Source organism: Salininema proteolyticum (assembly GCF_042685645.1).
Taxonomy (GTDB): Bacteria; Actinomycetota; Actinomycetes; order Mycobacteriales; family Micromonosporaceae; genus Salininema; species Salininema proteolyticum.
The window spans coordinates 3,794,175-3,851,845 of sequence record NZ_JBHUNX010000001.1 but is presented as its reverse complement, the minus strand read 5'-3'; the positions used below and the strand labels follow the sequence as shown (position 1 = coordinate 3,851,845).

The 57,671-nt window shown below is 68.9% G+C and carries 43 protein-coding genes, 1 pseudogene and 1 riboswitch (1 of these 45 only partly in view); of the genes and pseudogenes, 16 read left to right on the top strand and 28 right to left on the bottom strand.

Annotated features, from left to right (window positions below; genetic code table 11):
• Window positions 1-196 precede the first annotated feature (196 nt).
• From ACFTE1_RS17765 to ACFTE1_RS17755, 3 genes are all read left to right on the top strand, one after another.
• Complete coding sequence (locus ACFTE1_RS17765; RefSeq protein WP_380623954.1) at window positions 197-1,375, top strand: glycosyltransferase family 4 protein; 1,179 nt, start codon at window positions 197-199, stop codon at window positions 1,373-1,375.
• Window positions 1,376-1,701: 326 nt separating this feature from the next.
• On the top strand, window positions 1,702-2,913 hold the full coding sequence (locus tag ACFTE1_RS17760; RefSeq protein ID WP_380623957.1) for a glycosyltransferase family 4 protein: 1,212 nt from the start codon (window positions 1,702-1,704) through the stop codon (window positions 2,911-2,913).
• A 228-nt stretch (window positions 2,914-3,141) separates the two neighbouring features.
• A complete protein-coding gene (locus tag ACFTE1_RS17755) occupies window positions 3,142-4,356 on the top strand; it encodes a glycosyltransferase family 4 protein (protein ID WP_380623960.1) in 1,215 nt (404 codons plus the stop codon).
• Window positions 4,357-4,466: 110 nt separating this feature from the next.
• Here the strand turns inward: ACFTE1_RS17755 and ACFTE1_RS17750 are convergent, their stop codons facing one another.
• Window positions 4,467-5,165 carry a phosphocholine cytidylyltransferase family protein gene (locus ACFTE1_RS17750; RefSeq protein WP_380623963.1) on the bottom strand — a complete coding sequence of 233 codons (699 nt, stop codon included), beginning with the start codon at window positions 5,163-5,165 and terminating at the stop codon, window positions 4,467-4,469.
• 227 nt (window positions 5,166-5,392) lie between these two features.
• Between ACFTE1_RS17750 and ACFTE1_RS17745 the strand changes: the two genes are divergently transcribed.
• Both ACFTE1_RS17745 and ACFTE1_RS17740 read left to right on the top strand, forming a co-directional pair.
• Window positions 5,393-6,154 carry an IspD/TarI family cytidylyltransferase gene (locus tag ACFTE1_RS17745; protein WP_380623965.1) on the top strand — a complete coding sequence of 254 codons (762 nt, stop codon included), beginning with the start codon at window positions 5,393-5,395 and terminating at the stop codon, window positions 6,152-6,154.
• A 255-nt stretch (window positions 6,155-6,409) separates the two neighbouring features.
• On the top strand, window positions 6,410-8,122 hold the full coding sequence (locus ACFTE1_RS17740; RefSeq protein WP_380623967.1) for a CDP-glycerol glycerophosphotransferase: 1,713 nt from the start codon (window positions 6,410-6,412) through the stop codon (window positions 8,120-8,122).
• Between the two features lie 144 nt (window positions 8,123-8,266).
• On the opposite strand, the gene ACFTE1_RS17735 is transcribed toward ACFTE1_RS17740, so the two are convergent.
• From ACFTE1_RS17735 to ACFTE1_RS17715, 5 genes are all read right to left on the bottom strand, one after another.
• Window positions 8,267-8,866 carry an acyltransferase gene (locus ACFTE1_RS17735; RefSeq protein WP_380623970.1) on the bottom strand — a complete coding sequence of 200 codons (600 nt, stop codon included), beginning with the start codon at window positions 8,864-8,866 and terminating at the stop codon, window positions 8,267-8,269.
• A gap of 1 nt (window position 8,867) precedes the next feature.
• A complete protein-coding gene (locus ACFTE1_RS17730) occupies window positions 8,868-10,151 on the bottom strand; it encodes a nucleotide sugar dehydrogenase (RefSeq protein ID WP_380623973.1) in 1,284 nt (427 codons plus the stop codon).
• Between the two features lie 79 nt (window positions 10,152-10,230).
• A complete protein-coding gene (locus tag ACFTE1_RS17725; RefSeq protein ID WP_380623975.1) occupies window positions 10,231-11,226 on the bottom strand; it encodes a Gfo/Idh/MocA family protein in 996 nt (331 codons plus the stop codon).
• On the bottom strand, window positions 11,223-12,335 hold the full coding sequence (locus tag ACFTE1_RS17720; RefSeq protein ID WP_380623977.1) for a DegT/DnrJ/EryC1/StrS family aminotransferase: 1,113 nt from the start codon (window positions 12,333-12,335) through the stop codon (window positions 11,223-11,225). Before ACFTE1_RS17720 ends, ACFTE1_RS17725 begins: the two co-directional genes overlap by 4 nt.
• A gap of 351 nt (window positions 12,336-12,686) precedes the next feature.
• On the bottom strand, window positions 12,687-14,213 hold the full coding sequence (locus tag ACFTE1_RS17715; protein WP_380623979.1) for a glycosyltransferase family 4 protein: 1,527 nt from the start codon (window positions 14,211-14,213) through the stop codon (window positions 12,687-12,689).
• Window positions 14,214-14,730: 517 nt separating this feature from the next.
• Between ACFTE1_RS17715 and ACFTE1_RS17710 the strand changes: the two genes are divergently transcribed.
• A complete protein-coding gene (locus ACFTE1_RS17710) occupies window positions 14,731-16,329 on the top strand; it encodes a glycosyltransferase family 2 protein (protein ID WP_380623981.1) in 1,599 nt (532 codons plus the stop codon).
• A gap of 169 nt (window positions 16,330-16,498) precedes the next feature.
• On the opposite strand, the gene ACFTE1_RS17705 is transcribed toward ACFTE1_RS17710, so the two are convergent.
• From ACFTE1_RS17705 to ACFTE1_RS17660, 10 genes and pseudogenes are all read right to left on the bottom strand, one after another.
• Window positions 16,499-18,097, bottom strand: coding sequence for a glycosyltransferase family 4 protein (locus ACFTE1_RS17705; protein ID WP_380623983.1), 1,599 nt, complete (start codon window positions 18,095-18,097; stop codon window positions 16,499-16,501).
• Entirely contained in the window at window positions 18,094-18,555 is a 462-nt protein-coding gene (locus tag ACFTE1_RS17700; RefSeq protein WP_380623985.1) for a hypothetical protein, read from the bottom strand. The genes ACFTE1_RS17705 and ACFTE1_RS17700 overlap by 4 nt, the downstream gene beginning before the upstream one ends.
• 19 nt (window positions 18,556-18,574) lie before the next feature.
• On the bottom strand, window positions 18,575-19,933 hold the full coding sequence (locus ACFTE1_RS17695) for a glycosyltransferase (RefSeq protein WP_380623988.1): 1,359 nt from the start codon (window positions 19,931-19,933) through the stop codon (window positions 18,575-18,577).
• A complete protein-coding gene (gene wecB / locus ACFTE1_RS17690; protein ID WP_380623990.1) occupies window positions 19,930-21,015 on the bottom strand; it encodes a non-hydrolyzing UDP-N-acetylglucosamine 2-epimerase in 1,086 nt (361 codons plus the stop codon). Before wecB ends, ACFTE1_RS17695 begins: the two co-directional genes overlap by 4 nt.
• A 413-nt stretch (window positions 21,016-21,428) precedes the next feature.
• Window positions 21,429-22,583, bottom strand: a complete 1,155-nt coding sequence (mqnC, locus tag ACFTE1_RS17685) for a cyclic dehypoxanthinyl futalosine synthase (RefSeq protein WP_380623993.1) — start codon at window positions 22,581-22,583, stop codon at window positions 21,429-21,431.
• A 19-nt stretch (window positions 22,584-22,602) separates the two neighbouring features.
• Window positions 22,603-23,379 carry an FAD-binding oxidoreductase gene (locus tag ACFTE1_RS17680; RefSeq protein WP_380623995.1) on the bottom strand — a complete coding sequence of 259 codons (777 nt, stop codon included), beginning with the start codon at window positions 23,377-23,379 and terminating at the stop codon, window positions 22,603-22,605.
• Between the two features lie 209 nt (window positions 23,380-23,588).
• A pseudogene (locus ACFTE1_RS17675) lies at window positions 23,589-24,443 on the bottom strand (menaquinone biosynthetic enzyme MqnA/MqnD family protein); the annotation flags it as partial.
• 179 nt (window positions 24,444-24,622) lie between these two features.
• Window positions 24,623-24,904: an HPr family phosphocarrier protein gene (locus ACFTE1_RS17670; protein ID WP_380623998.1), complete on the bottom strand. Its 282-nt coding sequence runs from the start codon at window positions 24,902-24,904 to the stop codon at window positions 24,623-24,625.
• Between the two features lie 131 nt (window positions 24,905-25,035).
• On the bottom strand, window positions 25,036-27,795 hold the full coding sequence (locus ACFTE1_RS17665) for a hypothetical protein (protein ID WP_380624001.1): 2,760 nt from the start codon (window positions 27,793-27,795) through the stop codon (window positions 25,036-25,038).
• Between the two features lie 329 nt (window positions 27,796-28,124).
• Window positions 28,125-29,561, bottom strand: a complete 1,437-nt coding sequence (locus tag ACFTE1_RS17660) for a C40 family peptidase (protein ID WP_380624003.1) — start codon at window positions 29,559-29,561, stop codon at window positions 28,125-28,127.
• A gap of 235 nt (window positions 29,562-29,796) precedes the next feature.
• Here ACFTE1_RS17660 and mqnE point away from each other — a divergent pair, with 235 nt between their 5' ends.
• The 3 genes from mqnE (at window position 29,797) to ACFTE1_RS17645 (ending at window position 31,950) form a co-directional block, all read left to right on the top strand.
• Window positions 29,797-30,972, top strand: coding sequence for an aminofutalosine synthase MqnE (mqnE, locus tag ACFTE1_RS17655; protein ID WP_380624006.1), 1,176 nt, complete (start codon window positions 29,797-29,799; stop codon window positions 30,970-30,972).
• Between the two features lie 290 nt (window positions 30,973-31,262).
• Window positions 31,263-31,676: a hypothetical protein gene (locus ACFTE1_RS17650; protein WP_380624008.1), complete on the top strand. Its 414-nt coding sequence runs from the start codon at window positions 31,263-31,265 to the stop codon at window positions 31,674-31,676.
• A 31-nt stretch (window positions 31,677-31,707) separates the two neighbouring features.
• The gene (locus ACFTE1_RS17645) at window positions 31,708-31,950 is read left to right on the top strand and encodes a DUF4229 domain-containing protein (protein ID WP_380624010.1); all 243 of its coding nucleotides are present in this window, start codon (window positions 31,708-31,710) and stop codon (window positions 31,948-31,950) included.
• A gap of 9 nt (window positions 31,951-31,959) precedes the next feature.
• On the opposite strand, the gene ACFTE1_RS17640 is transcribed toward ACFTE1_RS17645, so the two are convergent.
• The 9 genes from ACFTE1_RS17640 to ACFTE1_RS17600 form a co-directional block, all read right to left on the bottom strand.
• On the bottom strand, window positions 31,960-32,835 hold the full coding sequence (locus ACFTE1_RS17640; RefSeq protein ID WP_380624012.1) for a hypothetical protein: 876 nt from the start codon (window positions 32,833-32,835) through the stop codon (window positions 31,960-31,962).
• A 106-nt stretch (window positions 32,836-32,941) separates the two neighbouring features.
• Window positions 32,942-35,773 (bottom strand): FG-GAP repeat domain-containing protein, encoded by a 2,832-nt coding sequence (locus ACFTE1_RS17635; protein WP_380624015.1) that lies wholly within the window; start codon window positions 35,771-35,773, stop codon window positions 32,942-32,944.
• Window positions 35,774-36,113: 340 nt separating this feature from the next.
• Window positions 36,114-36,719, bottom strand: coding sequence for a pyridoxamine 5'-phosphate oxidase (gene pdxH, locus ACFTE1_RS17630; RefSeq protein ID WP_380624017.1), 606 nt, complete (start codon window positions 36,717-36,719; stop codon window positions 36,114-36,116).
• 636 nt (window positions 36,720-37,355) lie between these two features.
• A complete protein-coding gene (hemB, locus tag ACFTE1_RS17625) occupies window positions 37,356-38,330 on the bottom strand; it encodes a porphobilinogen synthase (RefSeq protein ID WP_380624019.1) in 975 nt (324 codons plus the stop codon).
• A 144-nt stretch (window positions 38,331-38,474) separates the two neighbouring features.
• Window positions 38,475-40,046, bottom strand: coding sequence for a uroporphyrinogen-III synthase (locus ACFTE1_RS17620; protein ID WP_380624021.1), 1,572 nt, complete (start codon window positions 40,044-40,046; stop codon window positions 38,475-38,477).
• A 65-nt stretch (window positions 40,047-40,111) separates the two neighbouring features.
• Window positions 40,112-41,035 (bottom strand): hydroxymethylbilane synthase, encoded by a 924-nt coding sequence (gene hemC, locus ACFTE1_RS17615; protein WP_380624023.1) that lies wholly within the window; start codon window positions 41,033-41,035, stop codon window positions 40,112-40,114.
• Window positions 41,032-42,384, bottom strand: coding sequence for a glutamyl-tRNA reductase (gene hemA, locus ACFTE1_RS17610; protein ID WP_380624025.1), 1,353 nt, complete (start codon window positions 42,382-42,384; stop codon window positions 41,032-41,034). Before hemA ends, hemC begins: the two co-directional genes overlap by 4 nt.
• A gap of 3 nt (window positions 42,385-42,387) precedes the next feature.
• Window positions 42,388-43,236 carry a redox-sensing transcriptional repressor Rex gene (locus ACFTE1_RS17605; protein ID WP_380624027.1) on the bottom strand — a complete coding sequence of 283 codons (849 nt, stop codon included), beginning with the start codon at window positions 43,234-43,236 and terminating at the stop codon, window positions 42,388-42,390.
• A 458-nt stretch (window positions 43,237-43,694) separates the two neighbouring features.
• Window positions 43,695-43,931: a glutaredoxin family protein gene (locus ACFTE1_RS17600; RefSeq protein ID WP_380624029.1), complete on the bottom strand. Its 237-nt coding sequence runs from the start codon at window positions 43,929-43,931 to the stop codon at window positions 43,695-43,697.
• A gap of 585 nt (window positions 43,932-44,516) precedes the next feature.
• Here ACFTE1_RS17600 and ACFTE1_RS17595 point away from each other — a divergent pair.
• The 7 genes from ACFTE1_RS17595 (at window position 44,517) to ACFTE1_RS17565 (ending at window position 54,121) form a co-directional block, all read left to right on the top strand.
• On the top strand, window positions 44,517-45,317 hold the full coding sequence (locus ACFTE1_RS17595; protein ID WP_380624032.1) for a sigma-70 family RNA polymerase sigma factor: 801 nt from the start codon (window positions 44,517-44,519) through the stop codon (window positions 45,315-45,317).
• Between the two features lie 598 nt (window positions 45,318-45,915).
• Window positions 45,916-47,175 (top strand): DUF5667 domain-containing protein, encoded by a 1,260-nt coding sequence (locus ACFTE1_RS17590; RefSeq protein WP_380624034.1) that lies wholly within the window; start codon window positions 45,916-45,918, stop codon window positions 47,173-47,175.
• 708 nt (window positions 47,176-47,883) lie between these two features.
• Window positions 47,884-48,816 carry an HAD family hydrolase gene (locus tag ACFTE1_RS17585; RefSeq protein WP_380624036.1) on the top strand — a complete coding sequence of 311 codons (933 nt, stop codon included), beginning with the start codon at window positions 47,884-47,886 and terminating at the stop codon, window positions 48,814-48,816.
• Between the two features lie 168 nt (window positions 48,817-48,984).
• Window positions 48,985-49,785 carry a dihydropteroate synthase gene (folP, locus tag ACFTE1_RS17580; RefSeq protein WP_380624304.1) on the top strand — a complete coding sequence of 267 codons (801 nt, stop codon included), beginning with the start codon at window positions 48,985-48,987 and terminating at the stop codon, window positions 49,783-49,785.
• Window positions 49,786-50,279: 494 nt separating this feature from the next.
• Window positions 50,280-50,391: riboswitch (SAM riboswitch) on the top strand.
• A 14-nt stretch (window positions 50,392-50,405) separates the two neighbouring features.
• Window positions 50,406-51,671: a threonine synthase gene (gene thrC / locus ACFTE1_RS17575; RefSeq protein WP_380624039.1), complete on the top strand. Its 1,266-nt coding sequence runs from the start codon at window positions 50,406-50,408 to the stop codon at window positions 51,669-51,671.
• Between the two features lie 722 nt (window positions 51,672-52,393).
• Entirely contained in the window at window positions 52,394-52,759 is a 366-nt protein-coding gene (locus ACFTE1_RS17570; protein ID WP_380624041.1) for a hypothetical protein, read from the top strand.
• Window positions 52,760-53,080: 321 nt separating this feature from the next.
• Window positions 53,081-54,121, top strand: coding sequence for a GNAT family N-acetyltransferase (locus ACFTE1_RS17565; protein WP_380624042.1), 1,041 nt, complete (start codon window positions 53,081-53,083; stop codon window positions 54,119-54,121).
• A gap of 172 nt (window positions 54,122-54,293) precedes the next feature.
• Here ACFTE1_RS17565 and ACFTE1_RS17560 read toward each other — a convergent pair whose 3' ends face one another.
• The 3 genes from ACFTE1_RS17560 to nhaA all read right to left on the bottom strand — a co-directional run.
• Entirely contained in the window at window positions 54,294-55,223 is a 930-nt protein-coding gene (locus ACFTE1_RS17560; protein WP_380624044.1) for an aldo/keto reductase, read from the bottom strand.
• 419 nt (window positions 55,224-55,642) lie between these two features.
• Window positions 55,643-56,590 carry an alpha/beta fold hydrolase gene (locus ACFTE1_RS17555; RefSeq protein WP_380624047.1) on the bottom strand — a complete coding sequence of 316 codons (948 nt, stop codon included), beginning with the start codon at window positions 56,588-56,590 and terminating at the stop codon, window positions 55,643-55,645.
• A 71-nt stretch (window positions 56,591-56,661) separates the two neighbouring features.
• Window positions 56,662-57,671 carry the 3' portion of a Na+/H+ antiporter NhaA gene (gene nhaA / locus ACFTE1_RS17550; RefSeq protein WP_380624049.1) on the bottom strand. Its footprint extends 217 nt past the window's final position, so the window shows 1,010 of its 1,227 coding nt (coding positions 218-1,227); the start codon falls outside the window, past its right edge; its stop codon occupies window positions 56,662-56,664.

Sequence of the window (57,671 nt, the reverse complement as noted above, 5' to 3'; positions counted from 1 at the left end):
TACCGGCCCGTTGCCGCATTGTGATGACTTCCAGGTGCTCGACCAGGGGCGGAGGGGCCGCCGACATGCTAAAGTGGTCCGTTGTCCGCCGCGGTGTACCCGGAACCCCCGTCGTGCACGCCCCGGTACGGAATCCCGGGGGCGTCCCCTCCGACCGACGGCGGCGGACGGTCGCACGTCCCAGGGGAGAACCGGCTTGAGGATCACCTTCGTCATCAGGAACGTCTACGGTGTCGGCGGCACCATCAAGACGACTGTCGACTCCGCCAACGCCCTCGCCGAGCGCGGGCACGAGGTGTCCGTCATCTCCCTGCTGCGCCACCGCTTCCGCCCGCAGTTCCGGCTGTCCAGGAACATCGCCGTCAAGGCCCTGTGGGACATCCGCTCCCCGTGGAAGGGCGGCGAGATCCTCTCCGCCGCGGACAAGGCCCTGGCCGCGACCCCCTCCGTCGCGCACGTCGGCGGCGTCGACGCCATGAAACTCTCCGAGAGTTGCGGCCTGCTCGACGAGCGCCTCACCGCCCGCCTGCGCGAACACGACGCGGACGTCGTCGTCGGCACTCACGTCGGCATCAACCTCATCATGGCCCGCGTCGAGGACTGCGCCTCGGTATACGTCGGGCAGGAGCACCTCTTCTACGAGCAGTACCCCGCCCCAGTCAAGGCCGCCATGCGCGACCACTACCCGGCCCTGGACGGTCACACGACCCTCACCGAGAGGGACGCCGAGGACTTCCGCCGGGCCATGCCGGAGATCGCCGACCGGGTCTGGGCCGTGCCGAACTCCGTTCCCGCCAACGAGCACCCCCGGCAGGAGGAGCAGCCGCCCTTCGTGATGGCCGCCGGGCGCATGGCCCGCGTCAAACGGTTCGACGACCTGCTCCGGGCGTTCGCGCTGATCGCCGGCCGCTTCCCCGAGTGGCGCCTGCGCCTCTACGGCAAGGGCCTGCGGCTCCCCGAGCTGGAGGCGCTGGCCGCAGAACTGGGCATCGGCGACCGCGTCGACTTCATGGGACCGGTCTCCCCGCTCGACGCCGAATGGGCGAAGGCCTCGGTCGCCGTGTCGTCCTCGCTGCACGAGTCGTTCGGACTGACGCTCCTCGAAGCCATGGCCGCGGGGACCCCGCTGGTGGCCACCAAGGTCGCCCACGGCCCCGAGGAGTTCATCGAGGACGGCCGCAACGGCCTGCTGGCCCGCCCGAAGGACCCCGCCTCGCTGGCCGACGCCCTGGCGAGGGCCATGGAGGACCCGGCCCTGCGCAAGCGGCTCGCGGAGAACGGCCGGGAGTTCGCGCGCCGCTTCGAGCCCGAAGCGGTCCTAGACCGCCATGCGAGGGTGTTCACGGAACTGCTGGAGCGCCGCCGCCGGCTTTGAGCCCCGGCCGGCGTGACGGTCAGGTGTCCGATCTGCCTTGAACCCCGTGCCTACCCGGCCCGGCCGAAAGCGCCGCGGAATCGCCGTCCACCGTGGCCCCGCGCAACCGGAAACGGTGAATCACGACACCCGGACAGCGAGAGCGCAGCTCGGGCGGCCCGGTGCGATCCGGATCGCAGCGCGCCCGCACGCCATGGCGCAAGGTCTCACCGGTAGGTACAAAGTACCCTTGGACCGAGGCACGGACACCGAACGTCCACCCGGCAACACCAGCGGAGCACCCTACTCCGTCCCCTCCCACCTTTTCTCGCGAATGGGAGAACCAGATGAAGATCACCTTCCTCATCAGGAACGCCTACGGTGTCGGCGGTACCATCAAGACCACGCTCCACACCGCCAACCTGCTGGCCGAGCGAGGCCACGACATCACGGTCGCCTCCCTATGGCGCCATCGCAAGCGCCCCCAGTTCCACGTGAGCGAGAACGTCCGCCTCTTCGCTCTGATGGACCTCCGCGACCCCGCGAAAGGCGGCGAGAAGCTGGGCCGTGCCGACCGCGCCAGAGCCTCGAAGCCCTCCAAGACGCTCCTGGACGGCGTCAACGCCATGAAGACCGAGGCGAGCTCCGCGCTCATCGACCGCCGGCTCGCCGAATTCCTCAAGAGGCATGAGGCGGACGTCGTCGTGGGCACCCATGCCGGAATCAACCTGCTGCTCTCACAGGCGAAGAAGGTCCGGGCGCTGCGCGTCGGACAGGAGCACATGTACTACGACCAGTACAAGGAACCCGTGAAGGACGAGATCCGCCGCGTATACCCGGCACTGGACGCTTTCGTGGTCCTCACGGGCCTGGACGCCGACGACTACCGTTCGGCCGTGCCGGAGCTCGCCGAGAAGCTCACCGTGATCCCCAATTCCGTGGACCGCAACGGCCACGAGCGCCGGGAGGAGGACCCGCCGTTCGTCATGGCGGCCGGACGTCTGTCGCCCGTCAAACGCTACAGCCATCTCATCAGGGCCTTCGCGAAGATCGGCGCCGAATTCCCCGAGTGGCGCCTGCGCCTCTACGGCAACGGCCGAAACCGGGAGAAGTTGGAAGACCTCGCCGCCGAGACCGACGTGGCCGACCGAATCGACTTCATGGGAGCGGTCTCGCCGATCGAGGCGGAGTGGGCCAAGGCCTCCCTGGCGGTGTCGACCTCGAAGATGGAGTCCTTCGGCATGTCGCTCATCGAGGCGATGGCCGCCGGTACTCCCGTGGTCTCCACCCGCGTCAAATACGGCCCCATGGACTTCATCGAGGACGGCCACAACGGCCTCCTGGTGGAGCCCGGCGACATCGACGCGCTCGCCGAGCGCATGGCCGAGGCCATGCGCGACTCCGTCCTCCGCAAGGAACTGTCGGAGAACGGGCGGGAGGTCGCCCGCCGCTTCGAGCCCGAAGCGGTCATCCACGAGCACGAGGCGCTGTTCCGCAGGCTGAGCGCCCAGCGCCCGCGCAGATCCGGTTCTCTCGCCGGCCTTTTCGGCCGCGCCTGACGCCTTCCGGGATCCTCTCCGCCCGGACCGGGACCTCATTTTTACTCACATTCCTGAAATCCGTGCAACGAATCAGCACCCTTTCGCGTCTTACAGGTAAGTCCTCATCGCAGACGGCCTAACGGACAGGCATAAAGGGGATTCCCATCCTTTTCGGATTCGTTACGATTCCCCATGTGCCCGATCCCATAGCCGGCCCCGACCCTTCTCGCCACTGGAGGTCCACAGATGAAGATCACCTACGTCATCCGCAATGTCTACGGCATCGGCGGCACCATTAAGACCACCATCGACTCGGCGAACGCCCTGGCCGACCGGGGGCACGAGGTCTCCGTCGTCTCGCTCATGCGGCACCGGGCCGATCCGCAGTTCCCGGTGCGCCCCTCGGTGAAGGTCTCCGCCCTGCTGGACGTCAGGCCTCCCAGAAAAGGGGGAGAGGTACTGCGGGGAAAGAACAAGAAGCTGTCGCAGCTGAAGTCCAAGGCCCTCTGCGACGGAGTCGACGCGATGAACATGAAGGAGAACAGCGCGCTCCTGGACCAGCGGCTGGAGCGCTATCTCGGCAGGCACGACGCCGACGTCGTGGTCGGCACCCACGCCGGCATCAACCTCGTCCTCGCGCAGATGGAGGAACGCAGGCAGGCCGTGGTGGGGCAGGAGCACATGTACTACGAGCAGTACCGTAAGCCGGTGCAGGCCGCGATGCGCCGCGTCTACCCCGCTCTTGACGCGCTCGTCGTCCTGACCGAGCTGGACGCCGAGGACTACCGCCGCGCTCTCCCGGCCGTCGCCGACCGGATGGAGGCGATCCCCAACTCGATCCCCCGCAACGAGCACCCGCGCGAGGAGGCCGATCCTCCGCACATCATGGCGGCCGGGCGCCTGGCCCCGATGAAGCGCTACGATGTCGCCATCCGGGCGTTCGCGCACGTCGCCGACCGGTTCCCCGAGTGGCGCCTGCGCATCTACGGCAAGGGCAAGCAGCGCGACGAGCTGGAGGCCCTGGCCGCCGAACTGGGAGTCGGCGGCCGAGTCGAGTTCATGGGGGCGGTCTCGCCCCTGGACGTCGAGTGGGCGAAGGCGACGGTCGCGCTCTCATCGGCGTGGAAGGAACCCTTCGGACTGACCCTCGTCGAGGCCATGGCGGCCGGCACGCCGCTCGTGTCCACCGAGGTCAAGTACGGGCCGATGTCCTTCATCGAGGACGGCTACAACGGCCTGCTCGCGCCGCCGCAGGACCCCGAGGCCCTCGGGAACGCCCTGGCGCGGGTCATGGAGGACGAGACTCTGCGCAAACACCTGTCCGAGAACGGCCGGGCCGTGGCGGCCTCGTTCGAACCCGACAAGGTCGTCGCTCAACACGAGGACCTGTTCCGACGGGTCGCCGAGGCGAATCCGCCGAAGCCGAGGCCCGGCCTGGTCGCCCGGCTCTTCGGGCGCTGACCGGCATCCGCTCCGCCGGGCACCGGGACCGCGCCGTGACCGGGGAGCCGGCCGGAGACGGCGAAGCGGGGCCGGAGGACGTCCCCTCCGGCCCCGCCCGCGGTCGCGTTCTACTGGAACTGCTTGTTGGCGCTCTGCAGGTCGTCCTCGAAGTCGACCTCGATGACATTGTGGGACGAGATGTCGACGGCCTCGAACTTCGCGCCGTCCTTCTCAATGGCCAGCTCGATGCCGCGCTCGAAGTAGTCCTGGGCGTCGACCTCGTCGAGGCGCTGCGCCAGGCGGATGCGGTCGTCGGCGGAGATGTAGTTGATGCCCACGGCCTCGCCCAGGGCCGACTCGGTCGGGACCGTCTTGGACAGCTGGTTGATGAAGCCGTCGGCGCCGAGGGTGTACTTGACCTCCTCGTCGCTCACCGACGCGGTGTTGACGCTGATGAAGGAGCGGTCGGTGGCGATCTTCGGCAGCAGCGCGTCGAGCACCTGCGGGTCGAAGACCACGTCGCCGTTGAGCCACAGGACGCCGCCGGGGCCGATGGTCTTGAGGGCCTTCAGCAGGGACTTGGAGGTGTTGGTGTCGCCGTAGTCCTGGTTGTACACGAAGCCGACATCGGGGACCTCCTCCATGATGACCTCCTTCTTGAACCCCACGACGAGGTTCGGCGTCACGCGGGAGAAGCGCGAGGTGAGGAGGCGGAGGGACCGGCCGAGGATGGTCTCTCCGGTGTTGAGGGGGGTCAAAGGCTTGGGGTGCGGCTTGCCCAGGCGAGAACCCACGCCGGCGGCGAGGATCACGATGTTCAGCGACATAATCTATCCTTAAAGAGACGGTGTGAGCCCGGCTGCCCCACTCGGCGGGTGCCGCTCGGCTGCTGGTCAGTGGGCACCGAAGTGCCTGTATGGCGTCCGATCGGTGCGCGCGGCACGGCGGCCCGCCACGAGCGACGATGGTACCTTACGGCCAGGTTATTTCAAAGCTGACGCCATGTGAACGGCACATGGCCGCACCGCCGGTCACGCAGAGAGGAATGGTGCCCGTGCGCGGGTCGAACGATACGGTCGCGGTGGTCTTGGCCGGGGGAATCGGCAGCAGGGCCGGGCTCGGACATCCCAAGCAGTTCGCGGTCCTAGCAGGACGGACGCTCCTGGAGCGCACGGTCGCCCGGTTCGAGCGCTCCGAGGCCGTGGACGGGATCCTCGTGCTCATTGCCCCCGACCACATCGACCGGGCCGAACGCATCCTCAAGGAGGCCGGCTTCGCGAAGATCGCCGGAGTCGTCCCCGGCGGCGAACAGCGCAGCGACAGCACCCGGGCCGCACTTGACCGGATCGCCGCCGACGGCGGCGCCGCCAAGGTCCTCGTCCACGACGCCGCGCGCCCGTTCGTGCCCGACCGCGTCATCCGCGAGGCGGTCGGAGCGCTGGACGACCGGGACGCGGTCAACGTGGTAGACCCGGTTACGGACACCCTGGTCACCGTCCGCGACGACGGTGAGGGGGGCGAGGCGCCCGCCGAGGTCGTCGACCGCTCCGCCGTCCGCCGGGTGCAGACCCCCCAGGGTTTCCGCTTCCCCGTCCTCGCCGAGGCCTACCGGCTCGCCGCCGGGGACCCGGACTTCCGCGCCACCGATGACTGCTCGGTCGTCATGCGCTACCTCCCCGAGGCCCGGATCGCCGTGATCGCCGGCGATCCCTGGAACATGAAGGTCACCGGGCCCGCCGACGTCCTCGTCGCCGACCTCATCGCCGCCCGGCTCGATGAGACGGGCACGGGAGCCCTCGGCGGGGAGTCGGAGTGACGGCCTTGCGACCGGGCGCACACCGGAGCCGCCGAGCACGGCCGCGGCGGTGACGCTCGTCGCTGCGGTGCGCGCCTGAATGGGTGCAAGTGGCCTGCACAGGGCGTAGGATGGTAACTTTTTTCCTGGCGTCTCCCCTTCTCCGCTCTCACCCGCGGACCGACGGCGCCCCTCGCACACCCGGGCCGCCCCGAAGCGGTCTGCCCTTTTTCGCCCCATCAGGGCGGATTCCCTGACACGGATCAACCGAGGTACATGATGCTTGCACAGCTCAAAAGACTGCGGAGCGCCGGAATATCGGCCGCGGCCATCGCGGCCGTCGTAGTCGGGTTCACCTTCCCCGGCAGCATGGCCGCCATGGCCGTCTCCCTCCTGGTCTTCGCCGCGGTCTGGAAACTCGCGGGCACCGGAATGGCCGCCTACGGTAATGCCCGCATACTGGCCTGCCTCGCCCTGATCGTGAACGTGTGGCTGCTCAATCCCGACCGCCTCGTCTACCTCACGGCGGTCGTGGTGTACATGGGCTACATCGCCGTCGCCTCCAATGTGCGCAAAGCGCTCGGAGTCGGGTTCCTCAACTCCTACAACCTCGGAGTCCGACGCGGCACCTTCGTCCGCCTGACGCAGCCCGCCGTGGTGACACGGGTGGGCAACGGCCTCGCCGTACTCGTCGCCGCAGTCGGATTCGTACCCGAGGGCGCCGCTCAGACCGCCGCCGACATCGCACTGGCCTCGGTGCTAGCCGTCTTCTTCGGTGTCGTCGGCGCCCGGGTCTTGAGCGCCCTTGTACAGCGCCAACGCGACGCACACCCCGTCGACGCCCAGGTCGTCGAGGCGGTCGAGGACCTGGAGCCGCGATTCGCCGTCCACTTCGCCGGAACCCCCGGATCCGAGTACCAGCTGACCATGTGGTTGCCCTACTTCGAGGCCGTCGGCGACCCCTACATCATCATTGTCCGCGACGCCCACCTCGTGCCCGGCATCGTCGCGGCCACCGACGCCCCGGTCATCCACGCCCCCGCGCAGTCGGTTCTCGACAGGCTTCTGCCCGACACGGTGCGCGCCTGCTTCTACTCCAACCACGCCGTCAAGAACACCCAGCTGATCAAGAACGGCGACTACATCCACATCCAGCTGATGCACGGCGACTCCGACAAGGCCATCAGCCGTTCGGCCGCCTCGCTCGTCTACGACCAGGTTTGGGTCGCCGGGCAGGCCGGCGTCGACCGCTACCACCGCCACGGCGTCGACATCCCCAACTACAAGTTCCGCATCATCGGGCGTCCTCAGCTGAGCGACATCGCCGTCGGCGAGCGCAGCGAGGAGGACCGCGCGTCCGACGGCCGCACCACCGTCCTCTACACGCCGACCTGGGCGGGACTCAACTCCGACGCGGACTACTCGTCCCTGTCCCAGGCGCACGGCATCGTCGACGCGTTGCTGGAACGGGATGTGAACGTCATCTTCCGCACCCACCCCTACACCAAGGTCAACCCGGCCTACCTGCGGATCGCGAACGAGGTCCAGGAGAAACTGGCCGGCGACCGGGAGAGGACGGGCAAGAAGCACCTCTACGGCGCCCCCGCCGAGACCGAAGTGACGCTGACCGAGTGCGTCAACCGCGCCGACGTCGCCATTTCCGACATCTCGGGGACGGCTTCGGACTGGCTCTACGGCGGTCGCCCGTTCGCCATGACGGACCCGCGCGGATACGGGGACGAGTACGTCGAGGAGTTTCCGATCGCCAAGGCGGCCTACCGGCTCCGCGACGATCTCTCGAACCTAGAGGAAGTGCTCGACGAGCTGCTCGTGCACGATTCCCTCGAGGGAGGCCGGGCCAAGGTCCGCGTGTACTACCTCAGCGACATCCCGCCGGAGGGTCTGGTGCGGGCCTTCACCGAAGCGTGCCGGGCGACATACGCCAAGCCGGTGGTGAAGAGGGCGCTGGCCGCCGAGTCCGGAGTCTGACCGGGAACAGCTCTCGCCGCCTCGACGCGGTGGCGAGAGCGGGGCTCTCCCCATGGAAAGCCGGTGTACCGGGCCCGAACGAGAAAAGTCGTGGACGAGCCGCCGCTGCGGCCCGTCCACGACTTGGTCAGTCGCCCCGCGGTCTCAGCCGGCGAGAGACAGGTGCCCCGCGTCCTCGCGGTACGTCTCGTCCGTGGCCGGACAGCGCCACAGGGTCTCGTCCTCGCGATCGCGCACGAGCTTCTCCCCGGCACGGCCGACCCAGCCCGCCCGCTTGGCGGGCACGCCCATCACGAGCGCGTGGTCCGGCACGTCGCGGGTGACGACGGCCCCGGCGGCGACCATGGCCCACTTGCCGATGCGCACCGGGGCGACGCAGACGGACCGCGCGCCGATGGAGGCGCCCTCGCCGATGTCGACTCCCGTGGCCTCCCAGTCGGAAGCGGACTTGAGCCCGCCCGACGGAGTCACCGCCCGGGGGTTGTGGTCGTTGGTGAAGACCGCGGCCGGGCCCACGAACACGCCGTCCGCCAGACGCGCGGGCTCGTAGACGAGCGCGAGGTTCTGGATCTTCACGTTCGAGCCGATCTGGACGCCCGAACCGATATAGGCTCCGCGCCCTACGATGCAGTTGTCCCCGAGCACCGCGTCCTCGCGGATCTGGGCGAGGTCCCAGACCGAGGAGCCCTCTCCCACTTTGGCATTGTCGGCCACCTGGGCCGACTCCTGAATCCGGATCGCCACGCTACTCTCCGATCACTACGCGCCGGACCCCGGCCCACGCCTGCGGGTCGGTGATGCGGCGGCCGTCGACCAGTACCTTCGCGGAGGGGAAGTCCTCCGCCTTCAGCGACCGGTACGCCTCGTGGTCGGCCTGGACGACGATGGCGTCGGGCGCCGCCTCTTCGCCGGCCGGAAGGCCGAGCTCCTCAAGCTCCCGGGAGGTGTACATGGGGTCGGTGACCGTGACGGCCGCTCCCTTGGCCCGCAAACTCTCGACGAGCGGGAAGACTCCGGAGAAGGCGGTCTCCTTGACGGCGCCGCGGTAAGCGGCGCCGAGTACGAGGACCCGCGCGCCCTTCACATCGCCGTAGGCTTCCTCCAACCTGGCGACGGCGTAGGACGGCATGTCCGCGTTGGCCTTCCGCGCGGCGCGGACGACTGTCGCGTCCGGGTCGTTCCACAGGTACATCTGCGGGTAGATCGGAATGCAGTGTCCCCCGACCGCGATGCCCGGCCGGTGGATATGGCTGTACGGCTGGCTGTTGCACGACTCGATGACCTTCATGACGTCGACGCCGTGCTGGTCGGCGAAACGCGCGAACTGGTTGGCCAGCCCGATGTTGACGTCCCGGTAAGTGGTCTCGGCGAGCTTGGCCATCTCGGAGGCCTCGCTGCCGCCCAGGTCCCACACCCCGTTCGGCCGGGGAAGGTCGTCGCGCTCGTCGAAATCGAGCACCGCCTCGTAGAACTCGACGCCGTGCCGGGTCGATGCCTCGTCGATGCCGCCGACGAGCTTGGGATAGCGGCGGAGGTCGGCGAACACCCGGCCGGTGAGAACGCGCTCGGGGCTGAAGACCAGGTGGAACTCCTCGCCGGCCTTGAGGCCCGAACCCTTCTCCAACATGGGGGCCCAACGGTCTCTGGTCGTGCCGACGGGGAGGGTGGTCTCGTAGCTCACCAGCGTCCCCGGCTTGAGGCCCCTGGCGATGTCCTGTGTGGCGGAGTCCATCCACCCGAAGTCGGGAGTCCCCTCCGCGTCCACGAAGAGTGGCACCACCACGACGACGGCCTCGGACTCGGCCACCGCGGCGGCCGTGTCGGTCGTCGCGCGGAGACGGCCGTCCGAGACCACCTCGTTCAGCAGCTCGCCCAGCCGGTGTTCTCCGGGGAAGGGCTCGACTCCGCCGTTGACGTCGTCGACGACGCTCTTCTGGACGTCGCAGCCGATGACGGTGTGGCCCTTTGTGGCGAACTGGACCGCCAGCGGCAGGCCGATCTTGCCCAGAGCCACGACAGTGATCTTCACAGTCAGTTCTCCTTGATGTGCTGGTTTTCGGACGGGACCGGTCGTCGCCGTCGGAGCCTTGAAGGTGTCAGAATGGTCTTCACTGCGCGGGCACGGCCGTGCCGTTGTTCGCGGACTCGAGCATCATCTCCGACACGGTGACGACCTTGAGCCCCTGCTCGATCGTGACGATGTCCGCCTCGCGGCCGAGAACCGCGTCCCGGAACATCTCGTGCTCCACCAGAAGGGGCTCGCGCTTCCGCACGGCGTAGCGGATCATGTCGCCCTCGGACACGCCCCGGAACGCGGCGACGGCCTCCCATTCGGTGTCCTCCACACCGTTGGAGTGGAACGTCAGGTCGCCGGTCAGGGTGTCGGCGGTGAAGCTGCCCTTGTCGCCGGTGACGACGGCTCGGCGCTCTTTGAACGGGCTGAGCCAGTTGACGGCGTGGTTGGCGATGACCCCGCCGGAGAGGCGGGCGGTGGCGGTCACCATGTCCTCGTGCGGCCTGCCGCTGCGGTGCTGGGTCTGCGCGAAGACTGTCTCATAGGACTCCCCGGTGACCCAGGCGGTGAGGTCGATGTCGTGGGTGGCCAGGTCCTTGACCACACCGACGTCGGCGATGCGGTGCGGGAACGGGCCCTGGCGCCGGGTGGCGATCTGGAGGATGTCGCCCAGCTCGCCGTTCTGCAGGCGAGCGCGCATGCTCTGGACGGCGGGGTTGTACCGCTCGATGTGCCCGACTCCCGCCACGAGGCCGCGTTCGGAGAAGGCTTCGGCCAGTTTTCCGGCGGCTTCGGCCGTGTGCGCGAGCGGCTTCTCGATGAGCGCGTTGACGCCGGCCGCCGCCAGTTCGAGGCCGATCGGTTCGTGGAGCGCGGTGGGGCAGGCGATGACCGCGTAGTCGAGGCCGTACTTCAGGAAGTCATCGAGCTCCTTGACGACGGGGACGCCCGGGCTGGCCGCGATCTTGTCCACCTGCGGGTCCAGCGCGACGGCGAACTCGACTCCCTCCAGCGAGGAGAGGACGCGGGCGTGGTTGCGGCCCATGGCGCCCAGGCCGATGAGTCCGGCGCGGATACGGTGACTGCTCATTGACGGGATCCTGCCTTTTCGACTGCTTGTGCGATGCGCTCGAGGTCGGAGCGGCTCAGGGACGGGTGGACGGGCAGCGACAGCACTTCGCCGGCCGCCTTCTCCGTCTCCGGGAGGTCCCAGGTACGTCCCCTCTCCTGGTCGACGTCCCAGAACGGCTTGAGCCGGTGGATCGGGGTGGGGTAGTACACGGCCGAGCCCACGCCCTCGTCTTTCAGGACCTCCTGGAACCTCTCGCGGTCGCCTTCGACTCTCACCGTGTACTGGTGGTAGACGTGCGAGACGCCGGGGGCCACGTGCGGCGTCACGACGGAGGAGATGTTCTCGTTGAGGAACTCGGCGTTCGCCTGCCTCTGCAGGGTCCACTCCTTGAGGCTCGCGAGCTGGACCCGGCCGATGGCCGCGGAGACGTCGGTCATGCGCATGTTGGCGCCCACGACCTCATTGGCATAACGCTGTTCCATGCCCTGGTTCCGCAGCAGGCGGAGCGTCCTGGCCAACTGGGCGTCGTCGGTGGAGACTATGCCGCCCTCGAGCGCGTGCATGTTCTTGGTGGGGTAGAAGCTGAAGGTTCCGACGGAGCCGAAGGACCCGACCGGAGTCCCGTCGATGGAGGACGCGTGCGCCTGGCAGGCGTCCTCGACGACCGCCAGGCCGTGCTTGTCGGCGAGCGCGGTGAGGGCCGTCATGTCGGCGGGGTGGCCGTAGAGGTGGACCGGGATGATCGCCGCGGTCTTGGGGGAGATGAGGGACGCGGCCGATTCGGGGTCGATGTTGAACGTGCGCGGGTCGATGTCGGCGAAGACCGGCTCCGCTCCGACGAGGCGGACCACGTTGGCGGTCGCCGCGAACGAGAACGAGGGGACGATGATCTCGTCGCCCGGTCCGAATCCGAGCGCCATGAGCGACAGCTGCAGGGCAGAGGTTCCGGAGTTGACGGCAACGCAGTGCTCCGTCCCCGAGGTCTCGGAGAACTCGGATTCGAATGCCGCCACCTCGGGGCCCTGCACCACACGTCCGGTTCGCAAGACTGCCACTGCGGCTTCTATCTCGGCGTCCCCGATCCGGGGTGCCGCCGGGGGTATGAACTCGGAAGGGTTCGATGACATTGTGTCTCCAAGGTATGGTCTGCGACTCTCGTCTTTGAGAGCTGTAGGGACTGCGCCCGAATCCGATAGGCAAGGTGTATGCCCAGGACCATAGGGGCAAGCACGGCCATCGTACAGGAACGGTGTCGCCCTGTTCGACGGTGCGGGCGGCGCTGTTGCCGGTCGTCGCCGCGCGTTCCGGGCCCGGATCACCGCTGGTCCGCCGAGTCGGCGGAGCGCGGGAATCGGACCCGGTGGGAATACGATTGCGTCGTAAACTCGTGGAAACCCGGCGTTCACCGCAATGCCGGGGATCCGGTGGCAATCTCGGACGAGTCGACCGGCGCGGCGGTATCACCGCTGTGGCCTTCGTCAACCGAGCAGCGCGCGGTAGGCCTTGTCATAGGCCGGGTACTGCTCTTCCCAGGTGAATCGGTCGATGAATCCGCGGTCGCGGTAGGGCGCGGTGTACCGTTCGCGGTCCCCCAGGACGGTTCGCAAGGCGGTTGCCAGCTCCTTCGGTTTTCCGGCCGTGAACACTTCGCCGATCCCGTGCTTCGCGGTGAAGTCGGCCATGGCCTTGGCGTCGGATACCACGACGGGGAGCTCGGCTTGAACGTACTCGAGCAGCTTGGTTCCGAGGGCGAGGTCGTGGTTGACCGGACCCCTCCAGAGCGGGTAGACGCCGATGTCGGCGGTCCTGATGTACTGGATGATGCGGTCGTAGGACACGTACGGTCGGAAATGGGCCCGGTCGGCGACCCCCAGCTCCGCGGCGAGGGTCTTGAGACTGCCGATGAAGCGTTTCGAGGGGTCGGGGACGAGGAAGACGGCGTGGACGGAGTCCAGCTCCGGCAGCGCCTCGACCACGTCCTGCAGCCCCCTCCGCTGTGCCGCGGCGCCGGCGTAGACGACGATGCCCTCTTCCGGGGGGATCGCGAACTCCGTCCGGACGTCCGGAGCCTCGCCCTCGGGCACCTCCATCGGGTCGGAGCGGTCGTAGCTCATCGGGGCGTTCAAGATGATCTCCGGTCGGTAGTCCAGGCCGTGGGTCTCCTTCAGGCATTCCGCGATGGGCTCGCCCACCGTGACGATCATGTCGGCCCGGTCGATGTAGCGGCTCTCATAGTCGGCCTGCGAGACCTCCCACTTGTATCCGTAGCGTTCCAGCCCCGGTACGAACTCGTGGCAGTCGTAGAGCACCTTCGGGTCGCGTCCGGCACGTCTCAGGAGATCGCGTGCCCGCACGGCTATGCCGACCATCCGGAAGTCGTGGGCGTGGATGATGTCGGGGTTCAACGAGACTATGTGCTCCAGGAACGCCGATTCGAAGCGCAGCGGGGTCTTGTCGAGGCGGCGCCAGACCTTGATTCCGGGCACCTTGCTCCAGAGGTCGGCCTCCAGGCGTTCGAGCCTCCCGTCCTCCCGCCTCCGGGCCCAGCGGCGGGCTTCACGTGTCTTCTCGACGCGGTGGCCGATCCAGGCGGACCGCAGTCGGTGACGCAGCGGTGCGGCCTCGGCGAGCGCGTTCCAGAAACCCTCGCCTGCCAGGTCGGAAGGCAGTTCTCTACCCGGACCGGCCATCGCGTCGACGATCTTGGCCCGGATGAGGGCCTCCTTCTGCGCCGCGCGGCTGCCGTCCTTGTAGGCGAGGGGGAAGCGGAGGCGCTTGAGGCGTCTCCGCAGTGAATTGTCGGGAAACTTCTTCCCCAGGGGGATTCGGCGTACCTTCGCGCTCCCCAGCGTGTACTCGTCACCGACCTTTCCCGGAGCGATGCCGAGCAGGTGCACGTCCCAGTCGGGCCCCGCGAGGGATTTGGCCGCTTTCTGGACGCGGGAGTCGCCGTCGATGGCATTGTCGACGAGCATTGCGACGACGGGCCTACCGTCTTTATCCACGCCGTTTCCTTTCCACAGGGGTTCTGCGCCGTAGTTTTGCGCAGGGGATTCCAGAGATGTCAAGGGAGTATGTTACCTGTGTTTTCCCGGTCCGATGTGGCGGGCTCTCGTTGAGTATTGAAATAGTCTTGTATATCAATAAAAACTGTGCATCGGGCATCCACATGCTCGAGCCCAGTGCACTGCGCCTTATGTGAGTGATGTTCGCCTCTCTGGCGGACGGTTTCGGGATTTCGGATGCACAATTCCGGTCTCTTTTTCCGGATCGCCGGATCGAGCGCGTAACCGGAAATCGGTCGAAAACGGAGAATGGGCGCTGACCGTGTTCCAGGACGCGGAATTGCGGCGAGTATCCTGCGCTGTAACGCCGATTGAATGCTGGGCTACAATGTCGGAAAAGAGTGCCTCGCCCGCGTGTCGGCCTGCCTCCTCGGGTCTCGCCCCGACGCAGGCTCGCCGGGCCGCACGGGCCTCCCCGTTCACCTTGCCGCCGGAACCGCCTTGAGGAACCCGATTCATGTCCAGAACCGCCCAGCCGGACGTCAGCGTTGTCATGGCCGTCTACAACACCCTTCCCTACCTGCGCGAGTGCCTTGATTCACTGGTCGACCAGACGATCGGCCACGAGCGAATGGAGATCGTGGCCGTCAACGACGGTTCGACCGACGGTTCGCGAGAGGAGCTGGAGCGTTACGCGGACAAGTATCCCGACCTCTTCACCATCCTCGACCAGGAGAACTCGGGAAGCGCCGCGGCGCCGAGCAACCGCGGCATGGAGAGGGCCGCAGGGCGTTACGTGTTCTTCATGGGATCGGACGACTACCTGGGGCGGGAGTCCCTGGCGCGCATGGTCGACTATGCCGACGACCAGGGATCCGATGTGGTCGTCCCGAAGATGATCGGCGTGGGAGGCAAGGCCGTCGCCAAGCGGATCTTCGCGAATACCGACCCGGACGTCAGCCTCTACGACTCGCCTCTTCCCTGGGCGATCTCGAACACCAAGCTGTTCCGGCTCGACCACGTCCGTGAGATCGGCGCGGCCTTCCCGGAATCGATGAAGTTCACCAGCGACCAGCCCTTCGCGCTCCACGCGATGATCTTGGCGGAGAAGGTGTCGGTGCTGGCCGACTACGACCACTACTTCGCCGTCCGGCGCGAGGACGACTCGAACATCACCTACAGCGTCACGCACCCTGAGCGGGCACGCTGTACCCGGAAGGTGATGGACACGGTCGCCGACCTCGTCGAGCCCGGGCCGCGCCGCGACGCGGTGATCGTCCGCCTCTTCTCGGTGGAGTTCCGCAACGCGCTCGAAGGGGACTTCCTCCAGCTGCCCGAAGACCTCCAGCGCGAGACGATGAACGTCATCGCCGACGCGGCCGACGCCTACTTCACTGACCGGATCCGCGACCGCCTCCTCATCGAACGCCGTGCCCGCATCATGCTGGCCCAGGCCGGGGACCTCGACGCACTCAAAGAATTCGTCTACTACACGACCAATGGACCCGTGCCGGGCTTCCGTCTCGCCGAAGGCGGGGTGTTCGCGATGTACCCCTCCTATGGGGAGTCGGTAGTTCCCGATCGCGCCTTCGAGGTCCTCGACGAATCGGTCAAGGGACGTTTCGCCAAGGGCGTCACGCAGGCCAGAATGCGCAAGGGGTCCGACGGGTCGATCACGGTGGGATTCGAAGTCCCCCTTTCAGGGTCGAACGCCGACGAGCACCTCTCCGTCGTTCCGTTGGAGCTGAAACCGGGCAAGAAGCCTCCCAAGGCCAAGACCCTCTCGCTTGAGGACGCCGGCGGTGAGTCCGCAGAGTTCTCCGCCTCGGAGGGCGCCCACGGCGACAGGACGAAAGTGTCGATCCGCCTGTCGGCCGAGGATTTCGCCGGGGCCGATGTCGGACGTTGGCAGGTGCGCGTCAGGACGAGGCTGAAGGACAAGGTGTACGACCTGCCCCTCTCCTTCCGGAAACAGGGAGAGCCGCTCACCGTCCGCAAGGGAGTCAAGGCTTACTCGGTGCACGTCAAGGGCGCGGACGGCGGTGTGCTCGAGTGCCGCCGCGTCTCGCTGCTCGGCAAGGTGACTCGGGTCGCCCGGAGAATCGCCGGAAAGTAGCGCCCGCGGACCGAGAGGTCGCCAGCTTCCCAGAAGCCGGCGATCTCTCCACCACGTCCTTGTTCGGACTTCCATGTCGGCAAAGCGGCTGCGTCGCGGAGCCTGCACTCGACCGCTCTGATTTCACCGCCGCCGATCACGGATCCGGGGTTCGGCGCCGTCTGAGAAACTAAAGGGATGCCGCTTGCTGCTCCGGGGCGGTGCCGGGAACGCGCCCGTCCATGAGATCGGTGAAGATCTCGTGGTAGATGCCTGCCTGCGCCTCCCACGAGTAGGTCTCGGCCAGGCCGCCGTCCTCGTAGACCCGGCGGTACGCCTCCGGGTCGGCCAGCACTTCGGACACTGCGGCGGCGAGCCCCTGAGCGTCGTCGGCGGGGAAGACCTCGCCGTTGCCGTGCTCGGAGACGAACGCGGCCATCGTGCGGCAGTCGCTGACGGCCACGGGAACCCGCGCCTGCGCGTACTCGAAGAGCTTGGTGGGCAGGGCGACCTCGTGATTGACCGGCCCGCGCCGCAGCGGGTGGACGCCCACGTCCGCGGACCGGATGTAGCCCACGAGCTTGTCGAACGGGACGTACGGTTTCAAGTGGACCCGGTCGGCGACGCCCAGCCTCTCGGCGCGGTCCATGAGGACCGGCAGGAAGCGGTTGCGCCCCCCGGTGGCGCACACGAGCGCGGCATGGGCCTCGGGCAGGAGATCCAGGGCGTCGATGAGCGTGTTCAGGCCGCGAGGCTCGGTCGCACCGCCCATGTACAGCAGCAGCGGTGTGTCCGGTCCGAGGCCGCAGTCGGCTCGGACGTCGGTGTTCCCGCCCGGCGAGACCCACCCGTCGGCGGTGAACGAGTCCGGGTCGAACCGCAAGGGCACGTTGAGGACGATGTCGGGGCGCCGGGAGAGCCGGTAGGACTCCGCCAGCTCGTCGGCCACGCCCTCGGAGACGGTCACGATCCGGTCGGCCCCCGCGATATAGGACCGTTCGTAGTCGACGAGGCCGGCGTTCCAGGCGGGGCCGTGCCCGCTGACGCCGGCGACGAACTCGTGCGCGTCGTAGACGACCGCGGCCCGGTGCCCTGCCAGCGCGAGGATCTCCTTGGCGCGGACGGCCACACGCAGCGGAGCGAAGTCCTGGCAGTGGATGACGTCGGGCCGCAGCCGCAGGACCTCCTGGAGCATGGCCTCCTCGTGGGCCAGCGGCATCGAGTAGCTGTGGCGCCAGTACTCGCGGACGCCCAACCGCCGCATGGCGTTCACCGCGGCCTTCTCCAGACGCCCGTTCCACTTCACGCCCGTGCTGCGCGAGCGGCGCCGGGTCTGCCTGGCGCGCTTGACCGTCCACCGGTACCTCGCCGCCGTCCAGAACGGCGCCCGGTCGGCCAGGCGGTCGTAGAGGTCCTTGCCGTCGAGGTCGCCGCCCTCCAACGGCCGGCCCCTGCGGACGGCGCCGTCGACGACCTTGGCCCGCATCCGGGTCTCCTTGAAGGCGGCCTTGTCGCGGCTGCCGTACGACAGCGGATTCCTCACGTGGGCGACGGCCCTCCTGAGCCGCAGCACGTCCGGCATCTGTCCGGACGGGACCCGGACGACCCTGGCGCGCCCCAGCGCGAACTCGTCCGGCTCGTCCTCTGGCGCGTAGCCGAAGAGCGTGACGTCCCAGTCCCCGTCGGCCAGGAACTGGGCGGCCTTCTGGACCCGCGAGTCGCGGACGACGGGATTGTCCACGAGCATCGCCACGGTCCCCCGGGATCCGCCTCGTTCGCTTGTGCTCATTCTCGCGACTTCTCCTCTCGCCCCGCCGAACCGGCCGGCGAAGCCATCTTGCTAATGTCCAGGTCCACGGTCACGGTGAGGTGAGGGTGGGCTCGGGCCAGGCGGCGGGCGAAGGGGAGGGCGTTCTGCTCGGGCACGAACACGTGGGTCGCCGCCGCGAGGTCCATCCGGCTCCTCCTCCGCCAGGCGATGCGGGACAGGACTCCGGGGCGCAGAAGGGAATAGGCCCTGCCGAAGCGGCGCCGCAGGAGCTTGCGCGACGCGCGCGCGGTGAGGGAACGGCGCTCGGCCTCACCGAGGTCCAGGGTGTCGGAGTGCTCCAGGCCGACGCCGTCGGCCAGGACCAGCGTGGCGGGCACGCCGGCCTTGTCCAGGCGGTACAGCAGGCGCCGGGTCCGGCGCAGGTCGGCGGTTCCGAAGCACAGGACCAGCGCTCGCGGTGCGGGGGTGTATGTCACGGTCGTCTCCCAGGGGGTCTCATGCCGGAGCCGCCAGGGAGTCGAGCAGGCCGACGAGGTCCGCCAGGGAGTTCTCCCGGGTGAAGCGGGCCCCGTAGGCCCGGGCGGCGAGGCGGCGGGGGTCGTCGGGGGCGGCGGCCAGGTCGGCCGCCCGGCGCAGGGCCTTGGCGATGTCGGAGGGGTCCAGGCTGTCGGGGCGGACCCAGCACGGATAGTCGCGGAGGTACTCCTCGGCCGCCGATCCGGGGGCGTGGACCGAGACGACCGGTTTCCCCGTCGCCATGTACTCGAAGACCTTTCCCGAGGTGACGTAGCGGGAACCGCCGGCGAGGAAGACGAGGACGTCCAGGTCCCGATAGACCTCGGCGACGGCCGTCTTGGGAGCCGGCCCCCGGTAGCGGACCTCGCCCCGGCCGACCCGCCTCTCGTGCGGCTCGCCGGTCAGCCCGAGGATCTCCAGCATGGCCCTCTTCCCCGGGTTCGTGAACTCGAGGTATCCGTGGAAGTCGAGGACGGAGGCCGGGCGACCGCCCTCCCCGAGGAAGAGCTCGAAGGCCTCCAGCAGGGGCTCGACCGGCTGCTGCTTGGTCAGGGTGCCGAGGTACCCGAACCGCACGCGGTCGCCGGGACCGCCCGGAGCCCGCGAGGCCTCCTCGATGTCGACGGTGCCCGGATCCCAGCCGTTGGGGACGACGTGCATCTTCTCCGCCGCGTAAGGGTAGCGGTCCCGGTGCCATGCCCGCAGCGCCTCGTTGACGAAGCACACGCCGGAGGCGGTCCGCATGAACCGCTCCTCCCATTCCCAGGCCGGGTGCCCGGGCTTGAACTTGTCGCGGTTCTCGAACAGGTCCAGCGTCCACGCGTCGCGGTTGTCCAGCACGTACGGAACACCGGTGGCGCGGTTGAGCCGCCACGCCGCGGCGAAGGCGGCGTAGGGGTTGCCGGTCGCCAGAACGGCGTCGAAGGGACTCCGCCGGTGCAGCCCGCGTCCCGTCTTGACCGCCTCATCGCCCCACGACGCGTAGCGCTCGGGAAACCCGCGCTCGCGCTTCCGCTCGTACCGTCGCGCGGCCACTTCCGGGAAGCGGCACCGCAGCCACGACATGCGCCGCACATCCGTCTCCCACGGGAAATAGTCGATCTCCGGGCGCCGCACGGTGACCGAGGGGTCCACGGCCCCGCTCAGCGACTCGTCGACCGACGAGGACGCCAGGCGGAAGAACCGCTCGGGCGCTGCCAGGACCGTCACGTCCCAGCCCGATCGAGCCAGGACGTTGGCCGTCGCCACGCCCCGGTAGACGCCGCTGGCCCGCGACGGCGGGAAGTAGAAGCAGAGGTAGAGGATCCTCGGCCTCCGTGTCCGGTCGGATCCGGTCATGGACGCACCTCGGCGAGCCTGTCGACCACGCGGTGGGCGGCCTTGCCGTCGCCGTAGGGTTCTCCGCGGTCGGTTCCGGGCACCGTCCTGGCGAGGAGTTCGCGCCATTCGGCCGCGTCGTGGTCCGCCGGTTCGGGGATGAGGACGTTCCAGCCGCCCTCCAGCGTCTCGACCCACTCCGTCTCGGTCCGCACCGTCGTGCAGGGCGTCTCCAGGAGGTAGGCCTCCTTCTGGAGCCCGCCGGAGTCCGTGACCACGCCGCGGGAGGCGAGTACGGCGGCGACCAGGTCGCGGTAGGGCAGGGGCTCTCCGGGGCGCAGAGCACCGGCCGTCAGGTCGATCCCGTAGCGCTCGCAGCGGTCGACCAGGCGGGGGTGGGCGAGGAGCGCCACGGGGACGTCCGAGGCGGCCAGGGCGGACACGATGGAGCGGAGCCGGCCGGGGTCGTCGGTGTTCTCGGCCCGGTGCAGGGTGGCCAGGACGTAAGGCCGGTCCGGGTCGATCCCCTCCGGCAGGCTCGGCCGGATGCCGGCGGAGAGGACGCGGTCCCTGGTGCTCAGGCAGACGTCGACCATGACGTCGCCGACGAGTTCGGACCGCTTCCGCAGGCCCTCGCCGGCCAAGTGGCCCATGGCCTCCCGGGTCGGGGCCAGCAGCAGGTCCGCGCAGTGGTCGGTCAGCACGCGGTTGTGCTCTTCGGGCATGGACCGGTTGAAGGACCGGAGGCCGGCTTCCAAGTGGGCCACGGGCAGGTGCATCTTGGCGGCCGAGACCGCCGCCGCCAGGGTGGAGTTGGTGTCGCCGTACACGAGGACCCAGTCGGGGCGCTCCCGTTCGAACACCGGGTCGAGCGCCGCGAGCATCGTGCCGGTCTGGACGCCGTGGCTGCCCGATCCTATGCCGAGGTGGTGGTCGGGGGCGGGGATCCCCAGCCCGGAGAAGAACACGTCGGACAGGCCGGCGTCGTAGTGCTGTCCGGTGTGGATGATGCGGTGCTCGTGCGGCGTCCCGTCGAAAGCGGCGGCGACGGCGCCCAGCTTGACCAATTGGGGGCGGGTGCCCACGACGCTGATGACTTTCACTGGCCCTCCTCTGAGAGGCGGATTGGGACCGGTCGGCGACGATCGGGGAACGGCATGGTCGGCGTCTGCGATCGGGAGACCGGTACGGGAGGAGTCGGAAGCGACCTCATACTACAACAGGCATTAACGGCGACCGTTCTCGGACTGCCCATAAAATACCAGTTAACCTGGTGTTTTATTCATGTTATCCTCGGTTTCGGGCGAGCTTTCGCGAACGGAAAGAATCTCCATAGGACGCACTAGAGCCCCGGCTCCGCTCGTCTCCCAGCGGCCGCGGATCGCCTCCTCCCCCCCGGCTTCGCCCCGGCATGCCGACGCGATCCCGCCACGCCCCGACCGGCCGACGGCCGAAACGGCCCGAGACGCGCGAATGCCCCGCACGGTCGCACCGTGCGGGGCATTCGGAAAGACTGTCAGGCCTTCTGCTGCAGATCGGCCACGATCGTCGAGAAGTGGCTCCGCACCCGGTCGTCGGACGGGTCGTCCTCGGGCGTCCAGTGCACGGACATGCGCTCGTACACCGTGTTCCGCTGCGCCGGAACGCGGTCGCCGGAACGGATCAGGTCGATCAGCTCGCCGAGCTTCGACTGGTTCCGCGCCCCGGCCGAGGAGATGACGTTCTCCTCCAACATGATCGAACCGAGGTCGTCCACGCCGAGGTGCATCGACAGCTGCCCGGCGGCCTTGCCGACGGTCAGCCACGACGACTGCAGGTGCGTCACATTGTGGAAGAACAGCCGCGCCACGGCGAGCAGGCGGAGGTACTCCAGCGCCGTCGCCTGGGTGCGGCCCTTCAGGTGGTTGTTCTCCGGCTGGTAGGTCCACGGGATGAACGACCGGAAACCGCCCGTGCGGTCCTGCACGTCGCGGATCATCCGCAGATGCTCGATGCGCTCGGCGTTGGTCTCGCCGGTGCCCATCATCATGGTCGCCGTCGACTCCAGGCCCTGGACGTGCGCCGCCTCCATGATCTCCAGCCACCGCCCGCCAGGCTCCTTCAACGGGGCGATGGCCTTGCGCGGCCGCTCGGGCAGCATCTCGGCGCCGGCGCCCGCGATCGAGTCCAGGCCGGCGGCCTTGATCCGCTTGATCGCCTCGTCGACCTCCACGCCGCTCACCCGCGACATGTGGTCGATCTCGCTGGGGCCGATCGAGTGGATCACCAGGTCCGGGTACTGCTCCTTGACGGCGGAGAACAGCTCCTCGTAGTACTCGACGCCGAACTCCGGGTGGTGCCCGCCCTGCAACATCACCTGCGTGGCCCCGAGGTCCACGGCCTCGCCGCAGCGGCGCAGGACCTCGGCGTTGTCGTGAGTCCAGCCCTCGTCGTGCTTGGGGGCGCGGTAGAAGGCGCAGAACTTGCACGCCGTGGTGCACACGTTCGTGTAGTTGATGTTGCGATCGATGATGTAGGTGACGATATCGTCGCCGATCACGCGCTCGCGCGCGGCGTTGGCGGCCTCCGCCAGAGCGTGGAAGGGCGCGTCGGTGTAGAGGCGGAGGGCATCCTCGGCCTCGATTCTCCCGCCGTCGGCGGCGCGGGCGAGAATGTCGTCGAATTCGGCCATGGTGTCGAGGGTAGCGCCGTTAATCGACGTAGTACAGCTCGGTGTGGATCTCTGACGCGCGGGTCTCCTCCAGGACCTCCTTGACCCCGAGCACCATCTCGTAGGGGCCGCACAGGAACCACTCGTCGACGGCGTCGGCCTCGATCAGCCCCGAGGCGAAGATCTCACGCAGCCGCTCGGGCGTCAGGCGCCCGGTCAGCACAGGCGAGTCGCCCCGCTCCCGGGTGCGGATGTGGTGCAGGCGCAGGCGGTCGCCGTGGCGCTCCTCCAGGGCCCGGAGCTCCTCGTCGAACATGACGGTGTCGGCGCTGCGATTGGAGTACAGGAGGGTGACGGTCGCGCCGGCGTCCAAAGCGGCGGTCGCGATCGAGATGATCGGGGTGATGCCGGAGCCGGCCACGATCGAGGCGTAGTGGCGCCCCGGTTCGATGTCGGTGGTGAAGTGCCCCATCGGCGGCATGGCCTCGAGGGTCTCGCCCTCGGTCAGCATCCGGTTGGCGAAGTTGGAGAACGACCCGGTCGGGATCGACTTGATGCCCATGCGCAGCGTGCCCGACTCCCGCAGCTCGGCCGGCGTCGAGGCGATGGAGTAGGAGCGGCGGATCTCCGTGCCGTCGGGGGCCAGCCGCTGGAACGTCAGGTGCTGCCCGGGCGTGAAGTCGAAGGCGGGCCGCAGCTCCTCGGGGACCGAGAGGCTCAGTTCCACCGAGTCCTCGGTGAGGTGGCGGATCCCGGACACGCTGAGCTTGTGCCACGAAGGGCGCTGGCGCTTGGTCTTCTTGACGACGACGGTCATGGGGTCTCTCCCTCCGGCCGGTTCTCCGGCCGGTCTTGCTCGACGACAGGGACAGGGGCGCGGGAGGCCGCGGAGCCCGCGGTCCCGGAGTCTGTTCTGCTCGGATCCACGGCGTGCGCGCCTCCGGAGCCGGAACCCGTGCCGCCGGATTCCCCGGCGCCGGGGTTGAGGCCTTCACCGCTGGTCCCGCCGATGAAGAGCGGTGACGTCAAAGGCGCCACTCCGGTATAACCCTCCGCGCGAGCGGAGAATTCCAGGAGCCCGCGCAGGTGGGCCGGGCTGAGCGAGAACTGCAGGTGGTCGTAGTACTCGGCCAGGGCCCGTGCGTCGAACGGCTCCCACCGGGCGGCGGTCTCGGCGACCGTCTCGATCTCCTTGCGGCTGACCGCGATCGACTCCTTGAAGGCGCTGTGCAGGCGGGCGACGTTCCCCGGGTTGGCCTCGTAGTAGTCGGCCCGGGCGGCCCAGACGGCGAAGACCATGGCGTGCCCGGTCCACTCCTTCCAGGCCAGCGCCAGGTCGGTGACGTGCAGGTCGCCGGGGGAGTGGTACACCCGCAGCGCCTCGTCGCCGATCACGACGGCCCCGTCGGCCTCGGCCAGCGACGCGGACAGGTCCAGCGCGGGACGCGAGGCGGCGGCCCTCTCGGCGTCGGACAGCGGGCGGACCCGCTCGTAGGAGGGCTTATAGCCGTGGCGCTGCTCCAGCAGGAGCTGGGCGAGCGCGACGCCGGTGCGCGAAGTCGAGGTCAGCGCGATCCGCGGTTTCTCGGGCAGCCGGTCGACGGGTTCCTTCGTGACCAGGTTGACCGAGAGGACGCCGCCGTCGGCCGCCACCGCGATGTCGGGGATGAGCCGCAGCTCGTCGGCGTGGCGGAGGTACTCGACGAGGCTGATGGGGCCGACGTCGAGGTCCCCGGAGACGAGCCGCTCATTGAGCCTGTCGGGGGTGTCGCGGTGGAGGTCCATCTCCACGATGGTGCCGGTGCGGGCGAGTCCCCAGTAAATGGGCAGGCAGTTCAGGAACTCGATGTGCCCCACGCGCGGGCGTCTGCTTTGATCCACCTGTCGACCGTAGCCCCATACGGTGGGCCGACGGAAGACTCCAGGGAGGTGACGTCGGAGATCTCACCGAACGGGACCGGTCTTCACACGCGGACGCCGGCCGTCCGTTATATGGGACGGACGGGTTTCACCGGTTGGTCGGCACGGCGTCGACGCGGACGGGGCGACGCCGCCGCGGGTCAAGACTCCCCTCCCGTGCCTTCCCCCTTGTCGTCGCCGCCGGTCACGAGGTCGGCGAGACGGTCCAGGACCGCCTCGTCATCGCCGGAGATGACCACCTCGTCGCCATTGCGCACATCGAGCAGGAGGACCTGCAGGATGGACTTGGCCTCGACCGGTTCGCCATCGCCCTTGGCCAGGAACACCTCGGAGCCGGACTCGGCCGCGGTGTCGACGAAGGCGGTGGCCGGCCGGGCCTGGATCCCCACTTCGGTGGTGACTCTGACGCGCCGCTCGGCCATGGTCGCTCCTCTGGTTCAGACAGTGATCGGACACTATCCAGCATGGAGCGGAGGGAGGGGAGGGGGAGAAAAACTCGGAAAATGGTGTCCGCTTTTCCCTGATTCGGGGTAATAACGAAGTTTCCCGGTGCTCAATCCTGCGGTTTGCGAGGCGGCGTCATAGAGGTGGGCAGGGGGATGTCGAGCTGCAGGGCGGGGAGCGGGACGGTCTTGTCCGGGTCCGGAGTGGGCGCGGGTTCGGGACGCGGCTCAGGGGCGGGCCGGGCCTCGGCCTCTTCCCGGGGCTCGTCTGAAGACTCCCCCGCGACCTCGGGCTCTTCCCGGGGCTCGTCTGAAGACTCCCCCGCGACCTCGGGCTCTTCCCGGGGCTCGTCTGGAGACCCCGACGCGACCTCGGATTTCTCCTCGGACGAGGACTCTGCCTCCGGGCTTTCGCCGGGCTCGGGACGAGGTTCGGGCGAGGACTCGGACTCGGGAGAAGGCTCTGGCGCAGGATCGGTTTCGGGTGCGGGGCCCGGCTCGGCAGTGGCCTCGGCTTCGGGCGCGGGGCCAGGCTTGGACTCGGCTTCGGGCTCGGACTGGGGGCCGGTATCGGTTTCGGCCGCCGTCTCGGGCTCGGAGTGGCGAGAGGCGTCGGCGGGAGCGGCCTCGGTGCCCGCCCGCTGTTCCGGCGCGGAGCCGGGCTCCGGGTCCGGTACCGGCTGGGGTTCGGGCTGCGAAGACGATGCCGTCGAAGGCTCGACCGCTGGCTGTGCCGTTGCCGATTCCGTCACGGAGTCGACGGCGACTTCACCGGTCGGCGTCGTCTCTGACCGGGTCTCCGGCTCCGGATGTCCCGGCGCGTCCTGCTCGGTCGTCGGAGTTGCCTCCGCCGCTACCGACGGCGCCGTTTCCTGTTCGGTTCCTGGTTCCGCCTCCGCCGGCGCCTGGGATCCTTCGTTCGGCTCGGTTCCAGGCTCGGCGCTCGCCGTCGGCTGAGCCTCCGGGTCGGGAGACGGCACCGGATCGGTTTCGGCTTTCGCCTTCGGTTCGGTCCCTGCCTCGGGCGTCGCATACGGGTTCGCTGGTACGTCCGGCTCCGCGTCCGCGTCTGCCGTCGCGTCCGTCTCGGTGCCGATTTCGGTCGCTTCTCCGGCCTCCGGCTCGTCGGAGACTTCGGGCTCGGTCGCATTGTCTCGGTCGGTTTCGGGACCGGTGTCCGCCTCCGCGCCCACCTCGGGCAGGGATTCGCCTTCGACATCGCTGCCCAGGCTTTCGAGCATGGCCATCGAACCCGCGTCGAGCTCTCCGTCTCCAGAGTCCTCCAGGTCGGATCCGTCGAAGAAGTCGCCGGACTCCTCCCGCACGTCTGCCTCGGTCGCGACCGGCATCTTCACTGAGGGCGCCGGCGCCTGCGAAGCCTCCGCTTCCCGGGCGGGCCCGTCTTCGGCCCGGTCTTCCACAAGGGCGGGGTCCTCAACCGGGTTCTCCTGCCCCGGAACGGGCGGCGCCTGTGATTCCGGCGCAGGTCGAGCCGCTTCCCCCGTCTCCGGCTCAGGCGTATCCCGCGGCGCTTCGACAGCCTCCGGTTCGGACGCCGGCTGAACGGATGCTTCCGGCTCTGCCTCTGGCGGTGTCGCGTCCGCCGGGACTTCCGCGACCGGATCTTCGGCGGTCGGCGTCACCGGCTCAGGCGGTACCGCAGCGGCGGGTTCAGGCGCTTCCGACGTGGGCGCCTCGCCCACCGCTTCCTCCTTCGACGGCTCCTCGGCCCGGGCCGGCGGAGCCGACTCGGCCTCTTCTGAGGCCTCAGCGGTGTCCGGTTTCGACGGCACCGCGAAGATGGAGGTCGGGGAGGGCGGCTTGACCTCGCCCTCCGAAGGCGGCGCATAGCCGGCCGCCGAACTGGCGACGGTGTTCTCCGGAACGATGTGCGGCTTGAACAGGTCCGAACCCGACAGGGTCGTGGAACCGGCGGACGGCAGCTGGAACCCGCCGGCCGCCATCGTCGGCTGGGAAGGTTCGGCCGGCCCCGTCGGCTGTTCAGACTGCTCAGGCTGTGCTTGCGGCTGCCGTGCGGGCTGCTGCGGCACTACCGGCGAGGCACCGGTCTTCTCGAACGCCGCCTGCGAGTAGTCCCCGGCCGGCTGTTCGGACGGGGTCCGCCCGATCGAGCGTGGATCGGAGACCCGTGGCGGCAGCGAGTTCAGCGGCTCGTCGGGGCGGTGCGCCTGCGGGGCCTGCTGGGCCTCCGGCGGTTGGCCGTACTGCTGCTGAGGCTGCTGAGGCTGTTGTCCGTAGTGCGGAGCCGGAGCGGGGTGGCCCGATTGCGGGCCTTGCGAGTACTGGCCCGTTTGAGCGCCCGGTTGCGGGTACGGCGCCGCCTGGGGCTGGTGCGGCGGCTGCGAGTACCGGGGAGGCTGCGAGTACTGCGGTGGTTGGGAGTACTGCGGTGGCTGCGAGTGCTGCGGGCCCTGCGGCGGCTGGGAATAGTGCGGCGCGGGCTGCGAATACGGATTCGGCTGCTGGGCCGGCGGGGCAGACGGCGGAGGAGGCGGCACGGAGGCGCTGCCCCGGTCCGGCTGCTGTTGCTGCCGGGGATACTGCTGCGGCGGTTGCGAGTACTGCTGGTACTGCTGCTGAGGAGGTTGAGAGTACTGCTGCGCCTGAGGGGGCTGCGGAGCGGCCTGCCCGTGGAACTGCTGGTGGTGCGGCGCTTGCGGAGGCTGGGAGTACTGCTGCTGAGGCCCCGCCGGGTAATGCGGCTGCTGGGGATGCGGCTGCTGGTACGGCGGAGGAGGGGCCGACTGCATCGCCTGGTGCGGATGCTGGGGCGCCGGGGGGACGGACGCCGATCCGCTGGCGTGCTGGTGGAACCCGCCGCCCGCGGGGCCGCCGGGCGGGCCTCCCACAGGACCGTGTGAGGGGGATCGGAAACCGCCGAGAGGGGGTGGAAGAGGTACTCCGCACTGCGGACAGCGCTGATCGCCCGGGCGCAGACCTCGACCGCATGAGCTGCACGTGTTGTCGTCCACCGATACTCCTGTCAACTGAGGCGGCCCTCCGGACCTCCTGCGGTCGAATATCGCACAAGGTCGGGTATGACACGGAACCCCGGGCACCGGCGAGCATGCGCGGTATACCGTGCGGGCAATCGAAAAACCCTCTGGTTCAAAAGTGTATGTCTAGCCTGCCATGAACGCATCACCAGGTTCGCACCACCCCCGCATGGCGCCGTCGGCTATTCTCCGCCGCTCGGCTCCGATTCGCGCGACGCCGATCGGGTGGTCGTCGGCGTGACGCCCTCCTCGGACGGACTCGGCGACTCCGAAGGGGAGGCGGGCTCGTCGGTCGGGGAGGGGGAGGGGCTCGGGCTCTCCGACGGGGAGGGGCTGGGCGACTCGCTCGGTGTTTCCGACTCGCCGCCGGTCGGGGAAGGGCTGGGGGACTCCGAACCGCCGTCGGTGGGCGACGGGCTCGGGGAACCGGTGGGCGACTCGCTGGGGCCGTCGGTGGGCTCTTCGGACGGCTTGTCGGAAGGCTTGTCCGAGGGTTTGCCGTCGTCGTCTCCGTCGTCGCCGGCGTCCGGGTCCTCCTTCGCGTCGAAGACCCGCGTCGCGCCGTGGAAGTTCTCGAACCAGACGCTGCTGATCTTGACGACGTCTCCCGGCTGCGGAGCCTGGACGACCTTCCCGTCCCCGATGTACATGGCCGTGTGGGTGATCGAACGCCAGTCGCCGGAGTCGTCGCTCCAGTAGAGGAGGTCGCCCGGCAGCAGCCTCTCCACCGGCACCGACTTGAGTCGCGTGTGATAGTACTGGTCGTGGGCCACACGCGGCAGGTTGTACCCGACGGTCTTATAAGCCTCCTGCACCAGCGAGGAACAGTCGAACTCCGCGGTGCCGGTCGCGCCCCAGCGGTAGGGCTTGCCGAGCTGCTTCAGCGCCCACTCCGCGGCCTCCACGGCACGCGGGTCGGCATAGGTTCCGTCGACCTCGGTGGAGATCCCGTCGAGGTGCTCGCGCGCCTCTTTCTCGCGCTCGCGCTCGAGCTTCTCGATCTCCTCCTCGTTCTTCTCGACGAACTCCTCGAGCTCCTTCTCCTTCTCGTCGAAGTCGTCCTCCAGGCCCGCCAAGCGGTCCTTCGACCGCTCCAGCGACAGCTCCGCCGCGTCGGCGACGGCCTCGGCGAGGGCCAGGTCGGCCTCGGCGCCGTTCAGTCCCGCGACGGCCCGTTCGATAGGGGACGCGCCGGCGGTGAGCTCCTCCGGGGTCAGGTCCCAGTCGATCTCGCCGTCCTTGTCGGCCTCCACGAGGGCCGCCCCGGCGGCGTCCTCGACGTCCGCCTTCGCTCCGTCCACGGCGTCCCGCGCGTCGCGGGCGGCCAGGAGCGCGGTGGTGAGCTTCTCGGTGCGCCCGCCGACCTCGATCTTCGCCGACTCGAGCAGACCGGACAGCCGGGCGGTCTCGGACTTCAGCGCGTCGATCTTCTCCGCGAAGGGCCCCTTCGTCTCCGACTCCACGCGATTGGGGTCGGCCGCCGCGGAACCCGCCGGGCGCTCGCCCGAGTCCGGGACGGCCTCACCGGGGTTCGCCTGGACGGGCAGGGCCGTGCAGGCCAGCACGCCCGCCGTGCCGGAGGCGATCATCCATCGGGCCAGTCCGCGTGGGATTCGCATATGGGGTTCCTAGTGGTTCGGGAGGTTCGTCCGATCGGGGGAACGGCTGGCTCGGGGTGGCGAGCGTCGGGGCGCCGATCCACGTCACAGCCTATCGCAACGGGGCTGTCGAGGGAATACCCGGGAGCATCGATTTCCGGTCACAGGAGAGGCGGTCGGAGCGGTCGGGCGCGTTCCCGGCGTTAGGCTGGGGAGGACCGCCAGCGTTACGCAATGAGCACAGGGACTGGAGCCGATGGACGACGCACAGCGCTTCAAGAAGCAGATCGAAGAGAAGGTCGCCGCCGGTGAACGCCTCACCTACGACGACGGAGTCAAACTCTACGAGACCGACGACCTGGCGTGGCTGGGCCGCTTGGCCCACCAGGTGCGGACCGACAAGAACGGCGACCGCACGTTCTTCAACGTCAACCGCCACCTCAACCTCACCAACGTGTGCTCCGCCTCCTGCGCCTACTGCTCCTTCCAGCGCAAGCCCGGGGAGAAGGACGCCTACACGATGCGCATCGAGCAGGCCGTCGAACTCGCCGAGCAGATCAAGTCGGACGCCCCGACCGAACTGCACATCGTCAACGGACTCCACCCGACCCTGCCGTGGCGGTACTACCCCCGCGTCCTCAAGGAGCTCAAGCAGACCCTCCCCGAGGTCAACCTGAAGGCGTTCACCGCCACCGAGATCCAGTGGTTCGAGAAGATCTCCGGGCTCTCCGCCGACGAGATCCTCGACGAGCTGATCGAGTCGGGCCTGGAGTCGCTGACCGGCGGCGGCGCCGAGATCTTCGACTGGGAGGTCCGCCAGCACATCGTCGACCACGACTGCCACTGGGAGGACTGGTCGCGCATCCACCGGCTCGCCCACCAGAAGGGCCTGCGGACGCCGGCGACCATGCTCTACGGCCACATCGAGGAGCGCCGCCACCGCGTCGACCACGTCATGCGCCTGCGCGAGCTGCAGGACGAGACCGGCGGCTTCGCCGTCTTCATCCCGCTGCGCTACCAGCACGACTTCCACGACTCCCAGGACGGGAAAGTCCGCAACCGGATCCAGGAGCGCACCACCATGGCCTCCTCGACCGAGTCGCTCAAGACCTTCGCCGTCTCCCGCCTCATGCTCGACAACTTCGACCACGTCAAGTGCTTCTGGGTCATGCACGGCCTCGACGTGGCCAGCCTGTCGCTGAACTTCGGCGCCGACGACCTGGACGGATCCGTCGTGGAGTACAAGATCACCCACGACGCCGACAACTACGGCACGCCGGACAAGATGGGGCGCGACAACCTGCTCGACCTGATCCGCGACGCCGGGTTCCGACCGGTCGAGCGGAACACCCGCTACGAGACGATCCGCGAGTACGAGGGTCCCGTCTCGCAGGCCGAGCGCCGCGCCGAGCCGGGCACCGTCTTCGGATAGCGGCCGAAGTGCCGGGGAAGGCTCCCCGGCACGCGACCATTTCACCGGGCGAGGACCTCACCCGGACTGGCGCGGTTCCTCGGCGGTCACTGCCCGACCTTTCCACCGGGCGAAGACCTAACCCGCGGCGTCCAGACCTGACCGCTCCCCGGCCACGCCCCCTCCGCCGACGGACGGGCGGGGCAGGGCCCGGGCCGTTCTCGGCACGGGTGCGACCCGTTCGGCTTGCGGCCCTCGGCGAACGCGCTGCCGGTACTTCCTGTGAGCCGCGGTACTGCTAGTTTCGAGGGATGAACGACAAGCGCGCCGAGCCCGCCGAGAAGCCCGTGCCCGACACCCTGCCCAAACTCCTGGGCACGGTCCTCGCGATGTTCGTCATGGGCTTCCTGATCCTCGCGGTCGTCGACGTCCTGTTCAGCCTCGTGTCCGACGGTACGATCGGGGTCGTCTCTGGCTGGGCCGCCGCCCTGCTGTGCATGTTCACCTTCACCGAAGAGTTCAAGCGCTACCGCGGCACGCCCGGGCGTATCGGTGTCGCCGGTCTCAGCCTGCTGATCGGAGTGGCCGGCGGGATCGCCGTCACCTTCGTTCTCCCGGACACCTGGTGGCCGCTCATCATCGGCGCCACTGGCTCGGCCGTGGCCGCGCTCGGCTACGCGGTCATTTGGTACTTTGGCATCAACGCAGTAAGTCGCGGTAACTAGTGCTCCGCGACGCCGTCTAAGGAGGCACGCCGTGAACCCGACTCTGGCCTATCTGGGAGCTCGCCTGGGGCTGTTCGTCGCGTGCGTGATCCCCGCGCTGCTGTTCATCGACAACCTGTTCCTGGCGCTCACGCTGAGTGTCGTCGTGTCTATGATCCTGTCCATGGTCCTGCTCAAGAAGCTGCGGGAGGCCATGATCACCTCTATCGACGGCCGCATCAAGGAGCGCCGCGAGGCCAAGGAGAAGCTCCGCAAGGAGTTCGCCGGCGAGTGACCGCCGGGTTCACTTCCTTCCCCTCGCGGGTTCTTCATCGGCGTCCCCTTCTCCGGTCGTCGGCTCACCGCTTATGCTGTCTCTCCTGTTCATAGGCTTACCGCCTATGCCGTCCCTCCTGTTCATAGGCTTACCGCCTATGAACTCCTGCACGGCGATCTTGGCTCGGATCAGCGGTCGCCGGATCCTCTCCTCGCGCCGCTCGGCCCGCTTCAGCCTTAGAATTCCGAAATGGTGATACGGCCGATAGAACCAGCGTGCCCACGGTGACCCCGGGCGCGCCAGCCGCAGGGCGCCGATATAGATCAGCACCGGGACGAACAGACCGACCAGACCCGTCCAGATCTTGCCCTTCAACAGCGTGACGAGGGCGAAACCGAGGTTGACGAGCGTGAAGGCCAGCACGCCGAACCACACCGACCCCAGCTCACCGTCCCTCCGCAGCTCCATGTACTCCTCGATTCCTATCGGATTGAGTCCCATCAACAGCAGGATCGCTATGGCGACGGCGGCGAAGACGGCGTCGATGGACGTCCGCCCCTCTTCCTCCCAGTACACGTCTTTCAGATGCAGGATCAGGGCGAACTCGTCGAGTACGAGGGCGGACCCGATCCCGAAGAGGACCGCCGCCACCACAAGGCCCGGCATCGACCGGTAGGCCAGCAGGGCCGACACTCCGCCGATGAGCATCAGGACGACTCCGAAGACGACGTGGTGGATGTGCAGGCCGCCGGGCGTGACATTGCCCGGCCACCACTTGACCCCGGCGCGGATCATGCGGACGGAGAGCCGGATGAAGCCGAATGTGGCCAGGAAGGCGACGAGGAAGCAGAAGAGCGGGAGCCTCCCCGTCGCGATCACGTGTTCTCCGAGCCAGTGCGACACGAATCCATCATGGGGCAGATTCTCCCGATCCGGTCCTTAATACAGTGAAAGCCCTGGTGAGGCGCGGGTATGCCGCCTCACCAGGGCCGTATTCGGCAATGAGCCTCTATTCGGGCAGGTTCATGGCGTTCCAACCCGTGCCGTAGGCCTTGGGAACGCCGGACAGCGTTCCGCCGCCGTTGCCCCTGTAGAGGTACAGGCGTCCCTCGGACTCGCTGACGGCCAGCAGGTCGAGCTCGCCGTCGCGGTCGAAGTCGCCGATGGACGCGATCTGGCCGTAACCGTTCCAGCCGCTGGCGATCTCGACCCGGTCGTCGAAGGTGCCGTCGCCGTGTCCGCGGTAGAAGAACACCTTTCCGTCCGACGCGCGTCGAGCGATCAGGTCGTAATGGCCGTCGTGGTCGAAGTCCCCGGGGGAGACCAGCGCGTTCATCGAACCCCAACCGGAGCCGATCTTGACGGTCGATCGGAAGGCGCCGGTGCCGTTGCCCGAGTACAGGTAGAGGTACCCGTTGGACTTCCGGGACGCGACGACGTCCATGTGGCCGTCGCCGTCGAAGTCTCCCGCGGAGACGATGAACTCCATGGCGTTCCAGCCGCTGCCGATCTGCAGGCGGTCCTTGAACGTGCCGTCCCCGTTGCCCTTGTAGAGGAAGAGCGCTCCGTCCGACTCTCGGCGCCCGAGGACGTCGCTGTGCCCGTCCTCGTCGAAGTCACCGGCCGTGATGAACGCGTTCATGGAGTTCCAGCCGCTGCCGACATGCTCTCGCGGTTGGAACCCGCCACTGCCGTTGCCCTTGTAGAGGTAGAGCGTTCCGTCAGAGTCCTTGGACGCGTACAGGTCGGGGGTGTGGTCCTCGTCGAAGTCCCACTGGGGCTGCTCGGCCCGCATGACGGGCAGTTCGCGGTAGGTGGTGTTCTCCGCCTTGTCCATCACGTCGATCCATATCGCTCGCCGAGCGTGGTCGTCGAAGGCCACCGGGAAGCTCACGGTGTCCCCGCCCTCGAAGAAGATCCGCCCCGATTCGTGGTCGCCGTCGCCGGCGTTCACGCCGTAATGGATGGATTCCAGGCTTTCGTTGCCTCCGGCGGCGTCAGAGGCCTTCACCGTCACCGTGACCGTGTCGCCCAGGCTCGGGTGGGGATCGTCAACGGTGACGGATTCGATCACCGGGGCCGTGTCGTCCAGATTGACATAGCAGGGATCGGAAATCCAGGGCTCGTTCTCGGCGAGAGGGGAGGTCACCGCGATCTCCCAGAAGTACTTCCCGTCCGGCGGGGTAAAGGAGTCCGGCGGAGACGTCTTGTTCGACTCGTATTCGCCGACGGCCACCGGAAGCGGCTCGGTCGTGTGAACGGCTTCCCCGGACTCCGAGTCGTAGAGGATCGCGTTCCACGTCAGGCCGGCGTCCTGCGGCGGCAGGGGCCAAGTCTGCTCGCTGAAGAACTGGAACTCCACCTGGAACGACCGATGCCAGGAGGCGCTCTCCGGCGAGTGCGCGCAATACGATCCGGTAGCGGTGCTGAAATAGGCGTCGGTGAGCCGGTAGTAGACGCTGAGCCGGGCGGAACCGCCGTCGAACTGGTTCCAGGAGGACGGTTCGCCGTCCGGAGCGGTCATGGCGAAGGAGACGGACTCGTCGCCGGCGGTTTGAGCGTCGGTTACGAAGGCCGCGACATCGAAACCGACGGCGGCCGTGCCTCCGCAGTTCTCGCCATGGTCGGCGGACGAGATACGCGACTCCCCCTCCAGGAGCGCGGGTTTGGAGTTCCAGGTCGCCCCCGAGTCGAACTCGGCGGAACGCCGCAGTACGGCGTCACCGTTCTCGCAGGACGCGGAATGGGTCTGGTCGATGGTGAAGGTAGCCTCGTCGACACTGAACTTCTGCCAGTCTCCGCTGGGATGGCTGCGATCCAGCAGGTCATCCAGGGAGAAGTCCCAATAGGTCTCGGCCTGGGCCGCCAGCTGCGTGCAGTCGGCGGAGGCCACTGTGTCGCAGTAGTGTCCGGCTCCGGCATCGCCCGCCCCCGGATTTCCGGCGTAGTGGGGCGCGGCCCGACCGCTCTCTCCCTTCAGCAGAGCGGAGTCGGGGACGGCCGACGAGACCGATCCCCAGTAGTTCGGGCCCCGTTCGTAGTCGTACCAATCGGCCGAGACGGACAGGGGGTACTCCGTGCCGGGGTCGTCCAGGAACGAATCGTCCAGCGAGAGCGCGAGCGATCCGTCCTCCGTTCCGGCAACGGTAACGGGCAGGGCCGGTGTTCCGGCGCCTTCCGCCTCCCAGGCGGTGAAGGGAGTGGAGGACACCAACGGGGTATCGGAGTCCGGCAGCTTGATGTCGATCGCCGACGTCCCGGATACCTCGGCGCTCTTCCCTCCGTCGGGACGGATTCGGAGTCCGTCGTTCAGCGCCGCGGCTGCCTCTCTGGTCTCCGCTTGGAAGACCATGCTGAACGAGGCGGCGTCCAGGTCGACTGTCAGGTCCAGGCCGGGAGCGATGCCGCTGTACGTCGCGGAGCTGCCGTCGACGGTGGGCTTCGGAAGCTCGGTGCCCCACTCGGCGAAGAAGCGCCAAGACATGTCTACGATGCGGTTCGTCCCGCCGTCGGAGAACTCGGGGTCCATGTAGTCGTTGGGCATCGTGGCTCTGAGTATGCCGTCGAAGCGCTCCAACGTGGGGTCGTAGTGGTAGCCGAGCCTGGAAGGGTAGGCCGCCTCGGCCGCTTGCTCCATGTGGATGAAACCGTCCGGGGTGACGGACACTGCGCTGTAACCGGTTCGGTCTCCGGTGATTTCCACGTCGGTGTCGCATGCCGCCGCGACGGTGGCGGCCGCTTCAAATGTCGACTCGGCGAATCCGTCGGCGGCCTTCTGGTCGCAGTCCACCGCGGGCGGGTCTTCGGCGGCCGCGACCGAGGGGACTTGGAGCGAGGCCACGACCGCCATGGCGGACAGGCCGATGCCAGCGCCTATCCGGCGCCTGGTGCGGGCAGGGTTCGAACAGGGTTCGGGGATGGGAGGTTTGATCGGGTACTCCTTCGAGGGCCCTCGTACTTCGTGAGAAGCGGGCTGTCTTGAATTTCTGTCATGTTATCAAGAGGCCCGGGTGAAGGACCGGGTCCGAGTCACGATCGGTTCCACGCTGCCACTGATCCGGCCGGATGGCCGTGTTCCGGGGTCCCTGGAATATCTTCGGACGCGGCGTTCGCGGACCGCGTCCGGTTCGAGGGCCGGTGTTCTCGGCCGTTGCGGTGATACGGGAGTCGAGAAGGCGCTCTCATGGATAGAGGCGCTCGACGGACCAGACGGAGTCGAAGTCCTTCCGCATGAACCGCAGACGGTCGTGCAGCCGGTGGCTGCGCCCGGCCCAGAACTCGATCGACAGGGGCCGCAGCCGGTATCCGGACCAGTACTCCGGACGCGGGACCTCCCTCCCCTCGAAGCGCTCCACCGCACTGTCGAAGCGCCGCACCAACGCCCGCCGATCGGCGACGGGACGAGACTGCATCGAGGCCCAAGCGCCCAGGCGGCTCTCTCTCGACCTCGTGGCGAAATACGCGTCCGCCTCCGCGTCGGAGACCTGTTCCGCCGGTCCGCGGAAACGGACTTGGCGGTGGAGGGACTTCCAGTGGAACACCGCGGCCGCAAGAGGGTTCGCGGCCAGCTCCTCGCCCTTGGCCGACTCGGTGTTGGTGTAGAAGACGAAGCCGCGAGGGGACGCCTCCTTGAGCAGGACCGTCCGAACGTCCGGCATGCCGTCGGCGTCGCAGGTGGCCAGGGACATGGCGTTCGGGTCGGAGGGCTCCGAGGCGGCGGCCTCCGCGAACCACCGGTCGAACAGTGCGAAAGGGTCGGCCTCGCCGGCGAGGAAGTCGTTCTCCATGGCACTAAAGATAGTCGAGGAAACTCCGACTGGCGCTCGCGTGTCGCGCCCGATTCGGCGATTCGCCGTCCTACACTCTTTCTTGGCCGCCGTGATGGGGCGGCACCCGCTCTTCGAGGAGAGGGGGTGAAACATATGAATAGTGGAACAAGCTATGGCAAAGAGCTCATCGACGCGTTCTGCGATCGCGGATTCGACGTCTGGGCCGGACCAAAGCGCATTGTCGCGATCCGGTCGGAGGACGGATTCTCGGTCCGATGGGACATAGAAAAACCCGTCGACCGTTCGATGGCTGCAACCATAGTGAACGGCCTCCGGGCCTAACAAAAATCCGCTACTTATGTTAGCCCTGGTCCGGGCTTCTTGTCAAGGAAACTCGGACCAGCGGCGGCCATTTACCCCTAACGAGGCATCGCCAACCGCCTTGAGAGGGGACGGGCCGTGTCGGGGATTCCTCGGCACGGCCCAATGCGTTTCCAGGGGTGCCGAAGGCATAGAAAAATCCGTCGGCCGTTCGATGGTTAAAACCATAGTGAACGGCCTACGGGCCAAAAACAACTGCTGACATGCTAGCCCTGTTCCGGGCCGCGGGTCAAGCGTGACCGGTGGACAGCGCGTCACGCCGTCCACGGCATGTCAGCGAATCCGTTGGGCGACGTCGACGGCCGCGTACGTGGCGATCATCGACGCGCCGGCGCGCTTCATCGACAGCAGCGCCTCGTCCATGGCGGCGTCCCCGTCGATCCAGCCGCGCTCGGCGGCGGCCTTGATCTGCGCGTACTCTCCGGACACCTGGTAGACGGCGACGGGGAGAGCGACACGCTCGGCGGCGGCCGCGACGATGTCCAGGTACGGCAGACCGGGCTTGACCATCACGATGTCGGCTCCCTCGGCGGCGTCCAGGTCGATCTCGTGCAGCGCCTCGACGGCGTTGGCCGAGTTCTGCTGGTAGGTGCGCCGGTCGCCCTGCAGTTGCGAGTCCACGGCCTCGCGGAACGGGCCGTAGAAAGCCGAGGAGTACTTCGCCGCGTAGGCGAGCAGTCCGGTGTCCTTCAAGCCCGCCTCGTCGAGGGCGGCGCGGACGTGCCCGATCTGGCCGTCCATCATGCCGGAGGCGCCGAGCAGGTCGGCACCGGCGTTGCCGAGGACGACGCCCATCGCGGCGTAGCGCTCCAGGGTCGCGTCGTTGTCGACCGCTCCGTCGTCGGTGAGGACGCCGCAGTGGCCGTGGTCGGTGAACTCGTCGAGGCACAGGTCGGGGATGACGACCAGGTCGTCGCCCACCTTGTCCTTGATGGCGGCGGTGGTGCGCGCCAGGACGCCGTCGGGAGCGGTGGCCTGCGAGCCGACGGCGTCGCGGACGGTCGGGATCGCGAACGGCATGATGCCGCCGACGCCGGCGTCGAGCGCCTCGGCGGCCAGGTCGACGACTGAGGAGAGGGTCTCCTGGTGGACGCCGGGAAGCGATGAGATGGGCCGGCGCGCGGTCAGGTCCTCGTTCACGAAGACCGGGAGCACGAGGTCGGCCGGGTGCAGGCGCGTCTCGGCGACCAGGCGGCGGAGGCCGGGCGTGCGGCGCAGTCGACGAGGACGGTGCGCGGGAAAGCTCATGGAAATTCTCCTCAGAAGAAAGAAGTCGGGCCGCAACCGAGGTTCAAGCGTAACCCCGGTGCGGCCCGACTTTCGTCTCAGGCGCGTGTCTGACGCGTCTCTCTGTCCGGTTTCAACCGGTCCGCGGACCGGCCTCCGTCACCCTCAGCGGAAGCGGAGCGCGGTCGGACCCTGGATCTTCTGCCCGCGGCGGGTCTTGATCGGACCCTCGGCCAGGCGCTTCTTGAGCTCGTCGGCGTAGTCGGCCAGCGACTCGATCAGCGCCGTGATGTTCGGCGTGTCGGGCTTGGTGTCCACGCGCAGGCCGAACTCGTTGGCCGTCTCGACCGTGGCCGGGCCGATGCAGGCGATGACGGTCCGCTGGTGCGGCTTTCCGGCGATGCCCACCAGGTTGCGGACGGTCGAGGACGAGGTGAACAGCACCGCGTCGAAGCCGCCGCTCTTGATGGCGTCGCGGATCTCCGCCGGCGGGGGAGAGGCGCGCACGGTCCGGTAGGCCGTCACGTCGTCGACTTCCCAGCCGCGCTCGGTCAGCCCGGCGACGAGGGTCTCCGTGGCGATGTCGGCGCGCGGCAGGAGCACGCGGCCGACCAGGTCGAGAACGGAGTCGTGCGGCGGGAAGACCTCCAGCAGGCCCTGCGAGGACTGCTGCCCGGTCGGCACCAGCTCGGGTTCCACGCCGAAGGAGCGGACCGCCTCGGCGGTCGACTCGCCGATGGCGGCGATCTTGATGCCTCCGAAGGCGCGGGCGTCGAGGCCGTGCTCCTGGAACTTCTCCCAGATGGCCTTGACGGCGTTCTGCGAGGTGAAGACGATCCACGCGTAGCGGCCGTCGACGAGCCCCTTGATGGCGCGCTCCATCTGCGCGGGCGTGCGCGGCGGCTCGACGGCGATCGTCGGCACCTCGCACGGGATCGCACCGTAGGCGCGCAGCTTGTCGGCCATGACGCCGGCCTGCTCCTTGGTGCGCGGGATCAGGACCTTCCAGCCGTACAGCGGACGCGACTCCCACCATCCGAGCTCGGCCCGGACCTCGACGCCGGGGCCGATGGTCAGGACGACCTGGCCCGCGTAGCCGAGCGCGGCCTCGACGAACGTGTCGACTGACGAGGTGGTCGTGTACTGGGTCTCCCCGGTCGCGTCACCGGTGACGGCGACGGCCGTCTCGCCCATGACGCCGCCCGCGAGCAGGATGTCGCGGAGGCTGGAGAGGTCGGAGACGTCGGCGGTGACGGTCAGCGAGCCGCGCTTGACGGCGTCGGCCAGGGCCATTGGCTCCAGCGAGGCGATGTCGTCGATGTCGATGACCGTGCGGGTCGACTCCGGCGGCATGCCGGCGTAGACGCTCACGGCCTGGGCGTGGCTCATGCCCGGGATGACCTCGAAGCGGGCGTCGGTCTCGCTGGCGGCCTTGATCTCGGCCTTGGCCAGGCGGTTGGGGTAGACGTCGCCGACGAACAGGCGGCAGACGTTCTGGCCGTCGGCGGCGGCCTCGGCCATGAGTCGCGCCTGGTCGGAGGGGGAGTTCTCGATGAGCTTGAGAGTGCCCTCCCCGGCGAGGCGCGTGCAGAACTCGTGCAGAGCCGAAGGCAGCGAGCGGTCGTAGTAGATGTGGTCGGACTCGGCGATCGCGTCCAGGGCGCGTTTCGTCAGAAGACCCGGGTCTCCGGGGCCAGTCCCGATAAATCGAACTCGACCTACCAGCTTGCGGCTCATCTAGTCAACTCCATCAATGGTGTTTGTCAGCGGTCAATGGGTCCCGCCCGGATCTGGTCCCGGTTCTAGGCGAGGAGGTCGGCCACTCCGCCGTCCAGCAGCTCATCCGCCAGGCGGGTTCCCAGCGCGAAGGCCTCTTCGGGAGACGACACGGTGGCGGTGACCGAGTTGCGGTCGATCCGGGAGCCGTCCTCCGCTGCGACCAGGGCGCGCAGGTAGAGGTCGACGGCTTCGGGGTCCGTGTCGGCTTCGGACGTGTCCGCCAGCGCGGCGACGGGCGCAGTGCAGCCCGCTTCCAGGCGGGCGAGGACGGCGCGTTCGGCGGTGGCGGCGAAGTGGGCGTACCGATCGTTGAGTTTATACAAGATCGCAGAATTTGTCTTGTCCGCTTTGCGGCATTCGAGGGCCAATGCCCCTTGTGCCGGTGCGGGAAGCATCGTGAGGGGGTCGATGGACTGGGTAATATCGCTCTCACGTCCGACCCGGCGCAGCCCCGCCGCGGCCAGGACGACCGCGTCGAGGTCGTTTCCGACGCGGGCCGAGCGCGAGTCGATGTTGCCGCGGATGGGGACGATCTCCCAGCCGCGGTCGAGCGCCCTGAGCTGCGACATGCGCCGCGGCGAACCGGTCCCGATGCGGGATCCGGGCGGAAGGTCGTCGAGAGTCCTTCCCTCCGAGGCGATCAGGCAGTCGCGCGGGTCCTGTCGGGCGGGCACGGCCGGAATGACGAGGTCGTCGGGCTGGGCGGTGGGCAGGTCCTTGAAGGAGTGCACCGCGACGTCGATCTCGTCGTCGCGCAGCGCCTGGCGGAGCTGGTTGACGAAGACGCCGACCCCTAGCTCCGTCACCGGGGCGCTCGAGGTGTCCCCCGTGGTCGTGATGGGCACGAGCTTCACGGCCTCGCCGCTGACTCGTTCGATCTGCTCGGCGGCGTGGCCGGTCTGAGCCATGGCCAGCTTCGAGCCGCGCGTTCCCACGCGAATGGTCATCGGTCCCCCTCGGGCGCTGGAGCCGTGGAACCCGGCGCTCCCGGCGTCTCGGACGCGTCGGGGCGGATGGTGAGCGCCTCGGCGAGCACGTCCTGGGTGGCCGTACCGAGGTCCCCGGAGTCCAGCGCGAATAGTTCGTTCAGAATCTGCGCGTAGTCCGGAGCGCCCGGCTGCCCGGCCAGTTGCCGGATGCGGACGGTGGGCTCGTGCAGGAGCCGGCCCACGACGCGTCGGACCATCGCTGCCACCGTAGCGCGCTGCGGGTCGCTGAAGTCGTCGCGGCGCGCTAGTTTGCACAGTTCGGCGGACACGATCTCTTCGGCCGCATTGCGCAGCGCGGCGACCGTCGGCGTGATCGCCTCGGCCCGCACGCGTTCCAGGTACTCCTCCCGTTCGGCCCGCACGATCGACTCGGCCTCGGCGAACGCGCCCCTCATAGGCGTGTCCCCGGCGGCGCGGCGCAGGCGCTCGAGGTCGACGACCTCGATGCCGGGCAGCAGGGCCGCCTCCGGGTCGGTGTCGCGTGGCAGGGCCACGTCCAGGACCGTGAGCCGCTCCAGGCCGGAGACGAGCTCGGCGGTGACGACCGGCTCGTGCGCCCCGGTGGCGGTGATCAGCACGTCGGTCTCCTTGAACACGCGGGCCAGCTCGCTCCACTCCTCGGCCCGGCCGCCCCACTCGGCGGCCAGCCGGCGCGCCTTGTCCGAGTCGCGGTTGACGACCGTCAGGGCGCCCGGCTCCCGGCGGGCGACGGTGGCCGCGGCGAGCGCGCCCATGGCGCCCGCGCCCAGCACAGTCACGCGGGAGGACTCGACCGACACGTCCAGCCGTTCCTCGGCGAAGGTCAGGGCGGAGGCGATGATCGACGGCGCGGCGGCCTCGATGTCGGTCTCGGCCCGCACGCGCTTGCCGGCGTGGAGGGCGCGCTGGAAGAGGTCGTGCAGGTGCTTCTCGACCTGGCCCCACTCGACGGCGCGCTCGTAGGAGGCCCGGATCTGGCCGAGGATCTGCGACTCGCCGGCGGCGATGGAGTCGAGTCCGGCGATGGTGCGGAACAGGTGGTCGACGGCGTCCTGCCCGTGGCGGGCGAAGCCGATCGAGGCGAAGTCCATGTCCTCCCAGCGTTGCTTGAGCTCGTCGACGATCGCGACGAGGGCGCCGTGGAAGGTGGGCGCGGCGGCGTAGACCTCCACCCGGTTGCAGGTCGAGAGCACCACCGCCTCGGCGACCGCGCCGCTGTCGACGAGTCGGTCGACCGCTGCCCTGCCCTCACTCTCGGTGAAGGCGACGCGTTCGAGCGCGTCGATGGGTGCGCTGTGGTGTGAGAGACCAACAACCAGGAGGTTCACGTTTCAATCCTGTCTCAGTGATTCCGCGTTCTTATGATGTTCGTGGAACGACAGCAGCTGAAGTTCGACGGCCAGGTCGACTTTGCGGACCGCCACACCCTCCGGGACGTCCAGAGGGCGCGGGGCGAAGTTCAGGATGCTGGTGATACCCGACTCCACCAGTGCGTCGGCGAGGTGCTGCGCCGCGTGCTCGGGTGTCGCGATGACTCCTATTCTAATGTCGAGATTGTGAATCGCCTGCGGCAGTTCCCGCACGTCGCGCACTATGTGAGGCTGAACGCGGGTTCCGATCACCCCCGGGTCGGAGTCGAAGACGGCGGCGATGTGGAAGCCGCGGGAGCGGAAGCCCGGGTAGCGGGCGAGGGCCTGCCCCAGATGTCCCATTCCGATGAGCGCGACGCGGGTGATCCGTGTGAGCCCGAGGACATTCATGAGAGTCACGGTGAGATTCGCTACATCGTAGCCGACGCCCCTCATTCCGGCGGCCCCGAGGAGAGACAGGTCCTTGCGCAAGAGGGCCGGCCCGACGCCGGCGGCGGCGGACAGTTGGTCGGAGGAGACGGTCTCCCGGCCCTCGTCGGAGAGGAAGGTCAGCGCCCGGAGGTATTCGGGGAGGCGGCTGACGGTCATGGTCGGCAGCTGTGCGGCGCGCGGGCCCCTGCGGTCGGGGACCGCCCCGTCCGCGGCGCGGTCCGGCGGTCCGCCGCGGTGGTTCTCCGCGGGGGAGTTCTCGTCGTCGGGGCCTTTCGCGTCCGCGGTTCCGCGACGGCGTCCGCCGCCGTGTCCGCCGTCGAGGCCTCTCTCGCCCGGGGGCTTGTCGTCGAGGCCGGTGGGAAGGTCGGAGGTCGCCATTGATCTCCTATCGAAGAAATTGCATTCCTTGTATCTGAAGAGGATAGCGGTCCTGCGCCGTCCCGCACGACCCCTCGAGAACGCCGGGGCGTGGTGTCGCCGGGCGCGGGGCGGCCGCCGTTTCGGCGCGTTCTCGGCGCGCTGCCGGCGTCCCGTCGAAGCAATTCTCGGTATGCATTGTGTCCGAAGGCGGGCGGCGTTTCCGCGGTTTCGAAATTTCGACAATAAACCGAACTAAATAAACACCGAGAGAAATGATCCGATTTCCCTCGGCAACTGTCGGGAGAGGCGGGGGACTGCCCTGGGAGTGCGGGAAGCGGCCGGCTCTTCATGCGGGTTCACCGAGTAGGTCTCCGACCGCTCGAGGAGCGTGGGAAGCGGCTCGGGGAGACGGTTCGGCCGCGTCGACGCGCTCCGCTGCGTCATGCCTCCTGGCGGCCCGGCGGCGCCCGGCCGCCTCAGCTCGACAGGTCCTTCAGCAGGCGCTCGCGGTCGACGGTCCAGTAGCCGTGCTCCCTGCCGTCCAGCAGCACCACGGGAAGCCTGTCGCCGTACTCGACGAGCAGTTCGCGGTCGTCGGCGACGTCCTTCTCCTCCCAGGGCTCGCCGGACTCCTCGGAGACGCGGCGCATCTGGTCGCGGGCCTCCCCGCACAGGTGGCAGTCCTTCGTCGTCACCAGCGTCAGCCGTGCCATGTCGCCTCCTCGAGAGTGTGAAACCCGCCCGTTGCGCGGGGCGCGCCGGAAGAACGCGCCCGAAAAACGCATCTGAAATCCGGATGTCGCACAAACTGTGCGACACGGTGCGTCAGTTTCCCGTCACGATGGATTCCAACAGCGGGTCGCCCCTGGCTTGAAACAGGAGCGGTCCGTTGAGGTATACAGCACCTTAATGGGGAGGGCAAAGGTGGGATACCGCCTTACGGAGGAACCGACACTCATCCGTCGCTCAGGGCCAAGGCAGGTAAATAGTGCCCGAATCTCGCGACACGCCGCGGTGAAATCCACCGAATGCGACTTGAGAATTCTTAAGATCGACGGAGCCTGTACCGGTGGAGACCACGGGGGCGCATCGACAGGGGAGAGCGCGCGCGGCGCAGGAGGCCCCGCCGGCGGAGGACCGACCGGCGCGGCGGCCGCGCAGAACGGGGTGGAGGACCCCGGCGCAGAGCCCCTCCGCACGGGGATCGCCCCGGCGGCGCGCACCCCCGGTTCGGATCCACGACGGGAGAACGGCGCAGAGACCAGTCCGGCCCAACCCCTCGACCGAGGAGGCCAATAGTGCCCGGTTCGCAACCGAGTCTTTTTGCAACTGACTACGATTCACTGTCCGTCAACGAGTTCACCCTCCGCGAGGTGGCCGCCAACCTGGGCTCGCTCAAGGAGGCCATCGGCTACATGATGCGGCTCAGCGCGCCCTCGCGCTCGGTCGCCGAGCGCGGAGAGGCCGCTCCCGCCGGAGCCCGGTCGGCCTCCGGCACGGTCGGGGAGGGACGCCACCGCCAGGACGACTCCGTCGACGACGAGCGCATCACCGAGCTGGTGGAGCGCGCGCAGGGAGGCGACTCCGAGGCCTTCGGCGAGATCTACGACCACTACTCCGCGACCGTGTACCGCTACATCTACTTTCGGGTGAATTCCGTGCCCCTCGCGGAGGACCTCGCCTCGGAGGCGTTCGTGCGGGCCCTGCGGCGAATCTCCTCGTTCAAATGGCAGGGCAGGGCCTTCGGGGCCTGGCTCATCACGATCGCGCGGAACCTCGTGGTCGATTACTATAAGTCGGGGCGTTACCGACTGGAGATCGCCAAGTCCGAGGTCATAGGCGCCGACCAGGCGGACACCGACGCGACGGTCTCACCCGAGACGGCCGCCCTGGACAAGCTGACCAACGCCACGCTCCTCACTGCAGTCAAGAAGCTCAACCCAGACCAACAGGAATGCATAGTGCTGAGATTCCTCCAGGGGTTCAGCGTCGCCGAGACCGCACGGGCCATGGGCAAGAACGAGGGGGCCGTCAAGGCCCTCCAGTACCGGGCCGTACGAACCTTGGCCCGCCTCCTCCCGGACGGATTCCACGGTTAGGAGCCCGCCTTTGTGAACACCTACCCCACACCTTCTCCCCGCGACCCGCACCCCGTCCGAGTACCGGACCGGCCCCGGCCGACCGCGCGGACCACCCGCCGCACCGCGACCGGGCACCACCCGAGGGCGCCGCGATCCGGCGGTGTCGGCCGGACGCGCCACCGCCCGAAGGCGCGACACGTCGACGAACACGTCGCGGGAGGAGCGCCGCTGCCCCAGAGCGGCGCTCTACCCGCCCGAGCCGCACGGTTCGCCGCGCGGTCCCGGCACCGAGGGCACGGCCCGAGGCCGACCCCTCCTCCGTTTCCAAGCCGCGGACGCGCGCGGCCGACAGCGGCCGGCTGTGAACACGGCACGCCGTCGGCGCCGCTCGCAACGCCCGCCCCGTCCGCGCTCCGCCGGGGGCGCCCGGCGCCGGTGGCCCGCGAAACCTCCGCTCCTGTCGCCAAGGCGACCGAAAAACGTCACTCTGCAGGCGTCTACCAGGGGATAAGCCGGTGAGACACGACACCAGAACAATAGGGGCCGTAACCTTTGGCTCTTCCCGATCGTTGAAACGGGTAAAGGACTTCCACACACTCGAGAGGAGGTGTACCCGGTGACGATCAATCCATGGGAGCGACGCCGCGCGGAGCAATTCGCCGCGCTGCTCGACTCCGACGACCCCGCCCACCTCCACTCGACCGAGACCGGTAGCTCACTGGGTGCCGCGCCGGCGGCGGCACCGCCGACGGCATCGTCCCAGGCATCTCAGGAGACGCCGTCCGACGCCGCCGTAGAGCTCGCCGCCATGCTCGCGACGAGCGAACGGCTCGGGGGACTGGGCGACCAGGTCCACCGGGCCACTGAACCCGACGCCGACTGGCGCGGCGCCACACGCCGCCGCCTCATGGCCATAGCGGCCGACGAGGGCATCGGCGTCACCGCCCGCGCCTCCGCGCGGGCCCGCGTTCCCGACACCGGCGTCCCGCCCGTGCACGAAGAGCTCTTCAGCCGCCGTCCCCGCGGCGGACGGCGCGTGGCCGTCGTGGCCGCCCTCCTGGGCGGAACCGTGGCCGTGTCCGGAGTCTCCGCCGCCAGCGGCGACGCGCTCCCGGGCGACGCCCTCTACGGCGTCAAACGCTCCACCGAGCGCGCCCAGCTGGCGCTCGCCGGGGACGACATGTCCAAGGCACAGCTCCACTTCGAGTTCGCCTCCACCCGCCTGACCGAGGCGCGTGAACTGGCCGGGCACCCGGAGGCCTCCGCCGAGGCCATCGACGCCGCCTACTCCGACATCCTCGACGGCGCCGCCCTGTTCCACGGCCTGGCCGCCGAGCAGGGCGACACCGCCGCCCTCGACTACGTCGACCTGTTCGTCAACGACCAGCGGCCGAAGATCGAGGAGCTGACCAACGCGACCAGCGGCGCAGGCGCCGACGCCGCCCAGAACCTCTGGGACATGCTCGGCGAGGCCGGACACCGGTCCCTCGCCCTGCGGCAGGCCCTGGCCTGCGAGGCTCCGGTACAGGAGACCGACCGCCTCGGCCCGCTCCCCGGGCAGTGCGAGATCGGCGACGAGCGCGTCGAGGCTCCCGGCGGACAGGGCCCCGCGGCTCCCTCCGACCCCGGAACCGAGAACGCCGGCGGACACGGCGAGCCGGAGCACGGGACCGAGGACCCGGCCGTCGAGGACTCCGAACGCGTCGAGGACGACTCGGACGCCGAGACGCCGGCGGACGAGAAGGACGCCGACGCCGCCGACGAGAACGAGCCGGCCGCCGACGTGACCGAGGACGACGGAACCGAGGACGACGACGCGAAGAGCAGCGCCCTGGTCGACGAGCTCAACCAGGTGCTGAGCAAGCTGCTCGGCTGAGAGCACGCCGAAGAGACGACCGATCGGCCGTCGGGGCCGCCGACCAAGGTCGCGGTCCCGACGGCCCACCGCGCACTCTCCCGGATTCTGCGGGAGCACCCGAGGCCCCGCGGTGCCGCCGCGCTCCGCATCCCCTTCGCGGGGGCATGCGGTCGGCGACTCCGTGGGACGGGCCAAGCCAACCACGCTCTCGGCCGGGATGGCGATCGGCGGCTATCCGCTCGCGTCGCCCGGTCATCGGACTCGCCGTAACGACCGTTCGCCCCATTCGCGTTCGCCACGGTCGTCCTCCCCTGTACGAGACGCCGCGTAGCGGCGGCCGCATCGTTCAGTGAAGGGTGAATCCCGCTGCCACCAGCATTTTGCGAAGCGCCCGCACCCGGCGAAGCGTCCGCGACACCTTTGCCGGGCGCCGGATCGGCGGCTCCGCGGCCGAGACCGGGGGCGCACACGGTCGGCCCCGTTCCGACCCTCCCCGTACGTCCCGAATCGGCTCCGACATCGCCCGCCCATGCCCGAACGGCCCGAAACCAGCGGATTCCCACCAGTCGGGAGGCAACGTCACAGTCCATTTCGAGGCTCCGAACGGGTTTTCCCCGAAGTTTTCTGTGTAGTCTTTGTCTATACGGCTGAGCGACCCGTGTCGGCCACCGCGCGCGGTTACGGTGGGAATCCGCTCCCATCGACCCCATGCGAGGCCAAGGCGCCATGTTGACCGCCGCACCGTCTCCGGAAGGCACCCTCCTCGAGGCCGCCGACCGCAGCGCCGACCACATCGGAAACGACGAAGGACGAGACCTGACACCCGCGACCGAACACTCGAAGGACCCCGCGCACCCCGACGGCGCGGGCGGCGGCCCCGCTCCGGCCCGAACCACCGCCAAAGCGGCGGCGTTCTTCGACGTGGACAACACCCTCATGTACGGGGCCTCCATCTACTGGCTCGGCAAGGGCCTCGTCCGCCACGGAGTGATCCCCGCCCGCTCCATCGTCCAGTTCACCTGGAAGCAGCTGCGCTACCGCTTCGGCGGCGAACACCACGGGCACATGAACACCGTCAAGTCCGCCGCCCTCGAACTGGTCGCGGGATCCAGCGTGGAACGCCTCAAGCACATCAGCGCCGAGATCGTCGACCGGGACATCACGCCGCGCATCCTCGCCCCCGTCCGCCGCCTCGCCGACACCCACCTCGACGCCGGCCAGGAAGTCTGGCTCGTGACCGCCAGCCCCATCGAACTGGCCGACATCATCGCCGACCGCCTCGGCCTGACCGGCGCGCTCGGCACCATCGCCGAGGTCGAGGACGGCAAGTACACCGGCCGCCTCGTCGGCGACCTGCTCCACGCCGACGCCAAGGCCGACGTCGTCAACCACCTCGCCGCTCAGCGGAGCATCGACCTGGAACGCTCCACCGCCTACTCGGACTCGTGCAACGACCTGCCGATGCTGTCCGTCGTGGGCCAGCCCGTCGCGGTCAACCCCGACCGCAGGCTGACCGGCTACGCCCGCCGCCACAACTGGCCCGTCCTCGATTTCCGCAACGGCCGCAAACTGATGCGCACGGCCGTCCCCGTCGCGGCGGGAGCCGCCACGGTCGCCGCGTGGGCCTTCAGCCGGCGCCGCCGGCCCGGGGAGGGCTGACCGCCTGACCGCGGGCGGTTCAAGGCGCGGCGCGGCCCCGGTCCGGGAGGCCCGCACCGCTCGGAACGGACGCCGGCCCGAGCGCCCCGCACAACTCACAACCGCGCGTCGGCGACCGCGCCTCCCGCAGGGCTCTGCCACCATGGAGGCGTGAGTTCACCGAAGATCATGGGCATTCTCAACGTCACGCCGGACTCGTTCTCCGACGGCGGCAAGTACCTCGACCGCGAGGACGCCATCGCCCATGCCCTCCGCATGACGTCCGAGGGGGCCGACATCATCGACGTGGGCGGCGAGTCCACCCGCCCCGGCGCCGAGCGCGTCGACGCCCCCGTCGAGATCGAACGCGTCGTCGACGTCATCGCCGCGCTCGCCGAGAGGGGCGTGACCGTCTCGGTCGACACCATGCGCGCCCAGGTCGCGGCCGCCGCGATCGAGGCCGGCGCGACGATCGTCAACGACGTCTCCGGCGGGCTCGCCGACCCGGACATGGCCTCCGTGATCGCCTCCACGGGCGTGAAGTGGATCCTCATGCACTGGAGGGGCCACTCCGCCGACATGCAGAAGCTCGCCCGCTACGACGACGTGGTCGCCGACGTCAAGGCCGAGCTCGAGGACCGCGTCGAGTACGCCCTGGACTCCGGTGTGGACGCGGGCCAGATCGTCATCGACCCGGGCATCGGCTTCGCCAAGACCGCCGAGCACAACTGGGCCCTGTCGGCCCACCTGGACCAGCTGACCGCGCTGGGCTACCCGGTCCTGTTCGCCGCCTCCCGCAAGAGCTACCTCGGGCGGCTCCTGGGGGAGCTGGAGGGCCGCGACCGCCCGCCGTCGGGGCGCGACACCGCCACCGCCGCCACGAGCGTCCTGGCCTTCGAGGCCGGCGCCTGGGGCGTCCGCGTCCACGACATCCAGTCCACATACGACGTCCGAGCCGTCTGGGAGCGCACGCGCGCCGCGCGAAACTGAAGCATGTACACCGGGTCCACCGGTACGAAGCGACGGAAGCGCACGCGCGCCGCGCGAAACTGATTGTCGGCGAGAGCCTCTGACTCCTTCCACGGATGCTTGAACTCGCGTGGGTCCTTGCCGTGCCCGGGAATCCATATCAGTGCTTTATGGACTTTTGACCGCCCGCAACTCCCGCAATCGCGTCCCACAATGCGGACACCGGTCGGCCGTTCCGAGCCGCCAAACGCCCTCGGGCCCGATCCGTGCCGCCCGTGCCGGCGCGACCGCACGCCTCCGGCAGGCGCGGCAACGGCGGCATCAGTAGTTCGTGCCCAGGATCTTCGCCGGGCTCCCCAGTGTCATATCCATGTCCTTCGCTCTTCCCTGGTGGGCGCGCGCGAGGCGCCCGGGGATCCCCCGATTCCTTCCATGATGTGGAACTTTCCTTGCCAAGCGGTTAGGAACACCCGTAACATCCGAGGTGCCTTCGAGCACGCGTACTCGGAAGCAACACCTTATCCAGAGCAGTCGAGGGAACCGGCCCTGTGAGACTGCGGCAACCACCCGACGGGCAGGTGCCAAGTCCGGCCCGCGGCGAGAGATCCTCCGCGGGAAAGATGAGGGAGGAGCCTCTACTTATGCCATCCGCACACCCCGTTTTCGGTGACACTCCGGCCATCGGCCTCATCTGCCGCAACTGTCAGGCCACGTACGACCTCATCGCCCAGCACGCCTGTTGGGAGTGCTTCGGGCCGCTCGAGGTCAACTACGACGCCGCCGCGCTCGCCCGCGTGACACGTGAGCAGATCGAGTCCGGACCGCAGAACCTCTGGCGCTACGCAGGACTTCTCCCGGTGGGACAGAACGAATCCGACCGCCTCAGCCTCAACCCGGGACTGACCCCGCTGGTGGAGGCCGACAACCTGGCTCGCGAGCTGGGTATGCGCAAGGTCTGGATCAAGGACGACAGCGCGAACCCGACGCACTCCTTCAAGGACCGCGTCGTGTCCGTCGCCGCCTCCGCCGCCGGGAAACTCGGTTTCGACCGCCTCGCCTGCGCCTCGACGGGTAACCTCGCCAACTCGGTGGCCGCGCACGCCGCGCGGGCCGGGTACGAGTCCATCGTCTTCATCCCCTATGACCTGGAGACCGGCAAGGTCGTCACCACCGCCGTCTACGGCGGCGGGCTGGTGGCCGTGAACGGCTCCTACGACGACGTCAACCGGCTGTGCTCGCAGCTGACCGAGACCGACGAGTTCGAGAAGACCGCGTTCGTCAACGTCAACATCCGCCCGTACTACGCCGAGGGCTCCAAGACGCTCGGCTACGAGGTCGCCGAGCAGCTCGGGTGGCGCCTGCCCGAGCAGGTCGTCATCCCCGCCGCCTCCGGGGAGCTGCTGACGAAGGTGCACAAGGCCTTCGAGGAGTGCGCCGAGATCGGACTGACCGACCAGGCCAAGGTGCGCGTCTTCGGCGCCCAGTCTGCGGGCTGCTCGCCGATCGCCGACGCCTTCGACGCCGACACCGACGTCATCACGCCGGTCAAGCCGACCGGCATCGCCAAGAGCCTCAACATCGGCGACCCGGCCGCCGGGCCCTACGCCATCGAGTCCGTGCGGGCCACCGGCGGCGCCTTCGCCAAGGTGGACGACGACGAGATCCGCGAGGGCATCCGTCTGCTGGCCCGGACCACCGGGATCTTCGCCGAGACCGCGGGCGGCGTCTCCGTCGCGACGCTCAAGAAGCTCCTCGACGAGGGTCGGCTCGACCCCGACGCCGAGACCGTCGTCTACAACACCGGCGAGGGCCTCAAGACGCTGGACGCGGTGGCCGCTCAGGCGGGACCCACCCATACGGTGGACGCGTCGCTCAAATCGGCCAAGCAGGCCGGACTGCTCGACTAGACTCCAGGGCACAACTCGCACCGAGTGCCTGATGCTGCGACGTCGGGTTCTCACCCAGTAGTAGAAGATCTACGCGGCCGCCGGCCGCCCGGTCACCCCGGGCCCGGCGGTCTTTGCACGTCTGTTCGAGGAACGGCGGGAAAGCCGTCCGACGACCGGCTCGCCGGGGGCGCGGTCAGGCCAATAATCGGGGGTGAGCTCCACAGAATATCCTAATAAACTGGGGTGCAACAGAAGTGTGTCATGCATCTGACAGTCGGAGGACGCGGTAGCCCTTGACTTCCCCGGGTGCAACTAGCAGAATACGTGGTGCGGGAGATTGTAGAATCCAAGCGCATTTCCCCGGTCGACTCCGAGTCCCGGGGTGAAGACTTAGTCGAGCAGCGCCAGCCGACGTGATTCTATGATCTCCCGACCACTGTGTTCAGGGCCTTTTTGCAGTTCAGTCGCTCAGGTGCGTTGTGCGGGGCCACTGTGCGGAGTCAATGTGCGGGTCGGCCTTCTCGCCTGTGTTCGGAGCCGCGCCGGCGTTCGGTGGAGGGTTCCCCAGGGGCCGGCATGCCGCTCGAACGCCGGATCGTCGTTCGCCGTCGGCCGCTCGTTCTCCTAGCCCCTCGGCCTTCCCCGACGAGGCGCCGCATGGGCCTTTCTCCTGCGCGGCCGCTCCGCCCATGCCGTGAATTCCGCTCACTCCGCGCCGCGAAGGGCGCTAGGTTGAGGGTATGGAACAGAACGAAGAAGCCAGGATGCTCCTTGAACAGTGCGTTGACCTGGGATACGGCTTCGAGGAGGACGAGCGGGAGCCCGTCATCGACCGCCTCATGCCGCTCGGCCGCCGCCTCCAGAAGGTGGACCCGGAGAAGATCCGCATAGAGGTCGGGGCGAAGGACCGCGAGGGCCCCGAACAGCGTGTGGTCGTAGAGGTGGCCATCGCGTCCAAGGGCGCCACGACCTTCGTCGGCACCTCCACCAAGCCCGAGCTCGATCCGGCCCTGGACGAGGCCCGCTCCGACGTGATCCGCCAGATCAACTACTGGAAGGGCAAACACGAGGAGCAGCGCCGTAACGGCTTTCACCGGCCCGAATGAGTGGTCAACGGCCCGGCGGGGAGTCCGGGCCGGCCGCTGCATGTTCGGTCACCCGGCCCGGAGGCCACGTCTCCGGAGCTCTTCCGGCCGCGTTCGCCCGCGTCCGTCCGCGCCCACCCGTGTCCGGGCGCGGGCGGACGGGCCCGCTCGCGAACCACGGCCGCCCGGCGTGCTCTCTCACCGTCGGCTGCCGGCGCGGGCCGAGGCGGACGGCCGTCGGCGGGGATCCATCGTCCCCTTCGGATCTCCGACCATGGGACGACCCACGCGATGGATGTACGTTCATTGATATCCAGGTCGTTGCTTGCGATACTGGGGGCCATGACCCTCTCCTCACCTCAGTTGCGCCCATTGGACATCGCCGATCCCAGCACGGTGTCCCGATGGCTCGACCTCCACGAGGCGATCGCCGAACACGACTTCCCGCACCACCCCGTGCAGACCCCGGCCCTGCTCGCGGCAGGCCTCGCCGTCCCCTCTCCCGACTCCTCCACCCGCGAATGGCTCTGGTGGGAGGACGGTGAAGCGGTGGGCGGCTGCCGGGCGACGCTCTTCCTGAAGGAGAACGGGAGCCTCTGCCAGGGATCGGTCTACGTCCACCCGCGACACCGCCGCCGCGGAATGGGAACGGCGCTGCTGGAGCACCTGGAGTCCTTCGCGGCGGAGCAGGGCAGGTCCGTGGTCTCCGGGTGGCCGCCCCTGGCGCTGGGCGCGGCCGAGAACGACACGGTCGGCCCCTTCGCCGAACGTACTGGCTACGAACGTGCCCTGAGTGGAAAGGTGCGACGCAATGTGCTGGCGGAGACCATGGGCCCCGGGCTGGCGCGCAAGGAGGCGGCCGCCCTGCCGAAGGCGGAGGGCTACCGAATCACCGGATGGGCCGGACCGGTGCCGGAGAAGTATGCCGCTGGATACGCGGCCCTCGAGTCCCGAATGCTCGCCGACCAGCCCACCGGCAGTTGGGTCCGCGAGGACTCGGAGTACGACGTGGATCGGATACGGGCCGGGGAGCGGATCGAACGCCGGCGCGGGCTGACCGCCGTGCACACCATCGCCGTCCAGGAGCGGACCGGGGAGGTGGCGGGGCACACCCAGCTCTGGGTGATTCCGGGCGAGGAGAAATGGGCGAACCAGGGCATCACCATTGTGGACCCAGCGCACCGGGGCCGCCAGCTGGGGCTGCTCATGAAGGTCGCCAACCAGCGGCGGCTGCGCTCCCTGCGGCCGGGCATCGAGCGGGTGTTCTCCGCCAACGCGAACGCCAACGCCCCCATGGCGGCCGTCAACGACGCCCTGGGCTACGAGGTCTTCGGCGGCTCCGCCGTCTTCCAGAAACGCCTCGACGGAGGGAATGGGCAGTAGATCCGTTGTGCCACAACCGTACATAGACTAGTATGGCGGAACGGCCCCGAGACTTTCCCCATGCGGACCCCCGGCGGTCCCCGGACGGCACACCGGGGCCCGCCGGGATCCGCTCCAAGAGAGCGCTGCCGCGTCCCGAGGCGACTACCCCCGACGCCGGAGGGCGGCTCGGCTAGGGAAGCGTGTACCCGGCGGCGGTGAACAGCCGGTACCACGCCTCACGGCTCATCCGGTAGTCCGAGCCGGCCGCGGCCTCGCGGACCCGCTCGGGACTGGTCGTGCCGATGACGACCTGCATGTCCGCCGGGTGCCGGGTGATCCAGGAGACAGCGAGCGCGGTCGGGCTGAGGCCGGACTCCTCCGAGAGCGCGTTCAACGCGTCGTTCAGCTCCGCGTAGTCCTCCCGGTCGCCGAGGAAGACCCCGTCGAAGTAGCCCTTCTGGAACGGCGACCACGCCTGCAGGGTGATGTCGTTCAGGCGCGAGTAGTCCAGGAGCCCGCCGTCGCGGTCGACCGACTGGGGCAGCGTCTCCATGTTCGACGCGATCCCCGAGGCGACCAGCGGGGCGTGGCCGAGGCCGAACTGCACCTGGTTGACCGGCAGCGGCTGTCGGACGGACTTCTTGAGCAGCTCGATCTGTCCGGGCGTGTGGTTGGAGACGCCGAAGTTCCGCACCTTGCCCGACTGGTGGAGCTCGTCGAAGGCCGCGGCCACCTCGTCGGGCTCGACGAGCGTGTCGGGCCGGTGGAGGAGGAGCAGGTCGAGGTAGTCGGTGCCGAGGGCCTCGAGGGAGCCCTCGACGGAGCGGACTATGTGGTCGCGGGAGAAGTCGAAGAATCCCGGCCGGATGCCGCACTTGCTCTGGATGACGACGTTCTCGCGCTCTTCCGGCGTGAGCGTGACGGCCCCGCCGAAGCGCGCCTCGCACCGGTGGCGTTCGCCGCCGTAGATGTCGGCGTGGTCGATGACGGTGACGCCCTCGTCGAGCGCCGTCTTGACCAGTGTGCGGATCTCCTCGTCGGAGAGGGAGTCGATGCGCATCATCCCCAGGACGATGTTGGAGGGCCGCAGGTCGGTGCCCTTGATGTCCACAGTTCTCATGCCGCCCATTCTTCCCGACGGATGGTCCGCCCGGGTTCGTCTCTCCTCGGGCCAGGACTTCTTCACAGGGGACGGGAGGCGTCGGGCGGGGGAGTTGGGCACATGCTCGTCACCCGTGACGGCGCCGACCTGTCCGCAGGGGTGGACGGGCACGGGGTTTCGGCAGGTCGGAGGTGGTGGGTCTGGGTCGTCCCGGAGTTGTCCACAGGTGCGGCCCGCACCTGTGGACGAACGGGTTCGGGACGTCGTCGTCGCAGCGTATGAGCGCCTAGGGCGGGCCGCTGAACCGGGCGGGGAGGGACGTCGGCGTTCCCTCGGGCCCGACGCTCCCGCCAGGCGGCCGGGTCCGACGCTCCCGCCAGGCGGCCGGAGAGGGTGTCCTGCCGTATGCCCGTCGGGAGCCTCGCCTCACCCGCTCGTCACCGGTTCCGGCCGATCCAGGCCAGGATCTCGTCCGTGATCGCGTCCGGAGCCTCGCGCTGCGGGAAGTGCCCGAGCCCCCGCAGCAGCCGCCACTCGTACACGCCCCGCACGTAGCGTCCCGAACCCTGCGCCGTGCGCGGCAGCACGCACGTGTCCAGATCGCCGTGCACCTGCAGGGTCGGCACGTCGAAGGGCTGCTGCAGCAGTTTGACGAAACGCCGCCCGGCCAGGCCCGTCGCGGTGCGGAACGGCCACCGAAACGCCTCTAGCGCGCAGAACGAGGACCGCTCGATCTGTATGAGCGTCCGGCACATGCGCACGTACTCTCGGAAGTCCTCCGTCTCGCGCCAGGCGGGGCCGGACCAGCGTTCCATGAGCCTCCCGACGCGCTCGGCGTCCTTCGCCTCCAGGAGCCGGTCGTAGTAGGGGGCCTGGAAGGCCAACAGGTGCTTCGACGCCGCCAGCTGCCCGCGCGGGTCGACCGCGAGCGCCGCGCGCTGCCGCAGCGGGTGGGCCGCCGAGACGACCGTCAGGCTGCGGAACTGCTTGGGGTGGAAGGACGCCGCCGCGAAGGCCAGGATGCCCCCGAGGTCGTGCCCGACCACGTGGGCGTGGCGCTCGCCGAGGGCCCGGACGAGTCCGACGATGTCGGCGGCCATGGTGTAGGCGTCGTAGCCCCGCGGCGGTTTGTCGGTGGCCCCGTATCCGCGCAGGTCGGGGGCGACGACGCGGTACCCGGCCTCGGCGAGGCGCGGGATCTGGTTGGTCCAGGAGCCCCAGTACTCGGGGAATCCGTGGAGAAGGAGCACCAGGGGCGCGTCCCTGGGGGCGGCGGGCCGGGCCTCGGCGACGTGGAATCGGATGCCGTTGGCGTCTACATGGCGGTGCTCCCACGGGCCCGGGAGCAAGGCCAGGGAGGAGTCGAAGGTCTTCGGCTGGGACACAGTCCGATGATATAAGGCCCCGGCCGGGAGGAGACGTCGGTCGTCCTCCCGGCCGGGGCCCGGGTGTCGTTCTAGGCGGCCTCGGCGCGCTTCTTGGCGACCGCGCGCGAGCGCAGCGCCAGGATGGATCCGCCCACGACGGCCGAGATCGTCGATCCGACGAGGACGCCGGTCTTCACCAGCTGCTGTTTGTCGCCGGCCATGTCGACGGGGTAGGCGAGCTCGGTGATGAGCAGGGCCACGGTGAACCCGCAGCCGCACAGGACGGCGACGGCGGTGATGTCCGTCCACTTGAGGTCCGGTGAGAGCCGGCCCAGCTTCAACGCGTGCGCCAGCCAGGCGCCGAGCGTGACGCCGACGGTCTTGCCGAGGAAGAGTCCGACGACGACCGCGATGGCGGCCTTGTCGACCGTGAAGGCCTGGAGGGACTCCGAGTCGAGGGCGACTCCGGCGGAGAAGAACGCGAACACGGGCACGGCGATTCCGGCGCTGAAGGGCTGGAAGAAGTGCTCGGTCTTGACGCACGGGGTGTCGTCGAGCTTCTCGTCCTCGTCGGGGAGGACGCGGGTGGCGAGGCCGAGCGCGACGCCGGCGATGGTGGCGTGGATGCCGGCCTTGTAGAGGAAGTACCAGGCCAGCAGCGCCAGCGGCACGTAGATCCACAGGCTGTTGACGCGTTTGCGCTGCAGGATGATCCAGGCTGCGAGGATCGCGAGGAAGGCGATCAGCGGGTAGGCCTGGATCTTGGAGTAGAGCGCGGCGATCAGTCCGATGGCGACGATGTCGTCGGCGATGGCCAGCGTCAGCAGGAAGATGCGGAGGCTCGAGGGTAGGGAGCGAGCGCAGATGGCGAGGACGGCCAGGGCGAAGGCGATGTCGGTGGCCATGGGGATCGGCCAGACCTTGCCCATGTCGTCGGTGCCGGCGGTGATGGCCACGGCCACGAGGCCCGGGACGACCACGCCGCCGATGGCGGCGATGATCGGCAGCAGCGCCTTCTTGATGTCGCGCAGTTCGCCGACGACCATCTCGCGCTTGAGTTCGAGGCCGACGACGAGGAAGAAGAAGGCCAGCAGGAAGT

Bases quoted from the DNA above. Each gene is read 5' to 3' on its own strand.
- mqnE (WP_380624006.1), top strand. From the start codon at position 29,797: ATGGACGACGCACAGCGCTTCAAGAAGCAGATCGAAGAGAAGGTCGCC.
- ACFTE1_RS17760 (WP_380623957.1), top strand. From the start codon at position 1,702: ATGAAGATCACCTTCCTCATCAGGAACGCCTACGGTGTCGGCGGTACC.
- mqnC (WP_380623993.1), bottom strand. From the start codon at position 22,583: ATGGCCGAATTCGACGACATTCTCGCCCGCGCCGCCGACGGCGGGAGA.
- ACFTE1_RS17670 (WP_380623998.1), bottom strand. From the start codon at position 24,904: ATGGCCGAGCGGCGCGTCAGAGTCACCACCGAAGTGGGGATCCAGGCC.
- hemB (WP_380624019.1), bottom strand. From the start codon at position 38,330: ATGAGCTTTCCCGCGCACCGTCCTCGTCGACTGCGCCGCACGCCCGGC.
- ACFTE1_RS17710 (WP_380623981.1), top strand. From the start codon at position 14,731: ATGTCCAGAACCGCCCAGCCGGACGTCAGCGTTGTCATGGCCGTCTAC.
- thrC (WP_380624039.1), top strand. From the start codon at position 50,406: ATGCCATCCGCACACCCCGTTTTCGGTGACACTCCGGCCATCGGCCTC.
- ACFTE1_RS17680 (WP_380623995.1), bottom strand. From the start codon at position 23,379: ATGACCGTCGTCGTCAAGAAGACCAAGCGCCAGCGCCCTTCGTGGCAC.
- ACFTE1_RS17605 (WP_380624027.1), bottom strand. From the start codon at position 43,236: ATGGCGACCTCCGACCTTCCCACCGGCCTCGACGACAAGCCCCCGGGC.
- ACFTE1_RS17720 (WP_380623977.1), bottom strand. From the start codon at position 12,335: ATGTCATCGAACCCTTCCGAGTTCATACCCCCGGCGGCACCCCGGATC.
- ACFTE1_RS17740 (WP_380623967.1), top strand. From the start codon at position 6,410: ATGATGCTTGCACAGCTCAAAAGACTGCGGAGCGCCGGAATATCGGCC.
- ACFTE1_RS17565 (WP_380624042.1), top strand. From the start codon at position 53,081: ATGACCCTCTCCTCACCTCAGTTGCGCCCATTGGACATCGCCGATCCC.
- hemC (WP_380624023.1), bottom strand. From the start codon at position 41,035: ATGACCATTCGCGTGGGAACGCGCGGCTCGAAGCTGGCCATGGCTCAG.
- ACFTE1_RS17750 (WP_380623963.1), bottom strand. From the start codon at position 5,165: ATGTCGCTGAACATCGTGATCCTCGCCGCCGGCGTGGGTTCTCGCCTG.
- ACFTE1_RS17585 (WP_380624036.1), top strand. From the start codon at position 47,884: ATGTTGACCGCCGCACCGTCTCCGGAAGGCACCCTCCTCGAGGCCGCC.
- ACFTE1_RS17650 (WP_380624008.1), top strand. From the start codon at position 31,263: ATGAACGACAAGCGCGCCGAGCCCGCCGAGAAGCCCGTGCCCGACACC.
- folP (WP_380624304.1), top strand. From the start codon at position 48,985: ATGGGCATTCTCAACGTCACGCCGGACTCGTTCTCCGACGGCGGCAAG.
- ACFTE1_RS17755 (WP_380623960.1), top strand. From the start codon at position 3,142: ATGAAGATCACCTACGTCATCCGCAATGTCTACGGCATCGGCGGCACC.
- ACFTE1_RS17570 (WP_380624041.1), top strand. From the start codon at position 52,394: ATGGAACAGAACGAAGAAGCCAGGATGCTCCTTGAACAGTGCGTTGAC.
- ACFTE1_RS17695 (WP_380623988.1), bottom strand. From the start codon at position 19,933: ATGACCGGATCCGACCGGACACGGAGGCCGAGGATCCTCTACCTCTGC.
- ACFTE1_RS17705 (WP_380623983.1), bottom strand. From the start codon at position 18,097: ATGAGCACAAGCGAACGAGGCGGATCCCGGGGGACCGTGGCGATGCTC.
- pdxH (WP_380624017.1), bottom strand. From the start codon at position 36,719: ATGGAGAACGACTTCCTCGCCGGCGAGGCCGACCCTTTCGCACTGTTC.
- ACFTE1_RS17660 (WP_380624003.1), bottom strand. From the start codon at position 29,561: ATGCGAATCCCACGCGGACTGGCCCGATGGATGATCGCCTCCGGCACG.
- ACFTE1_RS17560 (WP_380624044.1), bottom strand. From the start codon at position 55,223: ATGAGAACTGTGGACATCAAGGGCACCGACCTGCGGCCCTCCAACATC.
- ACFTE1_RS17620 (WP_380624021.1), bottom strand. From the start codon at position 40,046: ATGAGCCGCAAGCTGGTAGGTCGAGTTCGATTTATCGGGACTGGCCCC.
- ACFTE1_RS17725 (WP_380623975.1), bottom strand. From the start codon at position 11,226: ATGAGCAGTCACCGTATCCGCGCCGGACTCATCGGCCTGGGCGCCATG.
- ACFTE1_RS17600 (WP_380624029.1), bottom strand. From the start codon at position 43,931: ATGGCACGGCTGACGCTGGTGACGACGAAGGACTGCCACCTGTGCGGG.